The organism is Radiobacillus sp. PE A8.2 (assembly GCF_045635475.1).
Taxonomy (GTDB): Bacteria; Bacillota; Bacilli; order Bacillales; family Amphibacillaceae; genus JBJGXI01.
Genome location: NZ_JBJGXI010000024.1, coordinates 1 through 57,671, shown reverse-complemented (window position 1 = coordinate 57,671; position 57,671 = coordinate 1). Strand labels below are relative to the sequence as shown.

Annotated in this window: 42 protein-coding genes; 15 read left to right on the top strand and 27 right to left on the bottom strand. The window is 38.4% G+C overall.

What is annotated here, in order from left to right:
- Positions 1 to 25: 25 nt before the first annotated feature.
- The 8 genes from ACI6MV_RS13805 to ACI6MV_RS13770 form a co-directional block, all read right to left on the bottom strand.
- Positions 26 to 2,434 carry a glycoside hydrolase family 31 protein gene (locus ACI6MV_RS13805; RefSeq protein WP_407270895.1) on the bottom strand — a complete coding sequence of 803 codons (2,409 nt, stop codon included), beginning with the start codon at positions 2,432 to 2,434 and terminating at the stop codon, positions 26 to 28.
- 75 nt (positions 2,435 to 2,509) lie between these two features.
- The gene (locus tag ACI6MV_RS13800) at positions 2,510 to 3,334 is read right to left on the bottom strand and encodes a carbohydrate ABC transporter permease (protein WP_407270894.1); all 825 of its coding nucleotides are present in this window, start codon (positions 3,332 to 3,334) and stop codon (positions 2,510 to 2,512) included.
- Entirely contained in the window at positions 3,334 to 4,206 is an 873-nt protein-coding gene (locus ACI6MV_RS13795) for a carbohydrate ABC transporter permease (RefSeq protein WP_407270893.1), read from the bottom strand. The genes ACI6MV_RS13800 and ACI6MV_RS13795 overlap by 1 nt, the downstream gene beginning before the upstream one ends.
- 70 nt (positions 4,207 to 4,276) lie before the next feature.
- Complete coding sequence (locus tag ACI6MV_RS13790; RefSeq protein ID WP_407270892.1) at positions 4,277 to 5,674, bottom strand: ABC transporter substrate-binding protein; 1,398 nt, start codon at positions 5,672 to 5,674, stop codon at positions 4,277 to 4,279.
- A 205-nt stretch (positions 5,675 to 5,879) separates the two neighbouring features.
- The gene (locus ACI6MV_RS13785) at positions 5,880 to 6,659 is read right to left on the bottom strand and encodes a response regulator transcription factor (protein ID WP_407270891.1); all 780 of its coding nucleotides are present in this window, start codon (positions 6,657 to 6,659) and stop codon (positions 5,880 to 5,882) included.
- 48 nt (positions 6,660 to 6,707) lie between these two features.
- Complete coding sequence (locus ACI6MV_RS13780; RefSeq protein WP_407270890.1) at positions 6,708 to 8,513, bottom strand: sensor histidine kinase; 1,806 nt, start codon at positions 8,511 to 8,513, stop codon at positions 6,708 to 6,710.
- A gap of 467 nt (positions 8,514 to 8,980) precedes the next feature.
- Positions 8,981 to 9,652, bottom strand: a complete 672-nt coding sequence (locus ACI6MV_RS13775) for a YesL family protein (RefSeq protein ID WP_407270889.1) — start codon at positions 9,650 to 9,652, stop codon at positions 8,981 to 8,983.
- A gap of 815 nt (positions 9,653 to 10,467) precedes the next feature.
- Complete coding sequence (locus ACI6MV_RS13770; RefSeq protein WP_407270888.1) at positions 10,468 to 15,297, bottom strand: glycosyl hydrolase family 95 catalytic domain-containing protein; 4,830 nt, start codon at positions 15,295 to 15,297, stop codon at positions 10,468 to 10,470.
- Positions 15,298 to 15,664: 367 nt separating this feature from the next.
- Between ACI6MV_RS13770 and ACI6MV_RS13765 the strand changes: the two genes are divergently transcribed.
- Entirely contained in the window at positions 15,665 to 15,952 is a 288-nt protein-coding gene (locus tag ACI6MV_RS13765) for a hypothetical protein (protein WP_407270887.1), read from the top strand.
- A 521-nt stretch (positions 15,953 to 16,473) separates the two neighbouring features.
- Here ACI6MV_RS13765 and ACI6MV_RS13760 read toward each other — a convergent pair.
- Positions 16,474 to 17,313 carry a helix-turn-helix domain-containing protein gene (locus ACI6MV_RS13760; protein ID WP_407270886.1) on the bottom strand — a complete coding sequence of 280 codons (840 nt, stop codon included), beginning with the start codon at positions 17,311 to 17,313 and terminating at the stop codon, positions 16,474 to 16,476.
- 122 nt (positions 17,314 to 17,435) lie between these two features.
- On the opposite strand from ACI6MV_RS13760, the gene ACI6MV_RS13755 reads away from it, so the two are divergent.
- The 3 genes from ACI6MV_RS13755 to ACI6MV_RS13745 all read left to right on the top strand — a co-directional run bounded on the left by ACI6MV_RS13755 (position 17,436) and on the right by ACI6MV_RS13745 (position 25,708).
- Entirely contained in the window at positions 17,436 to 18,752 is a 1,317-nt protein-coding gene (locus ACI6MV_RS13755; RefSeq protein ID WP_407270885.1) for an alpha-L-fucosidase, read from the top strand.
- 563 nt (positions 18,753 to 19,315) lie between these two features.
- Positions 19,316 to 24,406 (top strand): InlB B-repeat-containing protein, encoded by a 5,091-nt coding sequence (locus ACI6MV_RS13750; RefSeq protein ID WP_407270884.1) that lies wholly within the window; start codon positions 19,316 to 19,318, stop codon positions 24,404 to 24,406.
- A gap of 288 nt (positions 24,407 to 24,694) precedes the next feature.
- On the top strand, positions 24,695 to 25,708 hold the full coding sequence (locus ACI6MV_RS13745; RefSeq protein ID WP_407270883.1) for a zinc-binding alcohol dehydrogenase family protein: 1,014 nt from the start codon (positions 24,695 to 24,697) through the stop codon (positions 25,706 to 25,708).
- 6 nt (positions 25,709 to 25,714) lie between these two features.
- Here the strand turns inward: ACI6MV_RS13745 and ACI6MV_RS13740 are convergent, their stop codons facing one another.
- Positions 25,715 to 26,581 carry an AraC family transcriptional regulator gene (locus tag ACI6MV_RS13740; RefSeq protein WP_407270882.1) on the bottom strand — a complete coding sequence of 289 codons (867 nt, stop codon included), beginning with the start codon at positions 26,579 to 26,581 and terminating at the stop codon, positions 25,715 to 25,717.
- 98 nt (positions 26,582 to 26,679) lie between these two features.
- Between ACI6MV_RS13740 and ACI6MV_RS13735 the strand changes: the two genes are divergently transcribed.
- Both ACI6MV_RS13735 and ACI6MV_RS13730 read left to right on the top strand, forming a co-directional pair.
- Entirely contained in the window at positions 26,680 to 27,618 is a 939-nt protein-coding gene (locus ACI6MV_RS13735) for an aldo/keto reductase (RefSeq protein WP_407270881.1), read from the top strand.
- 4 nt (positions 27,619 to 27,622) lie between these two features.
- Entirely contained in the window at positions 27,623 to 28,450 is an 828-nt protein-coding gene (locus ACI6MV_RS13730) for an amidohydrolase family protein (protein WP_407270880.1), read from the top strand.
- A gap of 430 nt (positions 28,451 to 28,880) precedes the next feature.
- Here ACI6MV_RS13730 and ACI6MV_RS13725 read toward each other — a convergent pair whose 3' ends face one another.
- The gene (locus ACI6MV_RS13725) at positions 28,881 to 29,639 is read right to left on the bottom strand and encodes a sporulation protein (RefSeq protein ID WP_407270879.1); all 759 of its coding nucleotides are present in this window, start codon (positions 29,637 to 29,639) and stop codon (positions 28,881 to 28,883) included.
- Positions 29,640 to 30,056: 417 nt separating this feature from the next.
- On the opposite strand from ACI6MV_RS13725, the gene ACI6MV_RS13720 reads away from it, so the two are divergent.
- The 7 genes from ACI6MV_RS13720 to ACI6MV_RS13690 all read left to right on the top strand — a co-directional run bounded on the left by ACI6MV_RS13720 (position 30,057) and on the right by ACI6MV_RS13690 (position 37,181).
- A complete protein-coding gene (locus tag ACI6MV_RS13720) occupies positions 30,057 to 30,407 on the top strand; it encodes a DUF2294 domain-containing protein (protein ID WP_407270878.1) in 351 nt (116 codons plus the stop codon).
- A 243-nt stretch (positions 30,408 to 30,650) separates the two neighbouring features.
- The gene (locus ACI6MV_RS13715) at positions 30,651 to 31,760 is read left to right on the top strand and encodes an ABC transporter substrate-binding protein (protein ID WP_407270877.1); all 1,110 of its coding nucleotides are present in this window, start codon (positions 30,651 to 30,653) and stop codon (positions 31,758 to 31,760) included.
- A 51-nt stretch (positions 31,761 to 31,811) separates the two neighbouring features.
- Positions 31,812 to 32,582 (top strand): ABC transporter ATP-binding protein, encoded by a 771-nt coding sequence (locus ACI6MV_RS13710; RefSeq protein ID WP_407270876.1) that lies wholly within the window; start codon positions 31,812 to 31,814, stop codon positions 32,580 to 32,582.
- Entirely contained in the window at positions 32,569 to 33,462 is an 894-nt protein-coding gene (locus tag ACI6MV_RS13705; protein WP_407270875.1) for an ABC transporter permease, read from the top strand. Before ACI6MV_RS13710 ends, ACI6MV_RS13705 begins: the two co-directional genes overlap by 14 nt.
- A gap of 77 nt (positions 33,463 to 33,539) precedes the next feature.
- On the top strand, positions 33,540 to 34,163 hold the full coding sequence (locus tag ACI6MV_RS13700; protein ID WP_407270874.1) for a cysteine hydrolase family protein: 624 nt from the start codon (positions 33,540 to 33,542) through the stop codon (positions 34,161 to 34,163).
- 39 nt (positions 34,164 to 34,202) lie between these two features.
- Positions 34,203 to 35,672, top strand: coding sequence for an MFS transporter (locus ACI6MV_RS13695; RefSeq protein ID WP_407270873.1), 1,470 nt, complete (start codon positions 34,203 to 34,205; stop codon positions 35,670 to 35,672).
- A 225-nt stretch (positions 35,673 to 35,897) separates the two neighbouring features.
- Positions 35,898 to 37,181, top strand: coding sequence for a Gfo/Idh/MocA family protein (locus tag ACI6MV_RS13690; protein ID WP_407270872.1), 1,284 nt, complete (start codon positions 35,898 to 35,900; stop codon positions 37,179 to 37,181).
- Positions 37,182 to 37,262: 81 nt separating this feature from the next.
- On the opposite strand, the gene ACI6MV_RS13685 is transcribed toward ACI6MV_RS13690, so the two are convergent.
- The 7 genes from ACI6MV_RS13685 to ACI6MV_RS13655 all read right to left on the bottom strand — a co-directional run bounded on the left by ACI6MV_RS13685 (position 37,263) and on the right by ACI6MV_RS13655 (position 44,830).
- Positions 37,263 to 37,910: a bifunctional 4-hydroxy-2-oxoglutarate aldolase/2-dehydro-3-deoxy-phosphogluconate aldolase gene (locus tag ACI6MV_RS13685; protein ID WP_407270871.1), complete on the bottom strand. Its 648-nt coding sequence runs from the start codon at positions 37,908 to 37,910 to the stop codon at positions 37,263 to 37,265.
- A gap of 12 nt (positions 37,911 to 37,922) precedes the next feature.
- Positions 37,923 to 38,867, bottom strand: coding sequence for a sugar kinase (locus ACI6MV_RS13680; RefSeq protein WP_407270870.1), 945 nt, complete (start codon positions 38,865 to 38,867; stop codon positions 37,923 to 37,925).
- Positions 38,868 to 38,985: 118 nt separating this feature from the next.
- Entirely contained in the window at positions 38,986 to 39,819 is an 834-nt protein-coding gene (gene kduI, locus ACI6MV_RS13675; protein WP_407270869.1) for a 5-dehydro-4-deoxy-D-glucuronate isomerase, read from the bottom strand.
- Positions 39,820 to 39,854: 35 nt separating this feature from the next.
- A complete protein-coding gene (gene kduD, locus ACI6MV_RS13670; protein WP_407270915.1) occupies positions 39,855 to 40,610 on the bottom strand; it encodes a 2-dehydro-3-deoxy-D-gluconate 5-dehydrogenase KduD in 756 nt (251 codons plus the stop codon).
- Positions 40,611 to 40,730: 120 nt separating this feature from the next.
- Entirely contained in the window at positions 40,731 to 41,495 is a 765-nt protein-coding gene (locus ACI6MV_RS13665; RefSeq protein ID WP_407270868.1) for a DeoR/GlpR family DNA-binding transcription regulator, read from the bottom strand.
- A 225-nt stretch (positions 41,496 to 41,720) separates the two neighbouring features.
- The gene (gene uxaC, locus ACI6MV_RS13660; protein WP_407270867.1) at positions 41,721 to 43,124 is read right to left on the bottom strand and encodes a glucuronate isomerase; all 1,404 of its coding nucleotides are present in this window, start codon (positions 43,122 to 43,124) and stop codon (positions 41,721 to 41,723) included.
- Between the two features lie 212 nt (positions 43,125 to 43,336).
- Positions 43,337 to 44,830: a tagaturonate epimerase family protein gene (locus ACI6MV_RS13655; protein WP_407270866.1), complete on the bottom strand. Its 1,494-nt coding sequence runs from the start codon at positions 44,828 to 44,830 to the stop codon at positions 43,337 to 43,339.
- Positions 44,831 to 45,085: 255 nt separating this feature from the next.
- Between ACI6MV_RS13655 and ACI6MV_RS13650 the strand changes: the two genes are divergently transcribed.
- Positions 45,086 to 46,066, top strand: a complete 981-nt coding sequence (locus ACI6MV_RS13650; RefSeq protein WP_407270865.1) for a LacI family DNA-binding transcriptional regulator — start codon at positions 45,086 to 45,088, stop codon at positions 46,064 to 46,066.
- Positions 46,067 to 46,123: 57 nt separating this feature from the next.
- Entirely contained in the window at positions 46,124 to 47,293 is a 1,170-nt protein-coding gene (locus ACI6MV_RS13645) for an ROK family protein (protein WP_407270864.1), read from the top strand.
- Between the two features lie 201 nt (positions 47,294 to 47,494).
- On the opposite strand, the gene larE is transcribed toward ACI6MV_RS13645, so the two are convergent.
- The 9 genes from larE to gndA all read right to left on the bottom strand — a co-directional run bounded on the left by larE (position 47,495) and on the right by gndA (position 57,021).
- On the bottom strand, positions 47,495 to 48,319 hold the full coding sequence (gene larE, locus ACI6MV_RS13640) for an ATP-dependent sacrificial sulfur transferase LarE (RefSeq protein WP_407270863.1): 825 nt from the start codon (positions 48,317 to 48,319) through the stop codon (positions 47,495 to 47,497).
- Positions 48,320 to 48,355: 36 nt separating this feature from the next.
- Complete coding sequence (gene larC2, locus ACI6MV_RS13635; RefSeq protein ID WP_407270862.1) at positions 48,356 to 48,823, bottom strand: nickel pincer cofactor biosynthesis protein LarC2; 468 nt, start codon at positions 48,821 to 48,823, stop codon at positions 48,356 to 48,358.
- A 29-nt stretch (positions 48,824 to 48,852) separates the two neighbouring features.
- Positions 48,853 to 49,605 carry a nickel pincer cofactor biosynthesis protein LarB gene (larB, locus tag ACI6MV_RS13630; protein WP_407270861.1) on the bottom strand — a complete coding sequence of 251 codons (753 nt, stop codon included), beginning with the start codon at positions 49,603 to 49,605 and terminating at the stop codon, positions 48,853 to 48,855.
- 36 nt (positions 49,606 to 49,641) lie between these two features.
- Entirely contained in the window at positions 49,642 to 51,117 is a 1,476-nt protein-coding gene (locus ACI6MV_RS13625) for a gluconokinase (protein WP_407270860.1), read from the bottom strand.
- A gap of 16 nt (positions 51,118 to 51,133) precedes the next feature.
- Positions 51,134 to 51,904 (bottom strand): SDR family oxidoreductase, encoded by a 771-nt coding sequence (locus ACI6MV_RS13620; RefSeq protein ID WP_407270859.1) that lies wholly within the window; start codon positions 51,902 to 51,904, stop codon positions 51,134 to 51,136.
- 20 nt (positions 51,905 to 51,924) lie between these two features.
- Positions 51,925 to 53,196 (bottom strand): nickel pincer cofactor-dependent isomerase, group 22, encoded by a 1,272-nt coding sequence (locus tag ACI6MV_RS13615; protein WP_407270858.1) that lies wholly within the window; start codon positions 53,194 to 53,196, stop codon positions 51,925 to 51,927.
- 158 nt (positions 53,197 to 53,354) lie between these two features.
- Entirely contained in the window at positions 53,355 to 54,203 is an 849-nt protein-coding gene (locus ACI6MV_RS13610) for a sugar phosphate isomerase/epimerase family protein (protein ID WP_407270857.1), read from the bottom strand.
- Positions 54,204 to 54,672: 469 nt separating this feature from the next.
- Positions 54,673 to 55,563 (bottom strand): nickel pincer cofactor biosynthesis protein LarC, encoded by an 891-nt coding sequence (gene larC / locus ACI6MV_RS13605; RefSeq protein ID WP_407270856.1) that lies wholly within the window; start codon positions 55,561 to 55,563, stop codon positions 54,673 to 54,675.
- A gap of 42 nt (positions 55,564 to 55,605) precedes the next feature.
- Positions 55,606 to 57,021 carry an NADP-dependent phosphogluconate dehydrogenase gene (gene gndA, locus ACI6MV_RS13600; RefSeq protein WP_407270855.1) on the bottom strand — a complete coding sequence of 472 codons (1,416 nt, stop codon included), beginning with the start codon at positions 57,019 to 57,021 and terminating at the stop codon, positions 55,606 to 55,608.
- Positions 57,022 to 57,671: the final 650 nt, after the last annotated feature.

The window sequence follows — 57,671 nt, the reverse complement described above, 5'->3', positions numbered from 1 at the left end:
TGTGGCTTTTATCACTTCTTTACCTTTATAATTGCACAGGTAATTGTTCACCAGAATATGAAATGACGGTATGATTAATCTCACCAGCTATTTCTATTGAAAATTGTCTTTTGTACGGCATCCCTTCAAAACTACCATCTCTCTTTTGGAGGATAAGCGTACGTTGACCATTCACCCAATTCATTTCTATCGTCGAGTAGGCACCTTCCTCATAATTATAATTGTCGCCTTCATCTTCATATAGAGTGAATGACCCATTTGTACCTGGATAGATTTTCAAATGAATGGTCGCATCCGGTTCATCATCAGTAAATTGAATATCCGGACCTGTGGGAACAATCGACCCTGCTCGCACAAACAACGGCATAGTCTCCAAATCGGCTCTGGTAGAAATGGTCTTATTTCCGATGATCCGTTCATCACTCCAATAATCGTACCAAGTTCCAGAAGGCAAGTAAACAATACGGTTTTTATTGGTTTCTTTCAGTTTACGAGAATCTGGTCCGTAATACATGGCTGTCATTACAGGTGCAGCCATGAATGCTGAACCGAACATAAATTGGTCATCAATATCGTACGTATTTGCATCATTACGGAAATCAAAAGGTAATGCACGAAACATCGTATAGCCATCATGGGCCACTGCCCCTGCCATAGAATAAATATAAGGCATCAATTTGTAACGAAGCTTCAAATACTTGACCAATGTATCGTACATCGGTTCTCCAGGCTTTCCAAATCGCCATATTTCTCTTGGTGTATCCGTACCGTGAGAACGGAACATCGGAAGAAACGAACCGGCTTGAAACCATCGAACGTAGAGCTCACGATAGCCTAAATCTTCTACGCCTTTATTATAGTCGCCATCCCAGAACCAAAGATCTGGTTTATTTTGGACGAAAAATGCCCCGATGTCAAAAGTCCAGTAAGGTGATCCAGTCATACAAAAATTAAGCCCATCCGCAATTTGCATCCTGAGTGTTTCCCATTTGGCAACTATATCTCCTGACCAGGTGATTGTGCCATAACGATGCTGTCCAGCATAAGATGAACGAGTCAGATTGACAACACGCTTCTTGGTCGTCACTGCGCGTTGACCTTCATAAATACCTTTGGAATGCAGGAGTGAATAGGCATTAATATATTCTGGATCCAGATAGCGCTTGGCTTCTGCCGTATTGATCAGCATTCGTTGTTCCGGCTCAGGCTTGACTGCTCCTGTCCAATCCGCTTCAAATGGCTCTGTGCAATCGCACCACCATGCATCGATTCCATGAGAGAACAAACCTTCATTTGCTTGCTTCCAATATAGTTGGCGAGCCTCTTCTTGGAAAGCATCATAATTAGCCTGATTGCCAAGGAGGAACCCGTTTTCGCTCATTTCCTTGTGGTTGTCGCCGCCTTTATTCATGATTGGCCAGATCGAAACCATCAGTTTCGCATGTAACGCGTGGATATCCTCCATCATCGCATCCGGATCAGGAAACCGGTCGGGATCAAGCGTTTTCTGCCCCCACAACTCACCGACCCATGAACGCCAATCCAGCACGATGCAATCAAGAGGGAGATTGCGGTCACGATAAGCTTTTACCGTATCAATCAGTTCCTGCTGTGAAACATATCTCTCTTTAGATTGTATGTAACCAAATGCCCATTTGGGAAGCATCGGAACTTCACCTGTCAAATATCGAACACCTTGGATAATCTGATCAAATTCTGGACCGTAAATGAAGTAGAATTCCATTTCATCATCTGTATCCGTCCACAAGTAAGATCCAAAAGCATCATCACGAAATGCCATATTCGAATAACTGTCAATTAAAATTCCGTAGCCACGTGTGGATATAAGTGCCGGTACGACCGCTTTCATGTTTTGCTGATACAAATATTGATGCTTCCCACGTAGATTAAACATGCCTTCTTCATGTGAACCCAAACCGTACAGCGCCTCATCCTGTTGCCACTCAAACGCTAATTTCGTATGAAAAGCTTGCCTGTCGACTTTCTGCTTAAGTCCGTCTACATTCACGCGAAGTCCATCTGCCCCAATATTAGTCTGAAGTTCTGTAGTATCGTCGAACACCGTTCGCACAACATCCGTTCGCTCCAAAGTTTTGCCCCCTTTGGAAGGCTCTTTAGTAATCAGACATCCATTAGCGTCCAGATAAGTGAAAGCACAGGTTGATTTTTCAATTCGTATGGTCAGTAAGTTCGTTGATAACTCTAAATGATGGTCATCTTCATATACATTAAATTGTATATCTTTGTCATCGAATGATTGAGTAACCATCAGACTCTCTTTGTCACTGAAAGTCGATTCCAGTGTGTAACGAATTCTAGCAATACCTGGAGCGCAAAAAGTCACCTGCATTATCCCTTCCGAAGTTTTAAGGAAAACGCCGTTAGAGACTTCATCAAATTTATCCAACCTCATTGACATTACATCTCCTTTTTGGTTGATTGTTTTTCAATCTTCGTTTTTTATCTAGCAATTCTGCAGAACTTTTCATTAACCTTTAACAGATCCAGCAGTCATACCTGCTACAATGTATTTCTGACCGAGTATATAGGCGATGACAACCGGCAAGCTTGTCAGAACGATATTGGCACTGACGAGATTCCAGGATGAGTCATATCTTCCGAAGAAATTGAATACTGCCAATGTCATTGGCCATAATTCTGAACTGTTCAAGAAATACAATGGTAAAATAAACTCATTCCAGACAACAAGGAAGTTTAATAACATAACCGTGACGACGACCGGTTTCAGTAACGGAAAAATGACCTTGAAAAACAATCCAAAACTCCCACATCCATCTATAATTGCAGCCTCATCTAAAGTTCGGGGTACTGAGGATACAAAGCCGTATATGAGAAATACGCTGAAAGGAACTTGCAGCGCTGCGTATATAAGTATTAAACCGATGCCTGAATTCATGAGTTGAAGCATTTGCATGATTTTAATCAAGGAAATATGATTAACTGGCATAGCAATACCAAGCACGATGAAAAAATACATAAAATTATTCACACGTGTTTTTCTTCTGGAAAGAACAAAAGCGGCCATGGTACAAAATAATATATTTAGGCCAACCGCACCGACCGTATAAAACATGCTATTCATAAAGGACTGCATTAAATTACCGATTTCAATGACGAAACTATAATTGGAAAATTCCCATGATGATGGCCAAGCAAAATTCATGGACGCAGCATCACTTTTCGGTTTTACTGAATTAAATAGAATGAGCAGCGGAGGAACAAACATGATGATTGAAACGATACAAATAAATACATTGTTCGCTAGTTGTGTCAAAAATCTTTTCTTGGCCATTATGCATCGACCTCCTTATTCATTAATTTGATCACAAAATATCCCACGACGACCATAATGACTAACATTAACGATGATAGTGCCGTCCCTAGTCCGTAATAGCCATATCCGAACATTTTGAAAATAACTGTATATAAAACTTCTGTTTGATCACCAGGACCTCCATTTGTGGTAACGAATATAATATCGAATACCCGCAGGCCGTATACAAGATTCAGTACAATGGTGATGGCAAACGCTGGCATTAGAAGAGGTAACGTAATGTAACGGAATTTCCCCCAAAATTTTGCTCCGTCGATTTCAGCAGCTTCATAATAGTCTTTTGATATCGTTGTCATGCCCGCCATGAAAATGGTCATGATATACCCTACACCTTTCCAAATATCAATGGCCATGACCGATATGAATGGCCAACCACCTTCAAATAACCATTGTCTTGTCAACATGTCTAATCCCGCAGCCTTGAGTGTTGAATTGAGTAGACCAGATGGTTCCAATATCGATTGAAAAGTCAACCCTGTAATCAGAAAAGACAATACAGCAGGCAAAAAAATAATTGCCCGATGAAAATTCCGAGCCAAAATTTCTCTAGATAATACTATAGCCAATCCCAACCCTAAAACTGTTTTCATGAGTGAGGTAATAACGGTAAATTTCAAAGTATTCCAAACGTAAAGTAGATAATTTTCTTCCATCGAAAATATTGTTTTATAATTATCCAGTCCTATGAAACTTATCGTATCAGTAAACCGACTCCAATCAGTAAATGAAAGATATATACCTACAAAACTTGGTAACACATATAATAAACAGTATAGTAATAGGGCGCCGTATAAAAAATAACTTGGGTAGATTTTGTTTTGTATTTTCATGGATCCCTTCTCCTTTAATAAGAGAAACCTTCAGAAATAAATTCTGTAGGTTTCTCTAAAGTATTAATAATTAATCAGTCCAAGCTGGATCACTTTCTGCAATTGCTTGTTGTTCTCGTCGAGCATCCATTGCTTCCAAAAGCTCAATTGGTTCCATGGATCCTTGGAAAACAGCCATTAAATCTTGACCGATATCCGTCCATTGTGGATCGATATAGCGGACTCCTGCTTGCATTACTGTACCCTCTTGACCATTACTATTTGCTTTAATCTCTTCCAATACTCTATTTTCTTTTGGCGTTACCCCCTCGAATGGCAACTCAGAAAATCTGGAAGACTGATCAAGAAAATACTGCAAATTGTCTGGTTCAGCAAGGTAAGCAAGGAATTGTTTCGCTTCTTCAACATGATCTCCATCCTTGTAAACAAACTTTGAAGGTCCTTGCGGATTTACATTCAAGATCTGATTGTCCAAAAATGGCATAACGACGGCACTAAAATCTTCTGCAGTATAAGGTGAATCTTCCACATTATCCTCTAATTCTTTTCCGAAACTCGATCTGTCAAACATCATTGCATATTCTCCTGTAGACATGGCATTAAACATATCTGCATAAGTATTGCTATAGTATTCGCTTCCATAATATCCTTTTTCAACTAATTCCAAGACTTGCTCAACAAGAGTCACCATATCTTCATTTTCTGCAAGCGTGACCTCATTCTCATTCAGTTGATCATACATTCCTGGATTTAATTCGGCAACTCTCGGTCCCATTTCCATTAAAGGAAGTTGGTGATGCCAACCGTCAGCCCCTGGTTCATATATGGGTGTTATACCATTCTCCAATAATGTCTCACTGACAGCTAGAAGCTCATCAAATGTTGACGGAGGCGTTAAATCATATTCTTCAAAAATTTGCTTGTTATATACCAATACCCAAGTCCCACTGCCTCCTAGATCCCACAATGGCAAACCGTAAACTTTCCCATCGTGGGAAACGCTCTCATTAAAAGGTTCTTTTATAGTAGCCGCCCATGGTTCATTCGACAAATCCGCCAAATTTTTCTCCGGGTCCAGTGTTGATTTTAGAGTTAGTTTGCCAGCTTGCGATACAATGAGATCCGGTCCTTCTCCAGCATTTAGTCTCGCATTTATTAAGGAGTTAAACTGGTCTGAAGGAACTATTTGATAATCAATAGCGATCCCTGTTTCCTCTTCAAACCTTTTCGCCAGCTCCAATTCGGCATCCAAAATTTGATCTTGTGATGATACGACCGATAGTGTTACATCAGATTTGGCATTTTCATCAGCATTTGATGAATCGTTTGTGTTATTTGTGTTCTCTGTGTTGTTTGTGTTCTCTGTGTTCTCTGTGTTCTCTGTGTTGCTGTCACTCGGCGCACAAGCCGAAACTATAAGGACAAGTAATCCAATGATGATAACGTAAAAAGCCAAACTTTTTTTCATTTGTGAATCCTCCTTTTATTATCAATCTCATTTCCTATTATAAACGTACCTGTCACATGCCGATATGCACTAAAACGCTTACATTTATGTGTTTTTTTTCTGCTTAATATGTCGAATACTAGCATGGTATTGAAAATAAAAAAAGGACTTGATTATACTCTGTCAGCATAATGAAGTCCTTGAGATACACATTGCCTGTCTGAAATTAAGAAGATTTAGCCTGGTACTTCTCTCGATAATGCGCAGGGCTTATCCCCTCTTGCTGTTTGAAAACGCGACTAAAATAGTTTTGATCCGTATACCCTACCAATTCCCCAACTTCTTTTACAGAAATTTCTTGAAAGGATTGCAACAAGTGTTTTGCCTTGGACATTCTTAAATGAATGATATAAGCAGAAGGAGTTTTTCCAACAATCTTTACAAACCACTTGCTTAAGTGAGAAGAGTTGAAATTAAGCTCTTGTGCAATCTCCCCCAATTTCAAGTAACTTGTATAATTATTGTCTAAAAACATTCTAAACTTTTCTATCGTATCCTCAATACATTCACCATTAGCCGCTTTGAACACTTTCAATTTCTCTATTACACTGTCTCGTTCGGCATCCAATTCAATTCTCAGTTTTAGCAAGCTTTGTTTAAGAGCATTGGGTTCAATCGGTTTTAATAAATAATCTTTTGCGTTAAAGTGAATCGCCTGACGAGCATAGTTAAATTCATTGAATCCAGAGATAATAATGGACCTTACGGAAGGATAATTATTATTCAGTTGCTGCAGAAGCTGAAGTCCATTAATCTGGGGCATTTGAATATCGGTGATGATTACGTCCGGAAGCTTCATTTGCAGTAAATCGAGTGCTTGTTGACCATTTTTTGCTGTTCCCTCAACTTTGAACCCCATATCCATTTGTTCGATTTTTTTGACAATATTGTTTAAAATCATCGTTTCATCCTCTACAACAAATACTACATAATGATTATGATCCATTTAAAGTTCCTCCCTTTATTCATCACATTATTATGAAAGATATATAAGTTAAGGAATTCTATTTCCACCAACGGTAATAACAAATCCTCTTGCGTTATCATGAATATGAAATATCATTTTATCCTGATATGTCAACTTCAAACGAAAATATATATTGAGCAGGCCCATTCCTTCTACACTAAGACTGGAATATTTACCCGACTTTTCTAACTCTTTGATTTTTTTGTACAATTTTGATTTCTCAGCACTTGACATGCCTGGCCCGTTGTCCGACACGGTGACGCTCCATTGATTACGGTACACCTTGCCGGTAATGCTAATACACCATGGACTCATGCCATGTATACCATGTTTCATACAATTTTCAACAAGTGGTTGTATAAGCAGTTTCGGAACTGGTATATCGAATAGTTCATCCTCTATATTAATCGTATACCTGAGATCATCTGGATAACGGATTTTCATACATTCTAAATAATTTTTTGTATATTCAATCTCTGCACTCATGCTCACTCCATTCGATTGATCTGATGAAATATAGCGAAGCATTGTCGAAAGCTTTTGGCATAGCCGTGTGATCTCTTCTGACATGCCCTCCTCTGCCATAATGCTGATCGTAGTGATGGTGTTGAATAGAAAATGAGGATTCATCTGTGAAGACAGGGCAACCATCGTTGCTCTAATTTCTTGAGATTGCGAAAATAGTAGCTTGTCAACAGAATGTTGCAATTTGGCGTGCATATCATGAAAGGCGGATTGCAATTCATCAATTTCATTAATACCACTGTCAACATATTGATCAGGTTTATACCCCCCATTAATTTCCATTTTTTGAACGGAGGAATGCAGTCTTTTAATCGGATTCGTAATGCGACGAGCCCCAAAGAAGGTGAAAATTAGTGTCAAAACCAAAATTACAAATGCTGTTATGATCATCCTCATCGTATATTGAAAAATCGAATTAATTAGTTTTGCTCTGGAAGTAACTGCGACAAGCATCCATCCTGTCTCTTGCGAAACATGATATGACACCAGTTCTTTACCTTGCTGCACAGGACTATCAAGATACAAAGGCTTCCCTTCCGAATTCGTAAATTCATCGTAGTAATACCCACCATTTCGGTCATCGCTATCATAAGGATATAATTGGACCCCCTCATGATTTAAAACGTAATACCGTCTGTTACTTTCTTTCTCTTTTTCAAGCGCGAGCAGACTGCTAAAAACAACACCTGCATCCTGTTGTGCTTGTACAACGCCTTGCACATTGTTGAAATCTCCATAATAGGTGCGATACAACGATATAAAATACTTATTTTTAAAAAAAGAGAATGAATCAGCTAGTTCTTCATCCTTTTTTGGTAAGCCAATATATCTACTACCTTCGCTTTGAATAACGTTATCGTACCACGGCTTTTCAGTGACATCTTCTCTCGTATATTTCATTAATGAACCAGTGGAAATACGATTGCCTTCAAGATCATAGATGGTTAAGGTTTTTACGGATTGGGCAGGCCCTATGGCCGCAACCATAATCTCACTTAATTCCCTAATATCTGAAATTTGATCTCTCGTGTAAGATTGTTCATCTTCAGTATCGGCAATTCTCAGCAAACTGTCCTTAATCAAGTTGGAGTAAGCAACGCTCAGCGTCACGTTATCCATTTTTTGAATTTCAAGATCCATTTCATTCGTAAGACTCAAAGAAAGTTCTTTGATGGCTTCATACGTTCTGGTCGTAAATTCTCTGGATTCATTAAAATAGTAAACGCTGCCAAAAATTACAAAAACTAAAATTATGATAGCCACGTAAGTCAAATATAGCTGAAATTGAAAGGAGCCCTTTTTATTCATCACAACACCTCCAATAGATGTGGTAGGCGTTCCCGTTATTATCCAATAATATATAGCGGCTTTTTCATGTGAATCTGATGTTTTCATTGTATTAGGTATTGGTACATGTACAGTTTGCCACGATAACTGCTCCGTACGACAGTGGAGATAGATTAATAACATCAACTTGTTTTTAAAAAAATAATGGCAATAACTCTAATAAAGATGTGTCGTTTAATGAATAATGACAGTAAGACAAAATATAATCTGAACCAGTTTTATCAAGAACTTGTTCAAAAACAGGAAGTGTCAACCCTGATACAACGAAATAACAAATCTTGCTATCTTCTTTCAACTGGAGAAACGCTGCAATCCCTTCATTTATAACTTGTCAAACGATCCGACTTTTCTAAGTAATTTGTGCCTAAGCGATGCTTCCAAACTCAATATGATGAAGTCGAAAATGTTTTTGCAAATTTGCTGTTAGCCTAGTTCGCCTCACTAAGTTCATCTTCCTTTTGCTTCTCTTTTTCAAGTTCTTTGAGTGCTTGTGCCTTTTCCTCCGCCTTTTTAAATGAATGATTGGAAAACAACATTAATACAAAACTATATAAACTAACACCAAAGAAAGGAATTAATCCAGATACACTGAAAGTTAAATAATAAACAACAAAACAGCCAGCTGCCATAAGGATTGTTATTAACGGGTTGGAAAACGCGAACAGTATTGCACTTTTAATATATTGGAACAATTTAAATTCGTAATGCACGAAAACCGGAAAAATATACAGTAAAACCATAAAATAGATAATGAATAGTCCGACTGTAAAGTAACTAAAAAACACGTAAATTAATCCTTCTTGCGTGAAAAAGAACCGAGCATCTAAATACAATAGAAAACCTATCACTCCAAGTGTAAACATTAACAAATTTGCACGTTTAAATTCAGTTCTGTACGATTTCCAAAATGTTTTAAATACTCCGATATCCTCATCCTGTATCCACTTTCGATTAACCGCAAACATTGCAGCAGTTGCTGGTCCAATCCCAAAGAAAACCGCCCCAACTAGCGTAAACAATATCCATAAAAGATTGACATATGCCAGGCGCATCACCCATTCGCTTAATCGATAAAAGCCTGCCATCATTCCATTACCCATCATTGTAATCCCCCATTTCGCATACCATGCTGCTACTTATTTCAAACTACAACGTTTTCATTCTATTCTATTGGTTATTCTATCATTTGTCTACGAAGCACTTTAAACAAACACTATTTTTCGGAATTTTTCAAAATTTATAACGATCCAATATTCAAGTTTTAATAAAATATAACGTTAATCCAAACTTCAGTTGATGGCCTTCTTCTAAAACACCATCAAAATTAACTCCGCCAGTACCTAGCTCTTCAAAAGGACTTCCCTCATCGTTGTCACATCTTTTAAATGCACTAAAGGCATCGGTTATTATCTTTTTTTGACATTCTACCGGATTATCGCCAGCTTTCGTTAACCAATAAAGGGGAGCTTGCGTTACGATTTCCGCATTTGCTCTTAAATATATTTCAATTGTGGTAACATTTGCACCTTATATAAAAAAATTTACCGCTGCCGCTAATAAATTGCATGGCTCATATACGTTGAATCCATATGAGGATGCACTCTCTCTCATAAAAGAACATCTTTATGAGTTTGTTTAGCTTGTTATAAAGACTATTCAGATATATGTTATTCCTGGTCTTGTGGCTGTGGATGTCTACGTCTTACTATTATAAGAAAGTGAATAATCTTAATGACGATTGCAGCTTGTTTTCAAATCAATTGATTGTACTCTTGCACCAGTATCATAAAGAATTGCCACCCATGTAAATTTCTTCGATGATACCTCAGGTATTAAACCTGAAAAATCCTGATCAACTGATTCTATAAATGAAAACTACTGGGCAAGTATCTGCCCAGTATTTCATCCTAGTTTATTAATTCATTTTATACTTTCTACGAATTACTAAAAGCAATCCAGCTCCGGCTATAACGAATACAAGTCCGATTGCCAACCAGTTAAACGTCGATGTTGCTGTGTTTGGTAGCTCTTTATCTTCGTCACCTGTTTCATCTTGATCCTTATCTTCGTCACCCGCTTCATCTTGATCTTTATCTTCTCCATCTACAGGTGGCTCGGGCTGTTGTTCTGCTTCAGCAAACACTCCGTATATGGAGAAGTGTGGAACATCAAGTGTAATAACACCGTCTATTGCTTGACCACCACGTAACTCCCATTCACCAGAATTTTCATCTAGGTAATATATATTCACTTCATCTTCCGAATACTGTTCTGAATTGTATTCTAGTGTTAACGTGAAACTACCGTCAAACTCAGAGCCCGATGGATAGGTAAAGTTTACGTCATATACATCACCTGCAACAACATATCCGTCATTGCTTAGATTTTTTTCATCTACTTGATTAATTGTTACCATAGTACCTGTTGGTAAATCATCAGGCATTTTGATCGTTGCCATGGAACCTTTAATTCGGTACAACTTGCCCGCAATCACTTCCATCGATTCACCTAGTGTAATCTCTGTATCATAAACTTTCACACTTACTTGTATAATTTCATCTTGATACGTTATTGTAATTTGTGCTTCTCCTGTCCCAACTGCTGATATTTCGCCGCTGGAGGATACGGTTACGATGGAATCATCACTTGAGCTATATGTTGCTTCGTCTGTAACATCTAGCTGACTATCATTCGAATACTCAGCCATCACTTCAAACTGTGCAGTTTCACCAATTTCTAGTAATTTCTTCTCAAGATTAATGATAATGCCAGTTAAGTCTGATGCTGGTATTACCTCATTCTCGAATTGTTCAATCGCTTGCTCCAACGCTTTCACTGCTGCATCAATTGCCGCTTGGTCTGTTGCTTCTTCTGCTAGCACCGCTTCGGCTGCTGTGATCGCTGCTTCTAGCGTGTCAACTGCTTCTTGTGGGTATTGACCTGGTTCCTCACCAATAACCGCTTGGTCTACTAAATCTGTCGCAGTATCTAGAGCGTCTTCTAATTGTTCAGTATCAGCCGAATAAACGACAGATATTGGTTCAGTTGTTACAGTTCTTCCTCCGTAGCTGATCGTCAACGTTCTACTATCGTGTTCCGCTTTTGTTAGAATGTCTCCATTCGCGATTGACTCTCCGCTTTTTAGTTGAACCGATACACCTTCATCATTAAAAGAGAGTGTTTCCATGCTACCGTCTGAATAAGACGCGATAATCTCCATTTCAGAAAGATCTAATGCCGATCCTTCATCATAAGTTAATTTAGGCTGCTCACTGATTCTGATATACGTTACATCCTGAGTTGTATTCGGAGCCAAAACTTTAAACGCATCCACAATCATATATTGTCCGGACTTCTTCACAAGCTTGAGTGTATGATCTCCCAAGGGTAAATCGTTGGTAGAATAAAGCACGTACTGAGAGTCTCTGCCACCTGTCTTATGCGCAGTTACTGTATCTTGGTAAACATCGTCGATATATACATCTACCTCACCCATATCATTGTTTCTTTCAGTGATATATTCAACGCCCGTTCCAAAGAATTCTAATTCAACATAATTACCGATGCCCCCACTAGAACTATTGCCGGAGATATGGGCATCACCCTTATATGCTCCTTCACCTGATCGGTTGTTCGTGTAAAACCATGCACCTTCATTTTGACTAGTTGCTCCTGAAGCATTTTCATATGTTACCACATCTAAATCGTTATCGTTAATCCAGTTCACATTACTTGCCCCTGATTCGAGTCGAACTCCAAAGGCATCAACAACCATTCGCTCCCCAGATTTTTTAACAAGTCTGATAGTATGCCTGCCATAGTCCAAGCCTACGTTGATATAAGAGGTTTGCTGGTATGATGTTTCCTCCGAGTAATTGTTCACAGTTTCATGCAGATTTCCGTTGATATATACTTCTACTTCACCCATATCCGGACCCATTTCCGTTATGAAATCGATGCCGGCTCCGTAAAATGTGAACTCAGCTGAGTCTCCATTATCAGAAGTATAATGAACATCATTGGCATAATCATCGCTTTCTCTAGCATCACTGTATTCCCAAGAACCTGTGTAATCAATATTTCCATTCGTATTGTTTGCTACTGTATATACTGATTCTTCTAGTTCGGATGTTCTATACGTGTCAGGTGTTGTACCTGGTCTTACCAGGACGATATTTTCACCCTCATAGGTATCAAATTCCAATAAATCATTTTCCGAAGCAGGTAGTGTTTCACTTTTCACACCATCGCGGTACAGTACTACATCCGAATTCCATGGGTTTCTGATTCTGGCGGTTTTTCCAAGTTCTGATTCAATCTCCACATACTGAATATCACCTGACTCCATTGATGAAGAAACCAAGAAACCGTCTTTGGCAAGCAGTTTGTATTTGGCATCCCAAGCTTCAGGCCACGCAGGGAACACACGTATCACCGGATCTCCAACAGGAGTTGGGCTGAGGCTTTGATTAAGTGCTTCCTGGAGTGCAGCAGAATACGTACCGTAGCCTTCCGCCGAATAATAATCTAATTGATCAAAAAGCAGGTTAGGGTACTCGCCGTATGTGCTAAATACACCATACTGCGTATTTAAAATCATCTCCATATCATCTGAGCGACCAAGTTTAGCGGCATCAACATGAAAGCGACTAGACCCGTTTCTATCAATCCTCTCATTTTCAACTTGGTTTTCGTATCCAGGAGAATGGAGATAGGTATTGAGAGCGATTTCCCAGTCGCCGTCATCAAGACCCTGATCTCTTGTTTCCAAGTTCAGTACGTCATACTTTTCAAGCATCTTAAAGATTGGGCTTTCCGTTCCATGCAAATCCCTTATGAAGTATGAGGGAGTCAGACCTTGCGCCCAAGCTGGCTCATCTGTCTCGAGTATCTCAGCTAGCGACGGATTTGTACTGCCTGCCCACAAGGCACCAGGATCGGAACGCAACGGATAGTCTGCTAGGTTATCACGGATTTCTTCCCACTCTGAGCGCATCTCTTCGTCTACTCCCAGCAGTTCGGAAGCCTCAATCACAGCCGCAAAGACACCTCTAGCCATGGACAAATCATCAATTACGTCCTTACCGGCCCAAATATGTTCATGAAGGTTTGTGTTGTAAAAATGATATTTCCCATCTTCCTCTAATTTTAAATCACCATAAGTTCTGTAAAGCTCCGCTGCACCCTTGATGAATGGATATGCTCTTTCAGCCAGAAAATCAAGATCCTTTGTATAGTGGTATACTTGCCAGTAATATTCGGCAGTTTCCTGTGTAGCCATCATTGTATGCGATACATAACTTGCCTGGTTATTACTACCAAAAATATTCCAATTCCACGGTGCGAGAAACGTATTTCTGTTCTTCGTAAAATCTGTATATTCCTGTGAGCGAGTATCGGTTTCAAAAGTTATATATTCCTGCACTGCATCTGCAATATTATCCGGCAGTGTTTCCCAGCCCAGGATACCAGCTGTTTCAGGGATATAAATCCCTTCAGCGCCCCACATCTGGCTTGCAGCAGTTTCATATTGTTCAAAACTTGACTCTCTCATTTTAAACATCGGCTCCAACAATTCCGTATGATTGGCAGACAAAAAAGGCTGATATAAGGAATCCTGGTTCCAATTCCAAAAAAAGCTACCCCAATCACGCGTATCCTCCTCGCCAATCCAAATACCGCCGTTATACTTAGAAGGATAATTTCCTCTATTGGAAATTGCGGCTAAATACATGTAATAGTTACGTCGTTGTTCAAAATCCTTATGAGAAGGTAAATAGATGTAAGATTTGTCCCAAAAGTCGCTCCACCAATTCTGTGTGGACGCATAAACTGTGTCATAATCCGCAGAATTCACCGCATTAGTAATTGCATTATCTTTCGCATCTACTGTCTCATCCATCGTTGATTCTCCGCCGATGATGACAGTGAAGGTGCCGTTTTGTGCTGGTAAATTCAGTCTAAGCGCTTTACGATTACCAACCATACTATCTGAAATCGATGTGACATCTCTGCCCTGCACGGTTGCCGCCACAGCTGTGTTGACATAATGATCATTTACCTCTATACCAGTGTCGGCTTCTTCCTGAATCACCTGTTCTAGTACAACCATTGTATCGTCCTGTTCCGCAGTAAGAGTGGAAATCGCAGAATGCGCTCCCCATATTTGGTTCTCGTCACGCAACATAGTCAAATCAAGGCCGATCTCCCCTGGGGTGTCACGATTGTCCGTTATTTGGATTGCAATGGCATCGGATTCCATATTCGGAATTACTTTGACGTCCACTCCGTTTCCGTTAACACTAAGTTTGCCATCATATAAAGACAAATGATGTTCCGTGGAATCGTCAAAAACAGACCCTTGTCCTAAATTGATGTGAACCCGTCCTAGAGCGCCCCCTCCCGCATTTGTATGATGTTGAGATTCCGCTGAAGCATCATTAAACATAAAGGTATCGGTGTGGTTCAACTGCATAGTAAGCGTATTACCGCTACTTTGCCAAACGGGCCCGCCGAACCTTCCATTCGCTATAGGCATTCCCTGGGTACCAGTTGTTATTCTACCCGTGTGAGTAAGATCAGACCTACCAATCAACTCGCTATAATCCGGGTTGAATATGGGGGTGGGATCACTTGTTTGTGTTGCTGCTTGTGTTAGCGTTGGATTCGTAACAAATGACTGTAGGATCGTTGTGCATAGTAAGACTCCCAATAACACTAAAATATTCCATTTTGATTTCTTCATTATTTGCTTAACCTCCTAAAACAAATTTTGATTTAACATAATTTTCAAAATTATCAATTAACAGAATATCCCAACTACCCTCCTTGTTTCTGACATTTATTATGCATAATCCTCATGTTAGCGCATTCATTAGTTGATTAGTCTTATTATAGGTTAAAGCTCTCAAGCGTTATATGTAGATTTTCGTCTAATCTTATGGACATTTTACCAGAATAACATGAATCCGCTGTATACGTGTCCATGTATATCCTAATTTTACAGCACTTATATTAAACACCTACCCCTATACCTTTCATACTCTAATTGGTTTCCGTTATCTTCATCACTGTAACAATCAAAAGTGGTAAAAAGATAATTAAAACCGCAGATGAAAAACAGGTTGTATTACATAGGAGAGTATACGCTCAAAAAGCAAAAGCAGACTCAGCAGCAATGGAAAAAGCCAACGATCTTGTTGACAATCCTTCCAAATACAACAGCACAACGTCGTCGGTACTTCCAAATTTTAAAAAAAGAATCTTATTTTTTGATAAGTCAGGCGCGATACTTGGAAGTGGCAAACTTTAATAATTTTCAACGAAAAGAAGAGGAATTGGATTGTTACTATGCTATTATGACCAGCGAGTATCAGTACTACAATGAGCAGATTTATTGAAATATACAGTGGCCAATGAAAGATTGAGGAGTCATTTAAAGTCACGAAACGTATTTTAGAGAACAGACCAATCTATCTTTCTAGACATGAGCGCACTGAAGCTCATTTCCTTACTTACTTTGTTTGCATTGTGGTTGCAACAATTTTGGAAAAGCGTTTAACAGGAAGATCTTTCATTACATCCATAATTGATAGTCTAAAATCCTGTAGCCATATACAAGAAAACTATTATCTGTTTTATTTTAATGATGAAGTGCTTGGCGAGAATCAAGAAAGAATTAGTAATAGTTTTTTTGGGAAATATCTTTTATTAGGAGAAAAAATTAGGGTGGGTTAAGAAAGGTGACTTACACTACAACTTTTTGACATGATAGAAACAACCATGAATCCTGTAATCGTATGGGTTCATGGTTGTTTTTACTTTATTTTAACTGCAGAAATCATTATATGTAAAATTACGTCTAATCTAATGGACAATTCTACCTGATATAACATGAACCCGCTGTATATGTCCATGTATATCATTTCTCTAAACGACCAGTTCGCATGCGAAACTCTTTTGGACTGAAGCTTGTTTCGCGTCGAAATGCCTTGGCAAAATGATTCGCATCGGAATATCCAACCTGGGAAGCAACTTCTGAAATTGGCGATGACGTGGTGCTGAGCAGGATTTTCGCTTGTTCCATTTTTTTTCGGTTCACATATTTAAGCGGGGTAGTGGCAAAGTATTTTTGAAAGTAGCGAATGAGATAATTTGGATGAAGATGAACGTGTTTTGCAATTTGATCCAACGACAAAGGCTCAGCCAGATTTTGTTCGATGAAGTTCTGTAATCGGTTCAACCGTTCAAGCTCCTCAATTTTATCAGAATGAAAACGTAAAGGAACCGAATCTAGGTACAGCGCAATGATTTCAAGAATTAAAGCTTTCTCACGAAAACGGCGAACAAACGATGGTTCTGCATGCAGCTGAACTAATTGCTGAAACAAATGCTCCAGTTCATCTCTATTACGAACGTTAACACTATAGGGCACATCCAGCCATTGAAACAATTCAAGCCCGGCGAGCGTCGCAGTGAAATGGCACCAATATTTATGGAAAGGGCGATCATTGACAGCAGAATAAGATTGTTGAACAAGTGCCGGCATCAAACACAGTTCGCCCGGAACAGGCCGAATTTCCTGGTCTCCAATTTTCAACCAGCCTTTTCCCTCACATATAAAGTAGAATTTATTATAGGTTGGTGTATAGTCCAACTCTCTCCATTCAGGCAGGCATTCTGTATAAAAAGACTCTATCGGTTCAACCTGAAGATTCTTCAAAAGATCGTCCATAACCTGGTCCACAGAATCAGATTCCATTTTGTTCACCTTCCAAAAAGTTAATTTGTTCCTGTCAGAAGCTAATTGTATACCTATAAATTATATCATATTGTCGTTAAACTTAGTATAGATTCAATTCACCATTAGAGGAGGAGAAAGACATGGACACAAATTCGTTAGAACAAATAAGAGAGCGCTCCCAATCGTTTTTACAGGACCGATTCGGGATGTTCATTCATTGGGGATTGTATGCGATTCCCTCGAGAGGTGAATGGGTAAGAAGCCTTGAGAAAATGACGTTAGAGGATTATCAAGTGTACTTTGATGAATTCAATCCAATCGAGTATGATCCTCGGTCGTGGGCAAAAGCAGCCAAAAATGCTGGGATGAAATACGCAGTGTTAACTGCCAAGCATCATGACGGTTTTTGTTTATTTGACAGCGAATTGACGGATTATAAATCAACGAATACAAAAGCAAGTAGAGATCTTGTTCGGGAATTTATTGACGCCTTTCGTGCGGAAGGTCTCAAGGTTGGATTGTATTATTCCCTACTGGATTGGCATCATCCGGATTATCCCGCATATGAAGATAAATTTCATCCAATGCGAGATAATCCAGAATTTAAAAGAGAGAAATCCCAGATTTCAAGATATGTAGACTACATGCATGGACAGGTACGCGAATTACTAACTAACTATGGCAAAATCGATATTATGTTTTTTGATTTTGCGTATGAGGAAATGATAGGAGAAACATGGAAGTCTACGGAATTGACTAAAATGATCCGTTCCCTTCAACCGCATATCATTATCAATAGCCGTTTGGAGTCAAGTGGCGAGGAAACGGGCAGTATCTATACGAAGGAACCCACTTTTTATTCGGGAGATTACGCATCACCGGAACAAATGATTCCTCCTGGTGGAGTCATGAATGAGAATGGTGAATCGATCCCTTGGGAAGCAAATATTACCCTGAACAATAATTGGGGATACGTAGCAAGTGACCGCACTTATAAATCGGCTAAAACGATTATTCGTAAATTGGTGGAGTGTGTCAGCAAGAACGGTAACTTACTGTTAAACGTTGGGCCTGATGCGAAAGGAAAGATACCCCAGGAATCGTTAACAATTCTTACAGAAGTAGGTGAATGGCTATCTCGCAACGGGGAAAGCATATACGGATGCGGTGATGCAAGTCTTCCGAAGCCGGAATGGGGCAGGTATACGAGAAATGGTGATCGATTATATGCTCATGTCTTTGAAGAGTGTATCGGTGCAATCAATATGCCTGAACTTGCCGGGCATGTGAAACATGGAAGACTGCTTTCCGACGGTTCGGAAGTTTCAGTTTTTCGTCCTTGGAATACGACAATGTATCCAAATGATGCATTTGTCAGTCTGGACAAACCTGAGCATCATACTTATCCCCTTCCTGATAAGCGGGATACAGTCATACAGCTGACTTTGAAGAAATAAGGAGCAGGATGAGGAACAACATGAATAAAACGGAGTATAAGTCAGGACCTTTTCACAATGGTAGCGGTGAGAAGGTCTTTACTCCATTACAGTCCGATAGAATGTTAGCCTGTACAAAAAAGTTAGTTTTCAAGTACTTCAGTATCTCACGTTATAAAATCATAAAGTGAAATACTAACAATGTATTGCTTTGATCTATTTGATCTTTCATTTTTAAAGTAAGAATAATTAAAGTGAAATCATCTTTTTGTAAAACTAGAATTGTACGTCCATAATATATCGGAATATTCATCACAATAAGATTTCGTTGTGCTCACAAAGAATTATATTAAATACAAGAATTACTGTTCATGTTAAAAAAACTATTAATGAAAGCATTAGTAAAATTTAAGAAGTGTATATTTGTAAGGAGGTGAGGCACGTGCCTAAAGTAATATTTCACATTTATCCTACATAAGTTCATTACTTTTTATTTTACAAAATATATAAGGGTATCAACCTATCATTCAAAATGTCGAAATTATTAAAATTTTAAGTGTAAAAACATAACAAGGAGGTTGGAAATGATGAAAATGAAGAATACGAGAACAAAATGGACAAGTGGTTTTCTAGCATTCATTATGTTGTTTACATTGTTCTCCCCTGGTTTATCAATTAAAGTACAGGCTGTTGACAGTGGTACTAATAGTTCTTACTATGTATCACCAGATGGGAACGACAGCAATCCGGGAACTTTGGAAGAACCTTGGAAGACAGTCGAGAAAGCACGTGAAGAAGTTCGATCTCAGAATGATAACATGACTGAAGATATTGTCGTTTATTTGAGAGAAGGTACTTATTATCTTGATCAAACTATCGAGTTTAACGAAGAGGATTCAGGAACAAACGGACATTTCATCAAATACGCAGCCTATCCAGGAGAAAAACCAGTTTTAAGCGGTGGGAAAGCTGTGACAGGCTGGGAAAGAGATGAAGATAATCCAAATTTGTATAAAACTAGTTTAGATAGAGATGAAAAATTAAGAGCGTTATATGTTAATGGTGAGAGAGCTTATATGACGAGTAAAACATTGAACTCACCAGGGTCCTATGGTACGTATACAATTGAGAAAGGTCAAGCTGACTGGGCTTGGCAAAGTGGAACAACTGCAGCAGGTACAAAATTCAATGCAACTGATCTACCTGCAAGTACTCGTAATCAATCAGATATTGAGCTAGAAACAACGATGACTTGGAACAAAGTTTTTGTAAGCGTTGACAATATTGAAGATTTAGGAAATGGTGAAGTTGCGGCAATTTTACAACAACCATATGGAGCACTTGCTCAAAGAATTAACTGGTCGCCATATAGACCAAACGGCCAGCAAGTAGTTTACAACGTGTTTGAATGGTTAGATAAGCCAGGACAATTTTATTTCGACAGAGAGAATCAAACGCTGTTCTATTATCCTCGTGATGGAGAGAATATGGACAGTGCTGACGTTGTCGTTCCAACTTTAGAAACGTTAGTAAATATGGAAGGAAATCCAAGTACAGATCAAGTTCGAAATATCGAATTTAATGGAATAACATTTGCCCATACAGATTTTAATCTATACGAACTAGAAGGATCTAGTGGTTTGGCAACTGTTCAAGCTGCAACAATCGTAACAGCTTTTGCAGACCCTAATTGGCACAATGATTTATATCGTAACTACGATTTGTTTCCTGCTGCAATTCGAATAGATTCTGCAAGGGATATTAAGGTAAAAGATGGTGCTATTAACTTGACTGGCGCAGTAGGGATATCGGTCGAAAATGATGTAGAGGATATCGAAATATCAGGAAACGTAAGTTATGAGACTGGCGGAGCTGGAATTGTTGTAGGGCACCCTCAACATGTTTATGAAAATGATTGGAATAATCCTGAATATCAATTAAATGGTAAAGCTAGTTCTTCACTTGAAAAATACAAAAATGGTACTGAGTCTGTACCAAAGGATATTAAAATACAAAATAACTTTATGTATAATAACGGAAGCCTTTTCGCCGGACATGCCCCTATTACTTCTTTTTATACGCAAAGAATGTTTGTAGAGAACAATTTTATATACGGAGCAGCGTATAGTGGTATGAGTATTGGATGGGGTTGGTGGAACTTTGACGGTTCTGCAGGATCTATTCTTCCTGGAAAACCAACTCAAACTTCAAAAGAGAACTTTATCAACTACAATCGGGTGGAAGAAATAGGACGAATTCTTCACGATTGTGGTGCAATTTACACGTTAGGTCAACAAGGTAATGATGACTGGACTCAGAGTTCAGAGATTTCCTATAATTATTTGAATGTATCAAGAAATGAAAATGTTGCAGATGGATCAAGGTGGGTTAATGGTATTCACCCTGACGAAGGAAGCGCATATATCGAAATGGAACAAAATGTTATAACAAACGCAATCAGATCTGTATATGAAATTCAAGAGTTTGGTAGAAAACATGACCTTAAAGTAAGAGACGGCTTTTCAAACACCTCAAGAATGTTATGTTGTGCACCTAATACAACAGTTGAAAATCAATTTGTAGATGAAAATTATGTCTGGCCAGTAATGGGTTATGAAGTTGTGATGAATGCAGGACTAGAGAATGAATATATGCATTTAGTTAGTCAAGATTTAATTAATAATACGGAAAGAGTATTTCCATCTAATGTTAGGGTCTCTTCATCAGGAGTAATTCCTATAAATGGTGTGCTCAATAGTGGGGATGAAATTTGGTTTGCTCCTGCTGGTACAGAAGAGTTTGCAGAATCAGATACAATGACTCGGGCAAATGGCGATTCTATGACAATGATGACACCAGAAGAACTTGGGGAGTATAAACTGTATATTAAATATGAAAACGGAACTGTCTCCGAACCTTCTGAATTTACATTATACATCGGAGATCAAGTTGCAAATGTTCAAGAAGGTGAAACATATTGGGTTTCACAAAAGACACCACTTCGCCTTCAGTTAAATGATAATTATACGTATACATTAAACGATGTTGAAATCGAAGACGATCATCAAATCACACAAGCTGGAAGCTATACATTAGTTGCTACAAGCAGCTTTGGTATGGAGCCAGTAACGATAAATTTTGAAGCAGATGTTACAGAAGCAAATAGATTATTATTAACTGATAAGTATGTTTTACCAGGAGCTGAAGTAGAGCTTGCTGAAAATTTAAATGATCCATCAAAATCTATTTGGATTTTACCGCAGGTTACAACAGTTATTGAGGAAGGCCCACAAATGATCAGAATTGATGGTGATCAGCAAACCATTACTGCACCACTTGTACCGGATATCTATTCTATCGCGGTGTTAGATGAAAATAAAAATGTATTAAGCCGTTCCGATACAACACTTTATGTATCTGCTGGAACTTTACCACCTAGTGATGGAAAAGTACTTTGGTTTGATGCAAATAAAGGAATTACCACTGATGATCAAGGACGCGTTTCAGAGTGGAATGACCAATCAGAGAGCGGCTTAATTGCAAAGCAAGAAACAACTGAGAACAAGCCGTTACTAATTGAAGACACTATAAATGGAAATAATGCTCTTCAATTCAATGGTACAGAAAGTTATTTGGAATTCTCGCCACTTGATTTGAATGGTTTAGAAGGCGCAAGTATATTTATTGTTAGTAAATCAAACACGACAAATGACGGAAAAAGTGAAAATGGTGATTCACATTCTCCAATATATTTTCATGAAGCTGGAAGTTGGGGGAAAATATATTTTACACCTTTCCAAGATAGAGTATTAGGTCGTTTTGGTACGGGACAAAGTTGGAACTCAGTTACTTATGAGAGACCTGAACCAGAATTAGGGTTCTCGGTGTCTGGGTTTGTAAAAGACGGAGAAGAAGAACATATATATGTCGATGGTGAACTTGTGCAGACTCAAGACGGAAAACAAGTTCCGCTTGCAAACAATTCAACAACAGGTTGGATAGGAATGGCACAGGCTGGAGATAATTTTTCTTTTTATGAAGGTGAAATTGCAGAGATACTTATCTTTGATAAACCACTAGAAGAGTCGGAACTGGCTGATTTAAACAACTACTTTGAAGAAAAATACTTTTCATACAATGTTAGTTTTGAAACTAAGGGAGGTTCGGATGTAACAAGTCAAAAGGTGAGACAGAATGAAACTGTAACTGAACCAGAAACTCCAACAAAAGAAGGATACGAGTTTGATGGATGGTATAGTGATAGCGAATTAACGACTGCATTTGATTTCAGTTCACCAATAACAGAAAAAACAACGTTGTACGCAAAGTGGAATCCTTTACAATATACGGTTGCGTTTAATGAGAATGGTGGTACGGAAGTTGAAAGCCAAACAGTTGCTTATAAAGAATTGGTAACTGAACCAGCAGCACCTACGAAAGATGGATATGAGTTTGACGGTTGGTATAGCGATAGTGAGTTGTCAACAGCATTTGATCTTACTCAAGCAATAACAGCAGATACAACTTTGTACGCAAAGTGGAATGCCGTTCAATATAACGTATTATTCAATACCAACGGAGGTAATTCATTAGACGGTCAAACAGTCACTCATGGAGCATCTGCAGTAGAGCCGAATGCCCCAGTTAAAGAAGGATATGAGTTTGACGGTTGGTATAGCGATAATGAGTTGTCAACAGCATTTGATTTTACTCAAGCAATAACAGAAGATACAACCTTGTACGCAAAGTGGAATGCCCTTTCATATAACGTATTGTTCAATACCAACGGAGGTAATTCATTAGACGGTCAAACAGTCACTCATGGAGCATCTGCAGTAGAGCCGAATGCCCCAGTTAAAGAAGGACACGAGTTTGATGGTTGGTATAGTGATAGTGAGTTGACTAATTCATTTGATTTTACAACGCCTATCACAGAAGATACGACGTTGTATGCAAAATGGATAAATGACGATGAAACGAACCCTGCAGACCCAGACCCTTCTGACGGTTCTGATAATAGTATTGCTGACATCACGTTGAAAAATCTATCTAACTATTATAATAGTGAATCAAAAGAATTGACTATTGATAATGTGTCAGAAGTAACAATCGCTAAAGATGTGTGGAGTTCATTAGATGCTGACGCAGTACTATCGTTGAATCGAGATGGAATAAATATCAAAATTCCTATAAGCAATTTTGGCAATGATCGCGAATTGACTTTCTCGATTGAAGATGTTTCAGCTGACTATAGTAGTGCAGTTAGTAAAGTATTTGATATTACAATTAAAGATGAAGATGAAGATGGAAATGTTATCTCGCAATTCACGAATCCAGTTACATTAGCATTTACAGTAGATTTTTCAACCGTGTCAGATGTTGCAAATCTTAAACTAGGTTATATTGATGAAAATGGTGAAATACAATACTTCGATATAATTAGTTACGATGAAGTAAATGGAAAAGTTTATGCGGAAGTGAATCACTTTAGTAAATACGGTATTTTTGAGCAATCAGATGACACTGATGCAGGTAACGATTCAGAAGATAATGAAGAACTGCCAGATACAGCATCAAATGTCTTTAATCTATTAGCAATCGGTATGCTAGTAACTTTAGCTGGTGGACTATTGTTAGTATTTAGAAGAAAATTAATGAATAAGTCAATTTCATAATGTAAGAATGTATAGCTTGGAGGTATTAATCCCTACTATATTTATGCGTATAACAGAAAAATCATATTGAAATTGATTAGGATCAAAAGTGGATTTGAAAAGCCTCCTGATTCTTAGGGGGCTTTTAAATCAGTTGAAAGATATAGCTAAGACCCAATCCGAAGAACTATATCAAAATATAGTATATATATGCTAATATACGCAATTTGAATAATAATTATTTTTGAATAAAATTATTGTTAATTGAAACTATATTAATCCCTTTAGGATCAGTGAGGAGTGTAAATGATGAAGAGCATAGTTTGTGAACAACCGAAGAAATTTGAAATGAAGGAAGTAAATACGCCTCATGCATTAGAAAAAGAAGTGCTAATAAAAATTAAAAGAATTGGTATTTGTGGTACAGACTTGCATGCATATAATGGGAATCAACCTTTCTTCACTTATCCAAGAGTGCTTGGCCATGAATTAGCTGGTACAGTTGAAGAATTAGGAAAAGGTGTAACTGGTTGGTCCAAAGGTGACCAAGTAACTGTCATTCCTTATCTGAATTGTGGCAAATGCATCGCTTGTAGACATGAAAAAACAAATTGTTGTGAGAATATGCAGGTCATAGGTGTGCATAAAGATGGCGGAATGTGTGAGTATTTGTCTGTACCAGAAACTAACCTTTTAAGCACAAAAGGACTTTCATTAGAACAGACAGCACTAGTAGAACCGCTGTCGATAAGTGCACACGCGGTAAGGCGAGCAAACATAAGCGAAAACGAAACTGTAGTAGTCATTGGATGTGGTCCAATCGGTCTTGGCGTTATGCGAATAGCAAAACTGATGGGAGCACGTGTTATTAGTATGGATGTGAATGATGATCGCCTTCGAGTTAGTCGAGAGTGGGCTAAGGTAGATGATACTATAAACGTCTTAGAGGACGGATTAGATCAATTGTCCCAAATTACGAAGAGTGAACTAGCTACAAAAGTATTTGATGCTACTGGTAACCAGCTATCTATGAATCAATCCTTCAAGTATGTATCCCATGGTGGGACACTTGTATTCGTAGGTTTAATGAATAAGGATATAACTTTTTTTGATCCGGATTTTCATAAAAAGGAGATCACTTTGCTGGCAAGTAGAAACGCTAACCAGCAAGATTTTAAATACACTATAGAAAAAATGCGTACTGGTGAGATCACGATTAACGGATTTCACACCCATCATTGCTCATTTGATGAGATGCTAGAGCAATTTCCAAATTGGTTGAATCCCGAAGAGAAGGTAATCAAAGCAATAGTAGAATTATAAAAATGATTAACATCTATCTTTTTTATAGTGAGCAGGTGTGACGCCGATATATTTCTTAAATGTTCTATAGAAATGTGGCATACTATCAAATCCAACAAGATCAGCAATTGTTTGATTCGTGAGACTGGAATTAGCTAACAAGTGTTTAGCTTTCAGAATGCGCTTTTTATTAATATAATCTATAATACTCATACCGGTTTTTTCTTTAAACACTCTACTCAAATGGGCGGGACTCACTAATGCCTGATTGGAAAGGTATGTTAGTGTTAGTTTACTACCTAGATTTTTGTCAATAAAAGATAGGATTTCAAGAATCCATGAAAATCCTGGAGAATCAAAGTCTCTTGACTCATAATTTTGACTGCTGCATTGAATTCTATATAATTTTAAAATAATTTGATGTGTTAATAGCAATGAAGACTGCATATATCCAACTTGAGACAAAGATAGTTCTCTATCAATACTATTTAAGTAGTGTTCCATAATACTGGACTGTTCTGTATTTAATTTAATTTTATAGTCCTTACTATTTTTCACACTTTCAAAAAGGTGTAAAAAGGAAAAATTCCCTTCCAAATTATTAGAGAATACGAGTCCAGGACTGATAAAAATAACGGATGAGGTTATTGGGTTATTAAATTCTGGTTTTGCATGATGAATAGTATTATTAGGGATTACAAATATATCCCCTTGTTCCATGGTATAAAAATGGTCATCGATAAAAAAGATACCATTTCCACTGTAAACATATATAATTTCATAATAATCATGAAAGTGATCAGATAATTCCATTTGTGGATCTTTTGTATTTTTATAAACAAAAGCAAAAGGAAATAGAGACGTATCAATATGTAATTTATTATGGGCTTTCATTAGCATCACCAAGTTAGATTTTTATTATAGTTGTATTATGTCATAAATGATAAGTAATAGTAAGAGATACATTATTTCAGATAAAGGTGGGAGAAAGAATGAAATATAGAAAACTTGGTAAAACAGGATTATCTGTTTCCAATCTCAGCTTCGGGGCATCCTCATTTGGCTCGGTATTCAGAGATATTAATGAACAAGAAGCTATGCGAACTGTTCACACTGCTATTGACCAAGGAATCAATTATATCGATGTTTCGCCTTATTATGGGCTAACAAAAGCGGAAAGAGTTCTTGGAGGAGCAATTAAGGAAATTCCAAGAGATTCGTATTATCTATCTACAAAAGCTGGAAGATTAGGTGTAGAAGAATTTAATTTTTCCAAAAAACATATTAAAAGAAGCTTAGAAGATAGCTTAAAGCGACTAAACACGGATTATGTGGATATATTTCTATTGCATGATATAGAATTTGGCTCTTATCAGCAGGTAATGGAGGAAGGGATTGCAGCTTTAGAGGAATTAAAACAAGAAGGGAAAACGAGATATATTGGTGTTTCAGGTCTTCCATTAATTATATTTGAAAAGGTATTATCCAAAGCAGAACTGGATGTTATTATGACCTATTGTCACTATTCCTTGAATGATACATCGTTGTTATCTTACATTCCATTATTAGAGAAAAGGCAAGTTGGCATAATAAATGCTTCTCCAATTTCAATGGGATTATTAAATACTAGACCAGTAGCTGACTGGCATTTGGCAAGTAAAGAGATACAGGAAACATGTAAGCGCGCCGCAAGATTCTGTGAAGAACAGGGAACAGATTTAGCAGAGCTTGCCATTCAATTCTCCGTTCAAAATGAAAAAATTCCTACTACGCTTGTTAGTACAGCGAGTGAAAAGAACATCTTGAAAAATATAAGTTATACTGAGAAGCCTATTAATCAAGAGTTGTTAGAAGAAGTGCTTAATATCTTAGCACCTATTCATAATAAATCATGGCCAAGCGGAACAAAAGAATGGAATGAGGAGTGGTGAATCTATGCGTATAGATGCCCATCAGCATTTTTGGATATATAATAAAGACGAACATGTATGGATGACAGATGAACATGCAGCGATTAAAAAATCATTTTTGCCTAATGCGCTGAGTGATCCTCTAAGTGAAGAAGGATTTGATGGTTCTGTAGTCGTACAAGCAAGACAAAGCCTAGATGAGACTGAATGGCTTCTATCTTTAGCAGAGGAAAATGAATTCATTAAAGGTGTAGTCGGGTGGGTTGATTTGTGTTCAGATGAGGTCGAGAAGCAACTTCAAAAGTATGCAAAAAACTCATACTTTAAAGGTGTAAGGCATGTTGTACATGATGAGCAGGATGATCGCTTTATGCTTCGAGAGGATTTTAGGAAAGGTATATCTTTATTGGAACACTACCAACTCACGTATGATTTTTTACTATTTCCTAAACATCTTCCTATTGCTTTAGAACTAGTAAAAGAGTTTCCAAGACAAAAGTTTGTCTTAGATCATATCGGAAAACCTAACATTGGTGAACACCTAATATCTCCATGGAAAGAAGACCTATATAACCTTGCTAAACATCCTAATGTATATTGCAAGTTATCAGGTATGGTAACAGAGGCAAACAAAAATTGGAATTACGAGGATTTTATTGAATACTTGGATGTTGTATTTGATGCATTTGGTCCAAAAAGATTAATGATCGGTTCAGATTGGCCTGTTTCCACGCTGTGTGGAAGCTACGCGGATGTGATTGGTATCGTTAGACGATATATCGCTTCTTTATCTGATGAGGATCAATCATTGATTGAGGGCAACACGTGTGCAGCTTTTTATGGTATCGAGTAATAAAGGTTTTCTCTAGCATTCAATTTATGATCTTTCACTTAAAGATTAACTTCTATGTCTACTAGTAATGGTTTCCGTTACCAATCACATAACACAACAGTGCTTACTGAAATGTATATAAAATTGATGCTCGGACAAAACCCACATCTAAGATGAAAAAGCCGTTGAAAGTAAAATTTCAACGGCTTTGATTTTTTATAAAAATAAGGGCCACTTCTGATAAAATTCATCGTTCTTGCATTAATAGCTTGAATATACGGAAACATGCGGCAAGAGGTTAAGATTTTACCTATATATCTCCGAATAATGTGAAAGAAAGTGAAATCACGCCTGCGATTTCACTTTTTTCATTTATAGATTATTTATTGTTCCAGCCTCTTGCTTTTTTAGACTAATATTTATTTTTTCAAAAAAGAGCAGCAAAAAATTTCTAACCAAACTGCCTAATCAACCCTCTTAGCTCTCCGGCTATATGTGCAGTTCCTTTTTCTAACTCAGCTTTAGTAAAGGAAACACGCACGTTACTTTCGTCTGTACCGATTGCTTCAGCGAATAAACCACCTAGACCTTTTGCTCTCCGGTCCACTTGAAGAACTAATTCTATCTGATCTTCTCTTATAAAGAACACACACTCAAGCTCATCTAAATCTGATCGAAACTCTGGAGAAGGGCTAAACTCAAATTCTTGCACATACCCCAATCTGCTAGAATACTCCATTTCCACTTCACGTAAATGGAACCCTAGATTATTCGTTAATGCGTTGAGTACTGTTTCCATATAAGGGTGCGCCTCAACTTCAAGGTAATCCCTATCTTTTGGATCAATTGCTTGTGGAATATCTAAACCTGTTTGAATCCATACTTTCGTGCGACCGATTGTCGGCGGAGTTTGGATTGGGAGTAAAAATTCAAAATCAACCTGTTTTTCCTCCCCTTCTCCAATCACGAACGAATCTGTTATTGTATATTTTTGCATAGCAATCTTTTCATAGTACTTTTTATCATCCTTTTCACGAACAGCTTCAGTCATCAAGAACACGTTTATTCGGTCAACCTGCTGTTCTGCACTTCCTCCTTGGATGTTAACCTTGCCTTTTACGTTACTACCAGGAGTTAATTGATCATTCTCTAGCTGTGTATCAACCTTTGCGTTTCCAATCCCCATACTTGCTAATAATTTTTTAAACAATCTCCTTCCCCCCTAACAACTTTTAAGAAATCCTATTGTAAGGATTCATGATTTTATCTACGTGTGGAGGTACTGTATAGTTTCAGGAAAAAATAAGATATCTTAATATGTGTCAAATCTAATTTAACTATAAGTAATTAATTGTAAGCACTTCCACCAAATACCTCGTAAGATTTCCTTACAAAAAAGAAGATGTTGTCCTAATCATGTGTTACTTTAATATTAGAAAATTTAGAAACTTTCATTTGAAAACCAGGTGCACTTTTTATGAGAGTTATAAAGATACTTGTAGCTTTATTAAGAGCGAGCTAGTATTTCCATCCTCATTGAATTTTGCACCACCCTCCTTTGATCTTGTTACTTCATGTAAAGTTGCTAATAATACGTAGTGAATTTTTGGTACATAAAGGAGTGTCTATGGAAGATACACTTTCGCTAGCAACTCTCAAGCAAGATATTATTCGTGTCTATAATTCGATCAATCAAGAGATATTCAGTATCGGTATTAGTTCACACAGGATTGAGATTCTTGGTGACAAGGTTTTGATCTTTGTGACACACAAACGGATACCTGCACTTAAAGCTTTAGATAATGACCACAGAGAATTAACGAGGTCTGTTGATCGATATTTAATGGATATTACGAATGCAAAGCTTGCTGATGAGTTGTCTACATTAATCGGTATTCCAGTTGAAACGATTCTTAAGGATTATGATCCCTACTCGCAAAAAGCGGTAACGGTCATATACTTTAAGGAACCTCTTTAAAAGAGGTATTGTGGTTAATGATTTGCAGGTAGTTTACGCCAATAAATCGGCCTAAGGACCGCTTATCATGAATACTATCAGTCTATTTTGGCCTGTGGTATGCATGATTAGCGGTCTTTTTATATGACTTTTGAAGGGAAGGAGATGGTGATTACTGAAGTGTTCTAGAGATGTAACATCACAAACTTGAAAATCACCAACGAAATAACGCAAATAAAATACGAATAAATTAGGGGGATTATTATGCAAGAATTTAAAAAGTATTCTGTTATTTTTTTGATTGGTTTGTTTGTATTAGGCATTGCTTTAGCAGGTTGTAGTAATGACACACCAGAAGTTGCTGGTGAGGAAAATACAGATAACGTTGATAGTTCAGAACAAAATGATGAAGCTGAACCATCGAATACAGAAACTGACGAAGCAACTGAGCCTGAGGAAGAGCCAGAAGAAGTAACGGTTCGCTATTCTGAAGTTATTCGCTCGATTTTCTATGCACCAGCTTATGTGGCAATGGGCTTAGGCTATTTTGAGGAAGAAGGTTTGATTCTCGACATGGTTACATCCCAAGGCTCAGACAAAGGTACAGCTGCAATTTTATCTGATACGGCAGATGTTGCCTTAGTAGGTCCAGAAACATCAATATTCGTGAACAAAGAAGACGGTTCTCAAAAGGTGAAGATATTTTATCAATTAACAGGTACAGATGGATCATTCCTACTATCTAGAGAGGAAACGGAAGATTTTGAGTGGTCAGATCTAAGTGGAAAAACAGTGCTTGGTTGGAGACCGGGAAGTGCACCACAAATGGTAATGGCTACGTTAATTGAAGAACAAGGATTAGATACAGAAGTAATTACGAACGTAAGTTCACCAGCAATGGCAGGTGCCTTCCAAAGTGGTCAAGGCGATTATATACAAGTTTTTGAACCGGTCGCATCTCAATTAATAAATTCTGGGGATGCCTATTATGCAGCTTCTGTCGGGGAAGCGATTGGCGAATTTCCTTTCACTTCATTCATCGCATCAGAGGAGTACATTGCTGAAAATCCAGATGTTATCCAACGATGGACAGATGCTGTTTTTAAAGCACGTTTATGGGTTGAGGATCATTCACCAGCAGAAGTAGCAGAGGTAATAGCACCATACTTTGAAGGAACGGATATGGAATTACTTACAATGTCTGTCGAACGCTACATGAATCAAGATACGTGGCCAATCAGTCCAGTAATGACTACCGAGCATTATGACGTATTAGAAAGCACACTGCTAAAATTTGAACTGCTCGGAGAAGATGAAAAAGTTCCTTACGAAGAAGTGGTAGATCCTACTTTTGCAGAAGTTGTGGAAGAGTAAACTGCTTGCTTAACTTATAATAGATATTTACAGAAAGGGGAGATTGTTCTGATGGCTCAAATCGAACTACGCGATGTTAGTCTTCGCTACTTCACCATTAAGGAAGAAACCGAGGCGCTTAGGGATATAAACCTTACAATCGAAGAAGGAGAATTTATAAGTATAGTAGGACCGAGTGGATGTGGGAAAAGCACCTTGCTTTCCCTCATCTCCGGTGTTATGCAACCAACGGAAGGTGAAGTGCATTTATTCGGAGAAACGTTGAACAAGACTTCCGATCGAACCGGATATATGTTGCAAAATGATCATTTGTTCGAATGGAGAAGTGTTTTAAAAAATCTACTAGTCGGAGCAGAAATTCGTGGGATGGATCTTAAAGAAGCAGAAGCAAGAGCACTTGAATTACTCAATCGCTATGGTATGGGCGAATTTGCCCACCATAGCCCTAAACAGCTTTCTGGTGGCATGCGCCAACGTGTTGCACTAATTCGCACATTAGTAATTCAGCCGGAAATTTTACTTTTAGATGAACCATTTTCTGCACTTGATTATCAAACACGATTAACGTTATCAGATGAAATATCTACAATTCTTCGCGAACAAAAGAAAACCGTCATTCTCGTTACCCATGATATTTCAGAAGCAATAGCAATGGCTGATCGAGTGATTGTGATGTCGAAGCGACCAAGTACAGTGAAAAAGGACTATAACATTACGTTTAACGGGGGTCGACCATCTCCATTCGAAACAAGACAAAGACCAGAATATAATGCGTATTTTAGTGAAATATGGAAGGAGCTAGAAGAACATGTCCATGCTTAGGAAAGAAGTGAACACGATGTCCCATCCCTTGACAGCCCAAAGCCAAAAGCAAGCGACAAATGAAATTAATAGGCCTGCCTCCTCAGTTAGCAGTATATATCTGAACTATTTAAAGTCAATAAAAAGGTATAACTTTAAAATTCAGTTATCACGGTTCTTAGTCTTAATCGCATTTCTCGTATTATGGGAGTTATCTGCGATTTTCGAATGGGCAAATCCAATGCTAACAAGCCGTCCAACAGAAGTTGTAGCTACTTTTCTTGAATTAATTGCTACAGGAACTATCTATCAACACGTTTGGGTAACGAGCTTAGAAACAATTATCGGTTTCCTGTTATCGATGGTTCTTGGTATTGTAATAGCGATTGGATTTTGGTGGTCTACATTTTGGTCCAAGGTGATGGACCCTTATGTTGTTGTGCTTAATGCATTACCCAAAGTCGCTCTTGGTCCGATTTTTTATATATGGTTAGGAGATCGATTATCGATATACGGAATGGCAGTTGCCATCTCGATCATCGTAACAATCATTATGATTGAATCTGGATTTAAGGAAATAACTAAATCAAAATTAAAACTTATGCAATCGCTTGGCGCCACCCGTTGGCAAATGTTGAAAATGGTGCTGCTTCCAGCTAGTATTCCAAACTTTGTCGCAACGATGAAAGTAAACGTTGGTTTGACGCTAGTCGGTGTTATTATGGGAGAATTCTTATCCTCAAAGGCAGGATTAGGTTATTTAATCATTTACGGCGGCCAAGTTTTCCAAATGGATTTAGTCATGACGAGTATCGTTCTATTAGCGATTTTGTCAGCAATTTTATACGGTGTCGTAAATGTTATTGGAGCATTTTTGCAAAAGCAGTATCATTTTGACTAAACGACTGCAAGAGTTAGCACTAGCCATGCGGTAACTCGCATGTAGATTCTGAAATTCAAAAAGGATGGTATCTTAACATGATTGACCACAAACAAGTAGACCCAGCTCAAACGGCTTTGGTAATAGTCGATATGCAAAATGATTATTGTGATGCAAATGGTAATTTAGGCAAACAAGGCTTAGACGTTAGTATGGTGGATGAAATGATCGCTCCACTAGCCGAATTAATTGCACAAGCAAGAGACAATCGTGTGCCGGTTATCTTCATAAAAACAATTCACGAGCCAAGTACTGATTCAGACACGTGGGTAAAACGATTAAAAATTGCGAATCAGACAAGTGTGTGCAGAAAAGACACGTGGGGAGCAGATTTTTATAAAGTAAAGCCACAAGCTGACGATATTATTGTTGTTAAGCACCGCTATAGTGCCTTTATTAACACAAGACTGGATTCCGTATTACGTACGTTAAATACTAACACCCTAATAATGACTGGTGTTAGTACGAATGTATGTGTTGAATCAACGGCACGCGATGGATTTATGCTAGATTATGATGTTGTCATGTTATCTGATTGTACAGCTGCATTTTCGAAAGCCGCCCATGATATGACGCTAACGAATATTGATCAGTATTTTGGGACAGTATGCAAATCAGAAGATGTGATTCAAAGCTGGCATGCATTACAAACAACTTCTTAAACAGTACTTTTAGGTTGATTAAAAAAGCAGGTGACTATTGTGAGAAAGGTAGAAGCAAGTCGAGCATATGTATCAAACAAACCGTTAACAAAACAGACTGCAGCACCGATCCTACTACTTTTGTCGGTTTGCCCTGGTACATTTTTATCCCACTTTTCTGCAGGGCTAGTTAATATAGCTTTGCCAGACTTGTCGGTATTTTTTCAAGCACAACTTGGTATAACCCAATGGATTGTCACCGGTTATTTACTTGCAGTCATGCTCGGCTTGCCCATCATGGGTAAGCTTTCCGACCGGTATGGAAAAAAACGAATACATAACATCGGTTATCTCGTGTTTGGCATTGGTATTGTTTTAGCAGCATTTTCCTTTTCACTTGTGTTTTTGCTTGCAGCCAGGTTTGTCCAGGGCATGGGGGCAGCGATGCTTCAAGCAACAAACATGGCAATTATTACAGAAAGCTATCCTGAGGAAAAAAGAGGAAAAGCACTTGGTATTATCGGTACCGCTGTTGGCGTTGGAGCTTTGTTAGGTCCTTCTGTGGGTGGTTTACTGATCAATTGGTTTTCCTGGCAAGTCTTGTTTTGGATTCAGTTGCCATTACTAATCGCGGCTGCGCTTATGGCTACTCGATTTATACCGAGAGACAATCCCGAAGAACAAAAACGTTCTTTTGATTATATTGGTGCCGCTCTTTTCGGGGTAGCACTAACATCGATCATTTTTGTGCTCAATCAAATTGGCGAAGGTAGCGTAACTGCTTTGCTATGGCCAATTACGCTTACTGGCATTAGTACACTCGTGCTATTTCTATACTGGGTGAGAAAAAAGCAGGACCCATTTATCCAATTAAACGTACTCGCACCACCGATGGTTCGTTCAGGTAGCTTGATTATCGTGGTAAGTTATATGGCAACTTTTTCAGCAATGGTTGTTATTCCGTTTTATTTACGCGGTGTATTGGATATTTCCCCGTCGGTTTCCGGTTTACTATTAATGAGTTACCCGCTATTATTAGCAATATTTGGTCCGGTAAGTGGAACGCTTGCCGATCGATTTGGTAGCTTTATCGTCGTAATGATTGGACTCGGCATCATGATAGCTTCATTATTCGGGTTAAGCATGCTAACAACGTCTTCTTCCCTATTGGTCGTTAGCTTACTGCTTTGTTTGTTAGGATTTGCGATGGGGATTTTAACATCACCAAACTATAAGCTAATGATTGGTTATATCCCGTTCCAATACTTAGGGATTATCACGAGTACCATCGCACTATTTAGAAATTTCGGTATGATTATGGGTACAGCAGTAGGTGTAACATTTATGAATATGTTTGTCCAAGGTTCCATCACGGAATGGCTTTTGTCAGACCATAGGCCAGCTAACGCACAAGTGATGCTCGGCTTTCATAGTTTTTTTTTATTTGTGATGAGCTTGACAATCCTTGCGATGATTTATCTTGTTGTTACAAACAAGCAAGCAGCTAGTAGGGGAAACATTGAATTTTAATTAATATACGCGTATTTTAGCCATCCAAATTTATTTATTTTTGGATGGCTATAATATGATTTTTTCTTGTATGGGAAAGATTGCCGTTATTTGAGGATCCTACATAATGTTTGCTCAAACCCCAATAATCCTTTAAAATCAATATTAACAACGTTGTAAACACTTAATTGTAAACGGTAACACAAGATCATTAAATCCTGACTCATTAATTTAAGGAGTGGTGTAATGAAAAAGAAATATGTACTCATTGGTACTGGCGGTAGAGCTGAATTCTTCTATGGTGCAATGACAAAGGATTTCCGAGATACATGTCAATTGCTTGCCTTTTGTGATGTTAATCAAACAAGAATGGATTATGCCAATCAACTTTTAGAGGAAAAGTATGATCATAAAAAGGTTAACACTTACAAAGCTAGTGAATTTGAAGTGATGATTAAGCAGGAACAGCCCGACATTGTCATCGTTACAACTGTAGACCGGACACATCACACGTATATTATTAAAGCACTTGAATTAGGTTGTGATGTGATCACTGAAAAGCCAATGACAGTCGATGAAGAAAAAGCACAATCAATTTTAGACGCGATTGAGCGAACTGGCAATCAGGTACGTGTTGCTTTTAATTATCGTTATGCCCCACATAATACAAAAATACGTGAACTGATTCGCGACGATGTAATTGGTAATGTATTTTCTGTCCATTTTGAATGGGCGTTAGATACACAGCATGGTGCAGACTATTTCCGTAGGTGGCATCGAAATAAGAAAAATAGCGGTGGGCTCCTTGTACATAAGTCCACGCACCATTTTGATCTTGTCAATTTCTGGTTAGGTACTATTCCAGAAACAGTGTATGCTTCTGGTGGACTCCGTTATTACGGTAAAGAAAATGCAGAAGCACGAGGTGTAACCGAATTTTACCAGCGCGCACATGGAACAAAGCATGCTAAGGAAGACCCTTTTGCGATTGATTTAGAAGCGAATCCACATCTAAAAGCGATGTACCTTGATGCAGAAGAAGAAGATGGATACCAACGTGATCAAAGTGTGTTTGGTGATGGTATCGATATTGAGGACACATTAGGTGTTCTCGTTACGTATAAAAATAAAGCAATCCTAACCTATTCTTTAAATGCTTATCTTCCATGGGAAGGTTTTGTTGTTGTTTTCAATGGTAGTAAAGGCAGAATAGAAATGCAAGTTCGTGAGCAGTCATACATTAATTCAGGTGGCTCGAAAAGTGATGAAGGAAAACTGGAAGAAAAATCAATAAAAGTATTGCCAATGTTTGGCGAACCTTATGAGGCTGAAGTTGTCGAAGGTGAAGGTGGCCATGGTGGCGGTGATACCGTGCTATTGCAGGACTTATTTGGTGAACCAACTGAAGATGAATTTAACCGTGCAGCTTCGCATGTTGATGGGGCCATGTCGATTTTAACAGGAATTGCAGGTAATATTTCATTGCGAACAAAACAAGTTGTGAAAATAGCAGATTTGTTGGATATTTGATCGGCAATGCTAGATTAGTATATAAACTAAAAAGTGTCAGGAACTAGCTATCTAGCAGTCCTGACACTTTTTATATTCATCTTAACCTCTAGCATTTTTTACAATTTCTATATAAGACTTTGCTATTTTTTCGATCTCTTCGAATTTAGCTTCCTTAATCAGCTTGTTATTAACTAAGTTACCTCCAGCACCAATCGCAACTGCCCCTGCTTCAATAAACTCAGCCGCATTGTCGAGATTGATGCCACCAGTAGTCATAATTGGAATTTGAGGTAGTGGACCTCTCATATTTTTTATGAACGAAGCACCGACAGAGGATGCCGGAAAAACTTTCACCATATCTGCACCATGTTCAAAAGCCGTGAGTGCTTCAGTAGGTGTCATAACTCCTGGTACAGAAACTTTTCCATACCTTAATGTTGTTTTAATAACATCTTCGCTTAAGGTAGGGCTAACAATAAATTCTGCTCCATTATCAATAGCTTTTTGCGCAGACTGAGCATTTAACACCGTTCCTGCGCCAATAATCGCTTCGTCTTTAAATCGATTAGTTAGATTTCTTATGATTGAATAACCATTTGGGTCATCAACTGTAACCTCTAAAGCATTAACGCCACCTTTAATTAAATGCTCACACACCTTCTCCACTGCATCAATTGGTACTTGGCGGATCACTGCGACCACACCACTCTTTACTAAACGATCTATTAAGCTTGCTTTACTAATCATCGCATCCACTTCCTATCGAGAAATTATTTGTTGGGATTGTTCCGGGTCTACCTGATTCCAGAAAGGGTATCCTTCCATATCACCTGCAACACTTAAAGCAAATGCACCAATTTTATTACCGAATTGAACGGCTTGTTCGAAATCCCACCCACGTAGTAACCCAGATAAAAATCCTGCAGCAAATCCATCTCCTGCTCCTGCTGTATCGACTATTTCATCTACCTGATAGCCAGCAACAAAAGCACTTTCCTCTTTCGTTGCATAGTAGGCGCCTTTACTTCCTAACTTGACGACAACGATTCTTGCACCATTTTCAAGTAAAGCAGTCGCAATTTGCTCAGGCTCTTTATGACCTGTCATAAGTTCTCCTTCATCTACACCTGGTAAAACGATGTCAACTTGTCCAGCGATGTCGTTTAAAACAGATTTTGCCTCTTCTTTTGACCATAGCTTTAAACGAATATTCGGGTCAAAAACAGTCGTTTGATTATGTTGTTTTGCTAGCTTCATAGCTTGATAAACAGTTGCTCGACAACTATCACTGAGTGCAGGTGTAATACCAGTTAAATGAAGATATTTTGCAGTTTTAAAATAACTCTCATCTAACTCCTCAGGGCGAAGCAAGCTGGCCGCTGAGTTTTTGCGATAATAATAAATGTTAGGGTCTTGATTTGATTTTCTTTCCTTAAAAAAGACTGCTGTGGGTGCATGATCATCAAACAATACCCGAGAAGTTTCAACCCCTTCTCCACGGATCGTATTGCGCACATACAGACCAAATTCATCATTTCCGAGCTTGCTAACCCAACCTACTTGATGACCGAGTCGAGTCAAGGCAACAGCTAAGTTTGACTCAGCCCCTCCGACCGTTTTACTAAATCCATTCACATATCTAAGTGGTCCCAAGGAATCTGGTTTAAATAAGACCATACTCTCGCCTAATGTAATAACATCCATATTTTTTCGCTCCTGTAATTGAGTCGGTTTTCATGAAAAAATAAAAACTTCCATCAGAGGAGGGGATTCCCTCTACTGATGGTAGAATTTAAGAGTCTGTGTTCAATCTCTAAAGAAATTATTTAAGATCTGCCATTGTAACATGACCCATATCTGTGAATGTGTAATTCTCGCCTGCCATTGCCCAAATAAACGTGTAATTGTTTGTGCCTACACCAGAGTGAATGGACCAAGGCGGTGATAGAATAACTTGTTCATTTTTGACAACCATGTGGCGTGTATCATCCGGCTGCCCCATAAAGTGAAATACGCGAGATTCCTCATCCATATCGAAATACAGATACGCTTCCATACGGCGATCATGTACGTGTGGTGGCATCGTATTCCACATATTATTTGGTGCAAGTAAAGTCATCCCCATCATTAACTGACAACTTTGAATGCCATCTTCATGAATATACTTGTATATCGTACGTTTGTTTGATCCCTCGTCAGATCCTAAGTGTGTCGGAACAGCATCTGCAATTGGTAGCTTTTTAGTTGGATAGTTCGTATGAGCTAGCGCCGACACGATGTAGAACTTCGCTGGATTTGCAGCATCAACACTTTCCACGCTTACCTCTTTATTGCCTTTACCCACATATAAGCAATCACGCTTATTTAGTTCATAAGCTTCACCATCAACGATAACCTTGCCAACGTTGTCAGAAATATTAATGAACCCTACTTCTCTACGCTCTAAAAAGTACTCTGTTTTCAATGTTTCTTTATCATCTAATACTAGCGGTTTGTTTGTTGGTACTGCTCCACCTGTGATCAGTCGATCGTAATGAGAGTACACCAATTTAATCTCACCAGTAGTAAATAGATTTTCAACTAAAAAGTCCTTACGAATTCTTTCCCCATCATACGATTTAAAATCTGTTGGATTCGTTGCATATCTTATTTCCATCTTTTATTTCCCCTTCCTATTTTTAAAAAAAGTTATTAAGAACCCATCCATCCGCCATCAACGCAGAGGACGTGGCCATTCATATAATTTGAAGCATCAGAAGCAAGGAAAATCGCTGCCCCTTGTAAATCCTCAGGAGTTCCCCATCTACCTTGTGGAATTCGTGCTTCAATCGATGATTTACGTGCTTCGTTTTCACGAATTGGAGCCGTGTTATCCGTTGCAAAGTAACCTGGTGCGATAGCGTTTACATTCAAACCTTTACTAGCCCATTCATTTGCTAACGATTTCGTGATACCAGCGACTGCATGCTTACTTGCAGCATAGCCAGGAACAGTTAATCCACCTTGGTACGATAGCATCGAAGCGATATTGATTATTTTCCCAGAACCTCTTTCAAGCATATGCTTACCGATCTCTCGACATAAAAAGAAAACCGAGTTTTGGTTAATATTAATAACATCAAACCATTCATCATCCGAGTGTTCGGCGACAGGATTTCGACGAATAATACCTGCATTGTTCACAAGAATATCAACTTGACCTGTTAAACTGATCGCTTCAGCAGCAAGCTGTTTTGCAGCCATTGGGTCCATTAAATCGGCAGCTAACTCATAATATCTAGCACCCTCTGATTCTACTAATTCCTTTGTATTTGAACTACTACTGGAACTAACACCAATTACACCGGCGCCAGCCTTTGCAAAACCAACAGCAATACCTTGTCCTAAACCTCTACTAGATCCGGTTACTAACGCTACTTTGCCTTTTAATGAAAATAGTGATTCGATCAAAATATAAGCCTCCTTATTTTGGATAATTTTCATCAATTTTGTTCATTATTGTTCAATATAGTTTATATTTTACCATTTGATTCAAAAAACATCAACTAACTTAATTGGGCTTTCGCGTTACATATTTGCGATTTTTACATTTACACCTATGTTTTCAAGCTTTTCCCTTGCTACATCTACAAGATTATTGTCCGTTATAAGCTCATCCACATCTGTCATTGTAGCGAACTGAATTAATGCAACCTTTTCGAACTTAGTTGAATCTGCAACAAGTGTTACATGATCTGCACAATTAATAATCTTTCGTTTCCAATCTGCATGCAAACTGTTTAAGACCGTTAGTCCATGGTCAATTGAAAATCCAGTTGTTCCAAAAAAAAGGCGATTTACGCGAAGTTTACTTAGTGCTTGTGCTGCTTGGTCGCCAATAAGTGAGGAAGAGTTATGAATTTTTGTTCCTCCCAAAACAACTAACTGGACATTTTCTTTTTCGTGAAGAATATTGGCAATTTTTATATCATTTGTTATTACTGTAACAGGAAAATCACCAAGTAATTCAGCTATCGCACTTGTCGTGCTACCACCATCCATCAAAATTGTTTCATGTGGCTTTATTAAACTTGCGGCTTCCTTTGATATTGAAGCCTTGCTATCGGTTTGACTAGACTGCCTTTCCTTAATCGGCACTATTCTACCTTCTGTATTTTCTAACATAGCACCGCCGTGAATCCGCATTAATAAGCCCTTTTTTTCCAATGATTCTAAATCAATACGAATCGTTTTTTCCGTTACACCTAATAGCTTGCTTAGCTCCGAAACTTTGACTGTTTTGTTCGTTTCTAATTTATTTAAAATAGCTTCATATCTTTCTACTGAAAGCACAACTCACTTCCTCCTTCGTTCCTAATCGTATTTCCTATTATAATATAAAATCGAACAAAAACAAACATCTTCGTGTATATAAAAGCAATTTGCTGATTATCACTTCGACAAATTTCCCGGGCAATAAACAATTCTCATTTCACATAAAGATCCGAAAATCTATACTCTATTAATTCAAAAAAAATGCTGACAAAAAGGTAATCTTTTTAGTCAGCATTTGTAATATCAATTAAAATTAAAGTAGGCTTCCGCATTATAATATGAAATTTTTTGTACAATCTTACCTAATGTTTCATAATCCTCTGGAACTTCACCGTCTTCCACCCATTTTCCAATAAGGGAGCATACTAGTCTTCTAAAATACTCATGTCTTGGATAGGACAAAAGGCTTCTGGAGTCTGTTAACATACCAATAAACTGGCTGAAGACACCGATACTGGCTAGAGCGTTCATTTGGTTTAGCATCCCTGGCTTAGAGTCATTAAACCACCACGCTGTACCAAACTGAATCTTGCCCGCAGTCCCACCACCTTGAAAGCTACCAATTATTGTTGCAATCGTATGGTTGTCAGTCGGATTTAACGAGTATAAAACCGTTTTTGGTAAAGCATCCTCTTTTGCCATAGAATCTAATAGTTTCACCAATGGTTTTGCAATTCCTTCGTCATTCATGGAATCATAACCAGAATCAGGTCCTAATTGATCAAACATTCTTGAATTGTTGTTTCGATGTGCATTGATATGGTACTGCATCGCCCAATCTAATTTTGCATACAACTTCCCTAAGAACGTTAATGTATAGGTCTTAAACTTCTTTTCTTCTTCTAATGATACTTTATTACCAGCAAGTGCATCTTTAAATAGCTGATCGATTTCTTCCTTAGTCGTTTCTGCATACATCATCGTATCTAGCGCGTGATCGGAAACTCTCCCACCCAACGAATGAAAAAATTCCACGCGAGACTCAAGTGCTGCAAGATAATCATCATAAGACGAGATGCTCACGTTTGAAACGTTTTGTAGCTTGTTAATCCATTCCTGGAAGCCATTGCGATTAATTTCTAATCCTTTATCAGGACGAAAACCTGGTAGCACTTTCACACTAAAATCGCCCTCTTCAAGCAACTTCGCATGATATTGTAAATCATCTACAGGATCGTCTGTTGTAACAACAACGCTAACATTGGATTGTTTTATGAAATCTCGAGCACGGTACTCCCCGCTAGTTAACTTAGCATTTACTTCATCCCAAATTATCGGTGCTGTTTTTTCATTTAGCACCTCATTTACACCAAAGAAGCGTTGCAATTCTAAATGGGTCCAGTTATATAATGGATTACCAATTAACATCGGCACTGTTCTTGCCCAAGCTAGAAACTTATCATAGTCACTAGCATTACCTGTGATATATTCTTCTTCAATACCATTAGCACGCATGGCACGCCACTTATAATGATCCCCATATAACCAAATCTCAGTAATGTTTTTAAATTGTTTGTTTTCATAGATTTCTTCAGGGATTAAGTGACAGTGATAATCAATTATTGGTAAGTCCTTTGCATAATTAAAATATAACTTTTTTGCTACTTGGTTATCGAGCAAAAAATTTTCATCCATGAATTTTTTCATTATACCCCTTCTTTCGATTGGGCTGTTTTACAAAAGATTGTTGTTATTTTGGAAAATAACTAGAATCCGACGTAACGTAGTGCTCGTGATTTCCGCTCCAGGCAGTCGCTTTCCGGAGCGGGTCAAACACTCTCCAAACTACGTCGCATTTAACTTCAATTGTGAAGTATAAAAAGCAACGAACTTCAGAAAAGAGCCTTCTATTTTTATACTTACAAGTTAAGTAAATCTGCGTGTTTACCAATATGTTTCACTAGTGCATCGCGGTAAACTTCTTCATGATCATTTAACGTTTGGTAAAATTCATCTTTAAATAAAAATGCGCCGTTTTCATCCTTAGCTGTTAACAAAATGCCGTATGTGATATGGATCAGTTGACGTGCTGCATCCTGGTCCATGTAATTTGGTAGTTCTTGATCAGATACATTATCTAACGATGCGATGCTATCAAAATCAGCAGTAATATGGTAATACTGCAATGCTTCGTCAACATGTGATGCTGCATATCCGTGCATTTTTCTATATAGCTCTGGGTTTGTATTCGCAATAACACGGACTGCCTCTAACCAGTTCGTACCAGCTGTTTTAACGTGAAGTACACCTTTCGTATATTTACCGATGATTGGAAAGACACTGAACTTGTCACTACCAGAGTGGATACTTAACTTATACCCTAAGTATTCAGCAATTGATGCATGCTCACTTAGCTCTTTTTCAAATTGTTCTAGATCGCCAATATAGTCAATACCTTTTTGGAACTCCCCACAAAATCTTGGTGCTAAGCTAGTCACTGTTACGCCACGTCGTTTTAGTTCATTTGCAACGAAAAAGTGAGCATCCGGCGATGTTACTGTTTCTGTTTCATCAATTGATACTTCGAAATCAATTGCCTTATCCGCTTTGCTAATATAGGCTTTATACACGTGCTCCATATAGTCAAGTGCTTCACCGTATAATAGCGTGTTTTTCATCAAAGCAACTTCATCGTAGCTGATTGATAATCCATTCAAATCAAACGTTTGATTTAAATAAGCCGAGTTAAAATAATCTTTTGTTTCTTGTGGTAGCTCTTCAAATGCCTTACGCACTTCCGCTTCAGAGGCAGACTCTACATCATTTTTGATTTGATCAGAACAATCTAATGTTAAAAAGGAAATACCTAATGATAATGCATACTCAATATCTTTTTCTTCCTTAATATGGTCCCCGTCAGCACCATAACCATCTTTGTAGCCTTCCTGAAACACAGCAAATGCTGCGGCATCCAATATGTCAGTCATCGTCCGGTTCGTTAATGTCAGTTCACGGATACTTTGTTGCGCCAAGATCGGCTTTACTTTTCTATTTCTAACTGTTTCTATGTGTCCTGGTGAAGCCAGACCTAATCGATCGCCGAGTCCCATCGTAGCAATTTCAGTTCCAAATGCTTGAGGAACAGTATAAGCAAAGTAACGATTTAGCACTAACCGGTTTTCATGACTAAGTGGACAAACTTTACCTAGTGCATCAATTCCTTCACCACTAAGTTGATTGTATAATTGACCTTCACCAACAGCTAGGATTGCCTTACCAGTTTCCGAATTGACCATTACTAGCTTTGTATTTTCATAGTCTGTGAAAGATTTTTCATAAACGTTAACTGCTTCCGTTGATTTAGGCGCTTGACCTGCTGCTAATGATTTTAGTACCTCTTTAAGATGATCCACATTGACATCTCCTTAATAATATAATGTTGATAACGGTTTCAAATTGCTATTAAAGATAAACTCAATTTCAATTCATCGGAAAAACAAAAGTTCCGACCCTTAATAACAACGTTGTTAATAACATGATAACGTACTTTCAGTTATTCAACAACTACTTTTCTCATATTCCTTCATCAGAGTATAATTAATGAAATGACACTATATATATGATACATTGTAAGGAAGTAAAATTAATAGGCAAAAGGTGATCCGAATATGAACATTACGATAAAAGATATCGCAAAAGTTGCTGGAGTTAGTTATTCTACAGTATCTAAGGCTCTAAATAATAGTAATTTAGTAAAAGAAGATACCAAACGTAAAATTATTAAAATCGCCGATGATATGGGCTATGAACCTAACTTTGCGGCACAACGTCTCGTCAGCAAAAACACTAAAATTATCGGATTAATCTGGCCGACAATTGAACGGACGGTATTAGCAACCTTAGTGACAAAAATAAGCAACGAAATAGCAAAGACGCCTTACTCGATGATCCTGTCTGTTGATCCAATTCAAAAATCGATGGATACGTTTAAAAAATTTGCTGTTGATGGCATTATCTTATTTGAGGAGAACATGTATACTGAAGTTAATCCAAATTCGATCCCATTGATTTCTTATGGTGTTTCCGGTAAATATGCATCCAGTTATCCAATTATTGATGCAAATCATGAATTAGCCATGCATAAGGCTATTATCTATTTGTACGAACTAGGGCATACAAACATTACCTTTATTGGGAATGTTTCCGAAACAGATCCTTTACAAATGGAAAAATACCACGGCTTTGTGAAGGCAATGAAATTATGTGACCTTGAAGTGTGTGATAGCAATGTCGTCAATACAGAGGGGTTAGACTGGTATGATGGATATCGCGCCACGAAAAATATGTTAGCTAGTGGTGAATTTCCTACTGCGATTGTTGGAGGCAGCTATGATATTAGCGGTGGCATTATACGGAGTCTCAGAGAAAAAAACATAGCGATTCCAAACGATATTTCTGTTATTAGTTACGATAACATTCCACAAATGGATAATATGGAAATTCCAGTCACCAGTATCGGTGTGTCGGTTGAGGCTTTGGCAACAGAAATTGTACATTCGATTATTGCATTGGTTGAAACAAGTGAACTTACCACAAAGAAACTGACTCCAGTGCTTGTCGAAAGAGCTTCGAGTTCAGCAATTAAATAATTTTTTTAAACAGCATTTAATTTGTTTGAGCAACAAATTATCATAGGAGGATTCATAATGGTTACAGGGGACGGCGCATACATAAAGAAAATTAATCGGAGCTATATTTTACAGATGATTATGGAACGGGGACTAATATCTAGAGCAGAGCTTTCTAAAATAACTGGTTTAAACAAAGCTACAATCTCTGTCCAGGTTGCTGATTTATTGGATGAAGGACTTGTCCACGAAACACAACAAGAGCATAATACAATCGGTAGACGACCGATTATGCTATCGATTCACCCTAATGCAGGCTTTACCCTCGGAATTGATTTAGATTATAAAAAAATCAGGTGCTCTGTTTCGAATTTTAAAGGCAATATTGTTGAATCCGTATCGGAAACATTAGATACGTATGAGTATACAGAAATTGTCGAGATTTTAGTAACCAAAATAAAAGCATATGTTAGTAAATATAGCTTTAGTAAATACGGTTTAGCTAATGCAGTGATCGGTATCCATGGGACGGTGAACAATGATCAAAAAATCCACTTTGTACCTTCCTATAAATGGCATAACATCGATTTAAAGCACGATCTTGAACAAGAAATCGACCTACCTATTTCAATCGAAAACAGTGCTAATCTTTCTGCACTTGCCGAGAAGGTTTATCAATATCACCACAGCCAAAACCTAATGACCGTCTTTTTTCGGTCAGGTATTGGGGCAGGGATTATGACCGATGGAAAATTAGATAAAGGGTATAATGGCTTTGCAGGTGAAATCGGACATATGATCCTCTTCCCTGGTGGGAAACAGTGTCCTTGTGGGGCACATGGATGCTGGGAATTGTATGCTGCCGAACCAACATTATTCACGCAGCTATCCAAGGAATTAAACAGAACAATTGATAACTATACAGATCTTGAACAACTGATTCTGGAAAACAATCCGGTCGCAATGAAACTCATTCATGCATTTATATATCATATTTCAATTGGATTGAATAACGTCATTAACCTTTATAATCCTGAAATATTAGTACTAAATAGTAATATTCTAGCATGTTATCCAAATGCAATCGAAGAAATCAAAAGCAATTTACATTCAAACGTCAGTCAGTACAGCCAAATCGCGTTATCTAAAATTGGAAGCCGTTCAACTGCATTAGGGGCTTGTGCATTAGGAATACAACACTTCTTAGAAATAGCAGCACTGTCGTTAACTAGTGAGGAGTTTCAATAATATGTAACGGAAGGAAAGAGGTTTTACTACAGCGGCACCTTGACAACAGGGTCGCTCGTAGCTGCACAATTTCAATTATCAACCTTTCATCACAACAAAAAACACTGATGGCCACAAACGACACAACACCTTCGTGCTCCTACAAAGAAAAAATGAGAAGCAATTCCGATAGAATTGCTCCCCCATACGCATCTATTTATATTAACCTACAACCGATTGAAGCGCATCATCTGGCAATACTTCATTCATGCTACCAGTACGATAACCGTTAAGATCAATGGAAATGTATGAAAAACCAAGTGATTTTAATTTCAAATCAATCTTTTCATTATTTTCCAATACAAGCGCCATTTGCTCTGGCAATACTTCAATTCTTGCAACATCACCATGGTGACGGACACGGACCATCGTAACACCAAGGTTAGTAATAAATTTTTCTGCTTCATTTACTTGATTGATTTTTTGCTTATCTAGCTTTATACCATAAGGGATCCGAGATGCAAGGCTACATGATGCCGGTTTATCCCATACTGGTAAATCAATTTCTTTGGATAATGCACGAATTTCTCGCTTGTAAAGCTGTGCTTCTTGGAGAACACTTCTTACACCAGCTTCTGTTCGTGCTTTTAAGCCTGGGCGGAAATCATCAAGGTCATCCATGATCATGCCGTCTAATACATAATTAAGCCCTAGCTTTTCTGCAAGCTGATTTAAGTGGCTGTATAATAATTTCTTGCTATAGTACCAGCTATCAGGTGTATTCGCTACAATTGCTTCGTCTTTTAGCTCATGAATTTCAGTTTCATGAACAGGTACTCCGATTTCATTTGCGAGCTTCACTGCACCCTCGAATTCTTCATTAAGAAACAATTCGGAAGCTACGACTACAGCCAACACGTTGTCACTGCCCAGTTCTTGCTGTGCTCTTTTTAATACAAAGGCACTATCAACACCACCAGAAAAAGCGACCATTACCCGACCCATACCTTTAAGAAGTTCGCCTAACTTACGATTTTTTTCCATCATCTTTATTCTCCTCACCTTCATTAATAGTAATAGCAACTACTTTAAAACATTCCACACCGCTTCATAGACCCGTTTAAGTGGAATTTGATGCTGTTTTGCAATTGCTTTACACTCTTCATATTCTGGGGAGCTTTGAAAAACAGAGCTATTACGAATACCTTGTTTTACCGTAACTTTTCCCCATTCTGTTTCTACTAGAATGAACCTTCGTTCTGTGCGGTGAACGGTTAATGGATAATATCTGATTCCAAGTGTAGTTGTCTCGCTAAATAAGATATCCTGCATCGTTTCCAGCTTCTGCTTCGAACACAATAGCTGCAACATCACACCTGGTCGGTTTTTTTTCATATAAATCGGTGTATAAAACACGTCATTTGCACCAGCTTCAAGTAACTGATCCATCACATAACCAAGCCATTCTCCAGGTGTATCGTCAAGATTCACCTCAACCTTTACCATTTGATCATCAATATGCTCATAATCCGGGGGATGTTTTTCACGCATTAACAGGGCTCCTTTACATACCAACAATCTTACTTCTCAGACTTATGTGTTAACCGATCAATCATTACTGCATTATATGCTGCACCAAAGCCATTATCGATATTAACTACACTAATTCCCGAGGAACATGCATTAAGCATTGCTAATAAAGCGGAAATCCCTTGAAAATTAGCACCATAGCCGACACTAGTAGGAACCGCAACAACCGGATGAGAAACAAGCCCTCCGACCACACTAGCAAGCGCACCTTCCATACCAGCAACTACTACCGAAACATTCGCACCTTGAATCTCCTCTAAGTTATCTAATAACCGATGAAGTCCGGCTACACCAACATCATAGATTCGGCGCACATTACTGCCAAATAACTCCGCTGTTAATGCTGCTTCTTCTGCCACCTTCAGATCAGATGTACCGGCACATACAATCGCGATGTAGCCGTTATCGTTCGAGGACGTCTCAAGCGTTCGTTTATGATAAAGAATTCGAGCGGTTTCATTGTATACACACGCGGGGTGGTGTGCCATAATAACGTTTGCTTTTTCACGTGAAATACGAGTTGCTAACACGTCATTATCATGCTCTTGAATCGCATCTATAATTGCAATAAGCTGTTCTGGGGTTTTTCCTTCTCCATAAATAACTTCAGGAAAACCCGTTCGTTGCTTGCGCTGGTGGTCGACTTTTGCATAACCTAAATTTTCGTAAGCGGCTAATTGCTGCTTTGCCTCTTCGATTGTTAACTCACCCGTCTGCACCTTATTTAATATTTTATCTAACATTTGTTATGCACCCCAGATCTCTGGTTGTTGTAATATTTAAAAATATTTTGCTAGATCTTTAGAAATCATTTCGTATTTTTGATATAGCTCAGCGTATGTTTCATGTTGGTCCAATTGGGGTTGGATCACTTTGCGAATTGGGATATTATCTTTTATCGAGGCATAGGAATCAACCTTGCCAATTCCGACTAATGCGGTCCATGCCGCACCCCATGCTACACCTTGGTGCGTCTCGGAAAGATGAATCTCTTTTCCAAATATGTTTGCCAAAATTTGTACCCATAGCTCTGATTGAGAAAGCCCTCCGTTGACACATATTCGGGTTGGTTCTCCTGCAAGCCGCTCAAGTGATTTACCAATGTGATACACGTTAAAAGCAATCCCTTCAAGAACCGCTCTTACCAAATGTTCTTTTCTATGTTCAATCGATAATCCGAAGAAGTTACCTCTAGCACGCTGATTCCAGATCGGTGCTCTTTCTCCGTTAACATATGGTAGAAAAATAATCCCGTCTGCTCCGGGCTCAATCGTCTCAGCACCAGCAATTAGCTGCTCGTGTGTCCCGTCGAATTCGATTATATCTTTTAACCATTGTAGCACAATGCCACCATTGTTTGTCGGTCCACCAATGATCGATAGCGCTTCTGTAAACGCATAGGTGAATGTTGCGCGAGCCGGATCAACTGGCGCACCTGTAGTAAACTGCCTAATTGCCCCTGATGTACCTACGGAAATAGCAACCTCTCCAGGTAAAATCGCTCCATCTCCCAGATTCGCGAACTGTCCATCAGCAGATCCGATTACAAACGGCAAATCAGCACGAATGCCGATTTCTTCTGCAATTTCTGGTGCTAGATTAGTTAGTACTGTATCTGGTGCAACAATCTCAGACAACTGTTCTCTTCCTATACCTGCAATTTCCAACGCTGATTCATCCCAGTCATGATTTTTAACATTAAATAGACCGGTTGCAGATGCCATTGCAAAATCAATCAATCTTTTATCAAACCATTTCCAGATTAAATATTCCTTCATCGACATAAAGTAGGCAGCATTCTCGTATGCTTCATATCCCGTTTCCTTCAACCACACCAATTTTACAAAAGGAGACATGGGATGAATTGGTGTACCGGTTTTGCTGTAAATCTCATTACCGACACCTTGCTTTAATATTTCAGCTTGCGGCGTGCTTCTACCATCGGACCAAATGATCATATCGGATAGCGCTTGTTTATTTTGATTCATACAGATAAGTGAGTGCATTGCAGTTGATAACCCTATTGCTAACAGGTTATCCTCATTTGGTTTCAACTGACTGACCACACGTTTTAGCGCTAGCATTGTACTTTGTTCAATCTTAGCTGGATCTTGTTCCGCCCAACCTTGTTGTGGATGATCAGTTGTAATCATCTCTTCTGCATCTAGAATAAGTTTTCCTTCAGTTGTGAATAATACAGCTTTTACACTTGTCGTACCGATGTCTAAGCCGATGACAACATCTCGTAATCTCATAATCTTTGGTCCCCCATTATATGGTCATACTTCCAAAGCCACCATCAACGCGAAGTAACGATCCTGTTACATAACCAGATGCTTTATCGGAAGCAAGACAAACTGCTGCTCCCTTCAATTCTGTTGGTTCACCAAAACGATTCATTGGTGTATGGTTCATTATAGAAGCAACTCTATCTTCACTTAGTATTTTACGATTTTGTTCGGCAGGGAAAAAGCCAGGAATAATCGCATTTACTCGAATACCATTCGGTGCCAATTCTCTCGCTAAAAATTCCGTAACATTATTGATGGCTGCTTTTGAAGCAGAATAAGTAAATACTTTTGATAATGGGGTCGTAGATGAAACGGAGGAAATATTGATAATACTTCCCTTTCTATTTTGCTCCACCATTTTTTTAGCAAAAATTTGTGTAGAGAATACAATCCCTCTCAAGTTAACGTTCATAATGTCGTCCCACTCTTCTGGCGCAAGTTCAAAGAAAGGTGTCGTGCTATTTTTACCTGGTGCATTGAGAATAATATCCCAACCGCCAGCCCAATCTTCAATTTCTCGTGCCGCTCGCTCCACAGATGCCAAATCACTAACATCCGCTACGAATGATTTAGCCGTACCACCAGCTGCCTCAATTTCCTGGGTCACCACGTCAGCTTTTTCTAAATTTCTTCCGACAATTGCTACCTTCGCACCATATTCCGCTAGCCCTTTTGCCATCTCGCCACCTAAAACACTATTTCCACCGATCGCTACGGCCACTTTTCCTGATAAATCAAATAAGTCTTTCATGTTATTCTCCCCTTTTAGTATTAATCAAACAAATTTCCTTTTGCATTGAAATCAAGCTCATAAACATCTGTTAATACTTCCATGTTGTCATGTGTGCTTACTTCATCTAGTAAAGATTCTGATACTTCAATTTCTCCAATTTCTAATGTGTTTTTTATGCGAACCATTTTCACCTTCGTAAAATCTAAAATATTACACGTTTTAATAGCTGCTTTGATCGCTAATTGATCGTTTGCTAAAGCTGTTGATATATGCGTCGGGCCAACTACTGTTGACGTTAAGCCATTGGCATAGGTTGCATCTCGGTCCATTTTGTCGACAAGTCGCTGTGTCGTAAAGTCTGCTGTTCCTACACCATTGGCATTTCCTTCCGTTTGTTTCGTTAAATCTAGCACAACCATTTTCGTTACTTCTGGACCACCATAGGCATAAGGTGTTGGATAGCGACCCGTAATATTTGGATCCATGCCATCACCACTAATGTTTTTGCCGATTTTATCAATAATAAGAACGTCGATTGTTTTAAAAAACAACTTCGGTAAAGATGCTTTCGCTAGCTCTAACATTTCTTTTTCTTTCTCTTCTATTTCATCTGGCTGCCACACTTCTAATCTAGCAACCTTATCAAATGCGTTTTCCACGGTTGCGACCGCAAATAAAATTGGCATGCTTGCCATCGTCATTTTCGCCATTGCTGGTACATGCTCTGCCATATGTTTAAACCCTAGCTGGTGACATGCCTCCGCACCTTTTTGCTTACCTAAGCCAATACTAATCATCTTCATGATGCCACTTTCGACTGGACCGCGAAATGCAGTATGCGGTTTAACACGGTTAAGTACAACAATGCCATCTGCTTCCGACGCAAATTTATCAATGTATACAGGCAAACCATTTTCCAGCTCGCCAATTTTGACTACTTCCATCGACGAGCGAATTTCAGCATTCACCGTTTCCTTCGTAATTCCAAGGTGCTCTAATACAGCTTTTTGACCCTCAGCAGAAGCACCGCCATGACTGCCCATACTCGGCACGATAAACGGATGTGCACCTAGATCCTGCAAAAATTTCACAACACCTGCTGTCAATTCTACTAATCGGTCTAAGCCTCTACTTCCAACCGCCACCGCGATCTCCATTCCGGGCTTGACACTTGCTTTTATCGCATCACGATTTAACTTATTAGCAAGCTCTGTTGGTAGATCGTCCATCTGACGATCATCAAATGTCTGTTTTACCTTGGCCATTTTCGGAATTGGAATATCTTTTACCAGCTCTTCTATAACACTCATATTTTCACACTCCATTCATAAATAAAGTGAACTTCGTTTCTATTGTAAACCTTTTCAAAAGTAATTTATATTAATTTGTTTGGCGGGCAAATTAATATAAAAAACGTATCATGTATTACCCTAATAGTCAATATAACATCTTCTAATACTCAAATTAATTATGCTTTTTCATACTTGTCGTTCAAGTATATAATGCTATCATCTATAAATGGTTCTTGCGTATCTTCCAATAAAACTTGAACAAATAGTTTATTTTCCTTCACCCATTTAAATAGAAAATCATAATTTAACATTCCTTTTCCTACAGGGACCATTTTCACATTATTATCTTCTATGACAAAATCTTTGGCGTGGATAATCACGATCCGATCACCAAATAATTGAAATGCTGTCTCCATTATCGCTTCTTGGTTGGTGAAGTTATCCCCTGATATAAAATTAGCAGGGTCAAAAATGACTTGTAAGTTGTTTGAATCGACCAAATCTAGTAATCTTTTCATCTTTTCTGGTGTATGGATTGGATGATTGATGCCACCTTCTATGCCTACAAACACACCAAATTTTTCTGCTTCTTCCACTAACTCACGCACACTATCGACGACGTCTAAAAAAGGCTTTTCCTCAAAGTTATCTTCAGTATATACCATTTTTTCATGAATATTTCCCGTTTCAGAACCAACGATGCTGCATCCAAAGTCTCTCGCATAACGAATATGCTCCTTAAAGCGATCCATCACTTTTTTCCGCTCATCCAAATTTGGATGTATCATATTAATATAACAACCCAATACGGCTACCTCGACATTTGTTTTATGGAAAGCACGACCAATATGCTTGGCAAAGCCAGGGCTTAAAACCCCGTCGCCAGTTGGAAGTTCAGGAAACGATTTGCTTAATGCTAACTGCACACCGCGTAATCCTTTCCCCGCGACCTCCTCTGCAATTTTATCTGCATCATCAAAATGGATATCATGCCCTCTTATTCCTAGATTTAATGTCATGGTCATCGACTCCTCTCCTTTTAATAATGAAACAGAATGCTGTTAGATGCAAACGATTTAAAGGCTCCAGATACCGAAGCGGTTCGGAACCTCTAAAGTACGTTCTATGTATATGAAAAGCGCAGAGCACCGCTTAGAAACTTAGCGACTGGAGTGAATCGACTAAGATAAAGGAATCATGCCCCTACAGGGGTATGTCGACGTTGGACGACAAGTTCGCTTTTAGTCGACCTTCCATAAAACTTGAATCGACGATGACTTATCGTAAGGCGATTCGTGAAGTCGCCTAGTTTCTGGCGCTCGGAGCTAGACACATGCATAAGTTTTATACTTTTTTATCTTTTATGAATAACTTATGTGATTCGCATCTACCTCATCAGCTAAATGAATTCAATTGATCAAATTCCTTTCGAATGAAATTACAAAAATTGAAAGCAGCTGAATTCCCCGCGAATTTTCCCTTTTAGCTAGAATGCTATTTTTGTTCACCAATAACGGCACGTAGCACATTTGGATGATCAGGGAACGTTTTTGTACCCGCACCATAACCTATCGAATTTACAGTTATTGCTGGTAAATCTCCGTATTCTTCTGCTAACACCGCAATAATCGCTGCACCAGTCGGTGTCGTAAGCTCTGCCTTAATACTACTACAACGCAGTGGAACACCACGTAAAATCTCTAATGTAGCCGGCGCTGGCACTGGATAAATACCGTGATCAATATGAATATGACCGGAACCAACCGGAACTGGAGAGGCTATTATTTTATCAATCCCTAACTGATCAATCAAAATCGAAGTTCCTACAATATCAATAATTGAATCAACGGCTCCAACCTCATGAAAGTGCACCGTTTCGAGTGGCATACCATGAATATGCCCTTCTGCCTCACCAATTTTTTTAAAGATACGTAAAGCAATATTTTCTGCATTCTCCGATAAACCTGCTTCTGTTATCATTTTTACTATATCTTTGTAAGAACGATGGTGGTGTGCATGTCCTTCACCGTGATGCTGATGATCAGCGTGTTCATGTGCATGGTTATGTTCGTGATGGTGATGCTCATGATCATGAGTATGATGGTGCGTATGTGTATGGCTATGTTCGTGATGATGCTTATGATCGTGTGTATGCGCATGATGATGAGCATGTGTGTGTTCCTCGTTTAGTAGATGAACATCGAATTTCGTGCTTGTTATCCCATTTTTGTTGACCTTTGTCCAGCTCAACTCGTATTCATCTTCAAAATTTAACTTTTTAAGTTCCGCTACTAATGCATCAGCATTCGCGCCAGCATCAAGCAATGCGCCAATTGTCATATCACCACTGATTCCAGAAAAACAATCAAAATAGAGTACTTTCATGTTTATCCCACCTACTGAAGTTAGTTTAACTCTATAACCCTATTACTTTTCCATCCAATTTGTATGGAAAGTGCCTGCTTTGTCTTTTCGTTGATACGTGTGCGCTCCAAAATAATCACGCTGTGCTTGAATCAGATTTGCTGGTAGGTCTTCTGTACGATAACTGTCAAAATAAGCAATGGCACTTGAGAACGACGGAACAGCAATACCATGCTTAACAGCAAGCGATACCACTTCACGCAATGCTGCTTGATATTCTTCAACAATCGCTTGAAAGTAAGGATCGAGCAGAAGATTATCCAAATTGGCATCTCTATCGTACGCATCTTTAATTTTTTGTAGGAAATGAGCACGAATAATACATCCCCCACGCCAAATCATCGCTATTTCGCCGTATTTAAGCTCCCAATTATATTGATCTGAAGCAGCTCGCATTTGTGCAAAACCTTGTGCATAAGAACAGATTTTACACATGTACAACGCTTTTCTCACCGCTTCAATTAATGCTTGGTTATCCCCATCAAATTCACTAGCAGTTGGACCCTGCAACAGCTTACTTGCTTTCACGCGCTCGTCCTTCATCGCGGAAATGAATCGGGCAAATACAGATTCTGTAATAAGCGGTAGTGGCACACCAAGGTCTAGTGCATTTTTACTCGTCCATTTACCTGTACCCTTTTGCCCTGCTGAATCTAGAATAACATCTACTAACGGTTTTCCTGTCTCCTCATCGAGTTTCGTGAAAATATCAGCAGTGATCTCGATCAAGTAACTATCTAATTCCCCTTTATTCCATTCCCTAAATACGTCGTGGAGCTCTTCTGTTGAGAGTCCAAGGACATTTTTAAGAATAAAATAAGCTTCTGAAATTAATTGCATATCTCCATACTCTATACCATTGTGCACCATTTTCACAAAATGACCTGCACCATCTGGACCAATGTATGTCGTACAAGTTTCATCATCTACCTTTGCTGCAATCGCAGTCAAAATAGGTGCAACAAGTTCATACGCCTCTTTTTGCCCGCCCGGCATAATTGCTGGACCTTTTAGTGCACCTTCTTCACCACCAGATACACCAGCTCCAATAAAATGGATGCCCATCTCACTTAATTTTTTATTTCGTCGAATCGTGTCCTCATATAATGTATTACCACCATCTATTATAATATCATCCTGATCTAAATAAGGAAGTAATGATTCAATCGTGGCATCTGTTCCTGGTCCAGCCTGAACCATAAGCAAAATTTTTCGCGGCTTTTCTAGCGAAGCGACAAACGCCTCAATTGTTTCTGTTGCTTTGAAATTTTTACCCTTTGCTTCGTTCTCCATGAACGCTTCTGTTTTCGCATATGTACGATTGAATACAGCGACAGAGTACCCTCTACTCTCAATATTTAATGCTAAGTTTTTCCCCATAACAGCTAATCCGATAACACCAATTTCTTGCTGAGCCATGATAAATTCCTCTTTTCTATTTAAATTTTTTGCAGTCTATGCGCAAGTACATTTTTATTTATTTGTTTACTAAACAAACTATAGTAACGTATACCTTAATACTATCTGCAAACGTTTTAACTTTCAACAATTAGTTTGCTAAATTTCTATATAAAAAGAAAACGTGTCTATATTTCATCGGTGCATCGATGAAATAATTTTTTGACTCATTGACTAACAAGGAACAAAAATTATCTTAGTTGTCTTGTTATCGCTTATGTACTATGGGAGTTAACTAGATGTTTTATAATCTATATATTTTATCAGAACAAAAGCGCAGAGCGCCGGTTAGCGACGTACGGACTGGGACTCGAAACAATAAAATCACTTGTTTCTGCGGTGTATATTCATTGTAGCTTTCCTTAATGCGATTACTCGCCCCACCGAAAACATTTGGACTGAACCGCAGGAGATAAAGGAAACATGCCCCTGCATAAGGGGTATGTCGACGTTGGACGACAAGTCCGCATGCATTTAGTCGACCTTCCATAAAACCTGAATCGATGTTGACTTATCGTGTCATGAGGTGAGGGACGTCTCGCTAGTCGATGGCGCTCGGAGCTGGACGTGGCTAAATAACTCAGCAAGATATCCACAACTGTTTATTTTTG

Excerpts from the sequence above, each read along its gene's own strand:
- ACI6MV_RS13735 (WP_407270881.1), top strand. The coding sequence starts at position 26,680 with ATGAAATATAGAAAACTTGGTAAAACAGGATTATCTGTTTCCAATCTC.
- ACI6MV_RS13610 (WP_407270857.1), bottom strand. The coding sequence starts at position 54,203 with ATGACCATGACATTAAATCTAGGAATAAGAGGGCATGATATCCATTTT.
- ACI6MV_RS13785 (WP_407270891.1), bottom strand. The coding sequence starts at position 6,659 with ATGGATCATAATCATTATGTAGTATTTGTTGTAGAGGATGAAACGATG.
- ACI6MV_RS13700 (WP_407270874.1), top strand. The coding sequence starts at position 33,540 with ATGATTGACCACAAACAAGTAGACCCAGCTCAAACGGCTTTGGTAATA.
- uxaC (WP_407270867.1), bottom strand. The coding sequence starts at position 43,124 with ATGAAAAAATTCATGGATGAAAATTTTTTGCTCGATAACCAAGTAGCA.
- ACI6MV_RS13705 (WP_407270875.1), top strand. The coding sequence starts at position 32,569 with ATGTCCATGCTTAGGAAAGAAGTGAACACGATGTCCCATCCCTTGACA.
- ACI6MV_RS13680 (WP_407270870.1), bottom strand. The coding sequence starts at position 38,867 with ATGGATGTTATTACATTAGGCGAGAGTATGGTCTTATTTAAACCAGAT.
- ACI6MV_RS13730 (WP_407270880.1), top strand. The coding sequence starts at position 27,623 with ATGCGTATAGATGCCCATCAGCATTTTTGGATATATAATAAAGACGAA.
- larC2 (WP_407270862.1), bottom strand. The coding sequence starts at position 48,823 with ATGCGTGAAAAACATCCCCCGGATTATGAGCATATTGATGATCAAATG.
- kduI (WP_407270869.1), bottom strand. The coding sequence starts at position 39,819 with ATGGAAATAAGATATGCAACGAATCCAACAGATTTTAAATCGTATGAT.
- ACI6MV_RS13690 (WP_407270872.1), top strand. The coding sequence starts at position 35,898 with ATGAAAAAGAAATATGTACTCATTGGTACTGGCGGTAGAGCTGAATTC.
- larB (WP_407270861.1), bottom strand. The coding sequence starts at position 49,605 with ATGTTAGATAAAATATTAAATAAGGTGCAGACGGGTGAGTTAACAATC.
- ACI6MV_RS13800 (WP_407270894.1), bottom strand. The coding sequence starts at position 3,334 with ATGGCCAAGAAAAGATTTTTGACACAACTAGCGAACAATGTATTTATT.
- ACI6MV_RS13795 (WP_407270893.1), bottom strand. The coding sequence starts at position 4,206 with ATGAAAATACAAAACAAAATCTACCCAAGTTATTTTTTATACGGCGCC.
- ACI6MV_RS13770 (WP_407270888.1), bottom strand. The coding sequence starts at position 15,297 with ATGAAGAAATCAAAATGGAATATTTTAGTGTTATTGGGAGTCTTACTA.
- ACI6MV_RS13620 (WP_407270859.1), bottom strand. The coding sequence starts at position 51,904 with ATGAAAGACTTATTTGATTTATCAGGAAAAGTGGCCGTAGCGATCGGT.
- larE (WP_407270863.1), bottom strand. The coding sequence starts at position 48,319 with ATGATGGAAAAAAATCGTAAGTTAGGCGAACTTCTTAAAGGTATGGGT.
- ACI6MV_RS13720 (WP_407270878.1), top strand. The coding sequence starts at position 30,057 with ATGGAAGATACACTTTCGCTAGCAACTCTCAAGCAAGATATTATTCGT.
- ACI6MV_RS13750 (WP_407270884.1), top strand. The coding sequence starts at position 19,316 with ATGATGAAAATGAAGAATACGAGAACAAAATGGACAAGTGGTTTTCTA.
- ACI6MV_RS13790 (WP_407270892.1), bottom strand. The coding sequence starts at position 5,674 with ATGAAAAAAAGTTTGGCTTTTTACGTTATCATCATTGGATTACTTGTC.
- ACI6MV_RS13645 (WP_407270864.1), top strand. The coding sequence starts at position 46,124 with ATGGTTACAGGGGACGGCGCATACATAAAGAAAATTAATCGGAGCTAT.
- ACI6MV_RS13740 (WP_407270882.1), bottom strand. The coding sequence starts at position 26,581 with ATGAAAGCCCATAATAAATTACATATTGATACGTCTCTATTTCCTTTT.
- ACI6MV_RS13715 (WP_407270877.1), top strand. The coding sequence starts at position 30,651 with ATGCAAGAATTTAAAAAGTATTCTGTTATTTTTTTGATTGGTTTGTTT.
- ACI6MV_RS13780 (WP_407270890.1), bottom strand. The coding sequence starts at position 8,513 with ATGAATAAAAAGGGCTCCTTTCAATTTCAGCTATATTTGACTTACGTG.
- ACI6MV_RS13765 (WP_407270887.1), top strand. The coding sequence starts at position 15,665 with ATGAAAAACAGGTTGTATTACATAGGAGAGTATACGCTCAAAAAGCAA.
- ACI6MV_RS13625 (WP_407270860.1), bottom strand. The coding sequence starts at position 51,117 with ATGAGATTACGAGATGTTGTCATCGGCTTAGACATCGGTACGACAAGT.
- ACI6MV_RS13745 (WP_407270883.1), top strand. The coding sequence starts at position 24,695 with ATGAAGAGCATAGTTTGTGAACAACCGAAGAAATTTGAAATGAAGGAA.
- larC (WP_407270856.1), bottom strand. The coding sequence starts at position 55,563 with ATGAAAGTACTCTATTTTGATTGTTTTTCTGGAATCAGTGGTGATATG.
- ACI6MV_RS13775 (WP_407270889.1), bottom strand. The coding sequence starts at position 9,652 with ATGGGTAATGGAATGATGGCAGGCTTTTATCGATTAAGCGAATGGGTG.
- ACI6MV_RS13760 (WP_407270886.1), bottom strand. The coding sequence starts at position 17,313 with ATGGAATCTGATTCTGTGGACCAGGTTATGGACGATCTTTTGAAGAAT.
- ACI6MV_RS13615 (WP_407270858.1), bottom strand. The coding sequence starts at position 53,196 with ATGAGTGTTATAGAAGAGCTGGTAAAAGATATTCCAATTCCGAAAATG.
- ACI6MV_RS13805 (WP_407270895.1), bottom strand. The coding sequence starts at position 2,434 with ATGAGGTTGGATAAATTTGATGAAGTCTCTAACGGCGTTTTCCTTAAA.
- gndA (WP_407270855.1), bottom strand. The coding sequence starts at position 57,021 with ATGGCTCAGCAAGAAATTGGTGTTATCGGATTAGCTGTTATGGGGAAA.
- ACI6MV_RS13710 (WP_407270876.1), top strand. The coding sequence starts at position 31,812 with ATGGCTCAAATCGAACTACGCGATGTTAGTCTTCGCTACTTCACCATT.
- ACI6MV_RS13685 (WP_407270871.1), bottom strand. The coding sequence starts at position 37,910 with ATGATTAGTAAAGCAAGCTTAATAGATCGTTTAGTAAAGAGTGGTGTG.
- ACI6MV_RS13755 (WP_407270885.1), top strand. The coding sequence starts at position 17,436 with ATGGACACAAATTCGTTAGAACAAATAAGAGAGCGCTCCCAATCGTTT.
- ACI6MV_RS13650 (WP_407270865.1), top strand. The coding sequence starts at position 45,086 with ATGAACATTACGATAAAAGATATCGCAAAAGTTGCTGGAGTTAGTTAT.